Origin of the sequence: Mesorhizobium sp. WSM2561 (assembly GCF_000513915.1) — a bacterium.
Taxonomy (GTDB): Bacteria; Pseudomonadota; Alphaproteobacteria; order Rhizobiales; family Rhizobiaceae; genus Mesorhizobium; species Mesorhizobium muleiense.
In genome coordinates this window covers 113783-171453 of the sequence record NZ_AZUX01000002.1, presented here as the reverse complement: position 1 = coordinate 171453, position 57671 = coordinate 113783, and the positions used below count along the sequence as shown (strand labels likewise).

50 protein-coding genes (2 of these 50 running past the window's edge) are annotated in these 57671 nt (G+C 62.0%); 23 read left to right on the top strand and 27 right to left on the bottom strand.

Annotated features, from left to right (window positions below):
- From M727_RS0103935 to M727_RS0103875, 13 genes are all read left to right on the top strand, one after another.
- A protein-coding gene (locus M727_RS0103935; RefSeq protein ID WP_036261481.1) for a sugar ABC transporter permease crosses the window boundary here: on the top strand, nt 1-413 show its 3' portion. 535 nt of this gene lie to the left of the window's left edge; only the last 413 of its 948 coding nucleotides appear in the window; the start codon falls outside the window, past its left edge; it ends in the stop codon at nt 411-413.
- Entirely contained in the window at nt 410-1360 is a 951-nt protein-coding gene (locus M727_RS0103930) for a carbohydrate ABC transporter permease (protein ID WP_027151573.1), read from the top strand. Before M727_RS0103935 ends, M727_RS0103930 begins: the two co-directional genes overlap by 4 nt.
- On the top strand, nt 1357-1563 hold the full coding sequence (locus M727_RS0103925; protein ID WP_027151572.1) for a hypothetical protein: 207 nt from the start codon (nt 1357-1359) through the stop codon (nt 1561-1563). The genes M727_RS0103930 and M727_RS0103925 overlap by 4 nt, the downstream gene beginning before the upstream one ends.
- 3 nt (nt 1564-1566) lie before the next feature.
- Nucleotides 1567-2679 (top strand): ABC transporter ATP-binding protein, encoded by a 1113-nt coding sequence (locus tag M727_RS0103920; protein WP_027151571.1) that lies wholly within the window; start codon nt 1567-1569, stop codon nt 2677-2679.
- Nucleotides 2672-3691, top strand: a complete 1020-nt coding sequence (locus M727_RS0103915) for an ABC transporter ATP-binding protein (protein ID WP_027151570.1) — start codon at nt 2672-2674, stop codon at nt 3689-3691. The genes M727_RS0103920 and M727_RS0103915 overlap by 8 nt, the downstream gene beginning before the upstream one ends.
- 83 nt (nt 3692-3774) lie before the next feature.
- A complete protein-coding gene (gene dhaL, locus M727_RS0103910) occupies nt 3775-4377 on the top strand; it encodes a dihydroxyacetone kinase subunit DhaL (RefSeq protein ID WP_027151569.1) in 603 nt (200 codons plus the stop codon).
- On the top strand, nt 4374-4763 hold the full coding sequence (dhaM, locus tag M727_RS0103905; protein ID WP_027151568.1) for a dihydroxyacetone kinase phosphoryl donor subunit DhaM: 390 nt from the start codon (nt 4374-4376) through the stop codon (nt 4761-4763). The genes dhaL and dhaM overlap by 4 nt, the downstream gene beginning before the upstream one ends.
- A gap of 21 nt (nt 4764-4784) precedes the next feature.
- Nucleotides 4785-5087 (top strand): HPr family phosphocarrier protein, encoded by a 303-nt coding sequence (locus M727_RS0103900; RefSeq protein WP_023796727.1) that lies wholly within the window; start codon nt 4785-4787, stop codon nt 5085-5087.
- Nucleotides 5071-6657, top strand: coding sequence for a phosphoenolpyruvate--protein phosphotransferase (gene ptsP / locus M727_RS0103895; protein ID WP_027151567.1), 1587 nt, complete (start codon nt 5071-5073; stop codon nt 6655-6657). The genes M727_RS0103900 and ptsP overlap by 17 nt, the downstream gene beginning before the upstream one ends.
- 8 nt (nt 6658-6665) lie before the next feature.
- Nucleotides 6666-7097 carry a hypothetical protein gene (locus M727_RS0103890; protein ID WP_027151566.1) on the top strand — a complete coding sequence of 144 codons (432 nt, stop codon included), beginning with the start codon at nt 6666-6668 and terminating at the stop codon, nt 7095-7097.
- Nucleotides 7098-7132: 35 nt separating this feature from the next.
- Entirely contained in the window at nt 7133-8119 is a 987-nt protein-coding gene (gene dhaK / locus M727_RS0103885; RefSeq protein ID WP_027151565.1) for a dihydroxyacetone kinase subunit DhaK, read from the top strand.
- Between the two features lie 197 nt (nt 8120-8316).
- Nucleotides 8317-10224, top strand: coding sequence for a propionyl-CoA synthetase (locus M727_RS0103880; RefSeq protein ID WP_027151564.1), 1908 nt, complete (start codon nt 8317-8319; stop codon nt 10222-10224).
- 132 nt (nt 10225-10356) lie between these two features.
- Nucleotides 10357-11439: an acyltransferase gene (locus tag M727_RS0103875; RefSeq protein WP_027151563.1), complete on the top strand. Its 1083-nt coding sequence runs from the start codon at nt 10357-10359 to the stop codon at nt 11437-11439.
- Between the two features lie 295 nt (nt 11440-11734).
- Here the strand turns inward: M727_RS0103875 and M727_RS0103870 are convergent, their stop codons facing one another.
- The 6 genes from M727_RS0103870 to M727_RS0103845 form a co-directional block, all read right to left on the bottom strand.
- The gene (locus M727_RS0103870; protein WP_027151562.1) at nt 11735-14116 is read right to left on the bottom strand and encodes a polysaccharide biosynthesis tyrosine autokinase; all 2382 of its coding nucleotides are present in this window, start codon (nt 14114-14116) and stop codon (nt 11735-11737) included.
- Between the two features lie 259 nt (nt 14117-14375).
- The gene (locus tag M727_RS0103865; protein WP_023796734.1) at nt 14376-15272 is read right to left on the bottom strand and encodes a UTP--glucose-1-phosphate uridylyltransferase; all 897 of its coding nucleotides are present in this window, start codon (nt 15270-15272) and stop codon (nt 14376-14378) included.
- Between the two features lie 58 nt (nt 15273-15330).
- Nucleotides 15331-16299, bottom strand: a complete 969-nt coding sequence (locus tag M727_RS0103860) for a glycosyltransferase family 2 protein (protein ID WP_027151561.1) — start codon at nt 16297-16299, stop codon at nt 15331-15333.
- Nucleotides 16289-17239, bottom strand: coding sequence for a glycosyltransferase family 2 protein (locus M727_RS0103855; RefSeq protein ID WP_027151560.1), 951 nt, complete (start codon nt 17237-17239; stop codon nt 16289-16291). The genes M727_RS0103860 and M727_RS0103855 overlap by 11 nt, the downstream gene beginning before the upstream one ends.
- On the bottom strand, nt 17239-18231 hold the full coding sequence (locus M727_RS0103850) for a glycosyltransferase family 2 protein (RefSeq protein WP_036261478.1): 993 nt from the start codon (nt 18229-18231) through the stop codon (nt 17239-17241). Before M727_RS0103850 ends, M727_RS0103855 begins: the two co-directional genes overlap by 1 nt.
- Before the next feature lie 28 nt (nt 18232-18259).
- Entirely contained in the window at nt 18260-19429 is a 1170-nt protein-coding gene (locus M727_RS0103845; protein WP_027151558.1) for a glycosyl transferase family 1, read from the bottom strand.
- Nucleotides 19430-19620: 191 nt separating this feature from the next.
- Here M727_RS0103845 and M727_RS0103840 point away from each other — a divergent pair, with 191 nt between their 5' ends.
- The gene (locus M727_RS0103840) at nt 19621-21117 is read left to right on the top strand and encodes a lipopolysaccharide biosynthesis protein (protein ID WP_027151557.1); all 1497 of its coding nucleotides are present in this window, start codon (nt 19621-19623) and stop codon (nt 21115-21117) included.
- Between the two features lie 38 nt (nt 21118-21155).
- A complete protein-coding gene (locus tag M727_RS0103835) occupies nt 21156-22178 on the top strand; it encodes a phosphoribosyltransferase family protein (protein ID WP_027151556.1) in 1023 nt (340 codons plus the stop codon).
- A 126-nt stretch (nt 22179-22304) separates the two neighbouring features.
- Here the strand turns inward: M727_RS0103835 and M727_RS0103830 are convergent, their stop codons facing one another.
- The 8 genes from M727_RS0103830 to M727_RS0103795 all read right to left on the bottom strand — a co-directional run bounded on the left by M727_RS0103830 (nt 22305) and on the right by M727_RS0103795 (nt 30277).
- Nucleotides 22305-23384 (bottom strand): glycosyltransferase, encoded by a 1080-nt coding sequence (locus M727_RS0103830; protein ID WP_027151555.1) that lies wholly within the window; start codon nt 23382-23384, stop codon nt 22305-22307.
- An 80-nt stretch (nt 23385-23464) separates the two neighbouring features.
- Nucleotides 23465-23914: a hypothetical protein gene (locus tag M727_RS0103825; protein ID WP_027151554.1), complete on the bottom strand. Its 450-nt coding sequence runs from the start codon at nt 23912-23914 to the stop codon at nt 23465-23467.
- Complete coding sequence (locus M727_RS0103820) at nt 23911-25371, bottom strand: GMC family oxidoreductase (RefSeq protein WP_027151553.1); 1461 nt, start codon at nt 25369-25371, stop codon at nt 23911-23913. Before M727_RS0103820 ends, M727_RS0103825 begins: the two co-directional genes overlap by 4 nt.
- Before the next feature lie 90 nt (nt 25372-25461).
- Nucleotides 25462-26793 carry a UDP-glucose/GDP-mannose dehydrogenase family protein gene (locus M727_RS0103815; RefSeq protein WP_027151552.1) on the bottom strand — a complete coding sequence of 444 codons (1332 nt, stop codon included), beginning with the start codon at nt 26791-26793 and terminating at the stop codon, nt 25462-25464.
- A gap of 61 nt (nt 26794-26854) precedes the next feature.
- Nucleotides 26855-27724 carry a family 16 glycosylhydrolase gene (locus M727_RS0103810; protein ID WP_027151551.1) on the bottom strand — a complete coding sequence of 290 codons (870 nt, stop codon included), beginning with the start codon at nt 27722-27724 and terminating at the stop codon, nt 26855-26857.
- 146 nt (nt 27725-27870) lie between these two features.
- Nucleotides 27871-28269 (bottom strand): hypothetical protein, encoded by a 399-nt coding sequence (locus M727_RS0103805; RefSeq protein WP_027151550.1) that lies wholly within the window; start codon nt 28267-28269, stop codon nt 27871-27873.
- Nucleotides 28270-28531: 262 nt separating this feature from the next.
- Entirely contained in the window at nt 28532-29545 is a 1014-nt protein-coding gene (locus M727_RS0103800; protein WP_027151549.1) for a glycosyltransferase family 2 protein, read from the bottom strand.
- A gap of 411 nt (nt 29546-29956) precedes the next feature.
- A complete protein-coding gene (locus tag M727_RS0103795) occupies nt 29957-30277 on the bottom strand; it encodes an exopolysaccharide production repressor exox (protein WP_236379036.1) in 321 nt (106 codons plus the stop codon).
- Between the two features lie 553 nt (nt 30278-30830).
- Here M727_RS0103795 and M727_RS0103790 point away from each other — a divergent pair.
- The 3 genes from M727_RS0103790 to M727_RS0103775 all read left to right on the top strand — a co-directional run bounded on the left by M727_RS0103790 (nt 30831) and on the right by M727_RS0103775 (nt 33846).
- A complete protein-coding gene (locus tag M727_RS0103790) occupies nt 30831-31505 on the top strand; it encodes a sugar transferase (RefSeq protein ID WP_027151547.1) in 675 nt (224 codons plus the stop codon).
- 169 nt (nt 31506-31674) lie between these two features.
- On the top strand, nt 31675-32883 hold the full coding sequence (locus M727_RS0103785) for a polysaccharide biosynthesis/export family protein (RefSeq protein ID WP_084646637.1): 1209 nt from the start codon (nt 31675-31677) through the stop codon (nt 32881-32883).
- A 204-nt stretch (nt 32884-33087) separates the two neighbouring features.
- On the top strand, nt 33088-33846 hold the full coding sequence (locus tag M727_RS0103775; RefSeq protein ID WP_027151545.1) for a class I SAM-dependent methyltransferase: 759 nt from the start codon (nt 33088-33090) through the stop codon (nt 33844-33846).
- A gap of 141 nt (nt 33847-33987) precedes the next feature.
- Here the strand turns inward: M727_RS0103775 and M727_RS0103770 are convergent, their stop codons facing one another.
- Nucleotides 33988-35250, bottom strand: a complete 1263-nt coding sequence (locus M727_RS0103770; protein ID WP_036261476.1) for an O-antigen ligase — start codon at nt 35248-35250, stop codon at nt 33988-33990.
- A 457-nt stretch (nt 35251-35707) separates the two neighbouring features.
- Here M727_RS0103770 and M727_RS0103765 point away from each other — a divergent pair, with 457 nt between their 5' ends.
- The 3 genes from M727_RS0103765 to M727_RS0103755 all read left to right on the top strand — a co-directional run bounded on the left by M727_RS0103765 (nt 35708) and on the right by M727_RS0103755 (nt 38995).
- Complete coding sequence (locus tag M727_RS0103765; protein ID WP_027151543.1) at nt 35708-36637, top strand: TIR domain-containing protein; 930 nt, start codon at nt 35708-35710, stop codon at nt 36635-36637.
- Between the two features lie 213 nt (nt 36638-36850).
- Nucleotides 36851-37603 (top strand): SDR family NAD(P)-dependent oxidoreductase, encoded by a 753-nt coding sequence (locus M727_RS0103760; protein WP_027151542.1) that lies wholly within the window; start codon nt 36851-36853, stop codon nt 37601-37603.
- Between the two features lie 51 nt (nt 37604-37654).
- Nucleotides 37655-38995 carry a glucoamylase family protein gene (locus tag M727_RS0103755; RefSeq protein WP_027151541.1) on the top strand — a complete coding sequence of 447 codons (1341 nt, stop codon included), beginning with the start codon at nt 37655-37657 and terminating at the stop codon, nt 38993-38995.
- Nucleotides 38996-39222: 227 nt separating this feature from the next.
- Here M727_RS0103755 and M727_RS0103750 read toward each other — a convergent pair whose 3' ends face one another.
- Nucleotides 39223-40659 (bottom strand): aldehyde dehydrogenase family protein, encoded by a 1437-nt coding sequence (locus M727_RS0103750; protein ID WP_027151540.1) that lies wholly within the window; start codon nt 40657-40659, stop codon nt 39223-39225.
- Nucleotides 40660-40922: 263 nt separating this feature from the next.
- Here M727_RS0103750 and M727_RS0103745 point away from each other — a divergent pair, with 263 nt between their 5' ends.
- Nucleotides 40923-41954, top strand: coding sequence for a hydroxyacid dehydrogenase (locus M727_RS0103745; protein WP_027151539.1), 1032 nt, complete (start codon nt 40923-40925; stop codon nt 41952-41954).
- Nucleotides 41955-41983: 29 nt separating this feature from the next.
- Here M727_RS0103745 and M727_RS0103740 read toward each other — a convergent pair whose 3' ends face one another.
- The 11 genes from M727_RS0103740 to M727_RS0103685 all read right to left on the bottom strand — a co-directional run bounded on the left by M727_RS0103740 (nt 41984) and on the right by M727_RS0103685 (nt 55576).
- Nucleotides 41984-42469, bottom strand: a complete 486-nt coding sequence (locus M727_RS0103740) for a hypothetical protein (RefSeq protein ID WP_027151538.1) — start codon at nt 42467-42469, stop codon at nt 41984-41986.
- A 229-nt stretch (nt 42470-42698) separates the two neighbouring features.
- Entirely contained in the window at nt 42699-45536 is a 2838-nt protein-coding gene (locus tag M727_RS0103735) for a nitrate reductase (RefSeq protein ID WP_027151537.1), read from the bottom strand.
- A gap of 2 nt (nt 45537-45538) precedes the next feature.
- A complete protein-coding gene (gene nirD / locus M727_RS0103730) occupies nt 45539-45874 on the bottom strand; it encodes a nitrite reductase small subunit NirD (RefSeq protein WP_027151536.1) in 336 nt (111 codons plus the stop codon).
- Nucleotides 45874-48324, bottom strand: a complete 2451-nt coding sequence (gene nirB / locus M727_RS0103725; protein ID WP_027151535.1) for a nitrite reductase large subunit NirB — start codon at nt 48322-48324, stop codon at nt 45874-45876. Before nirB ends, nirD begins: the two co-directional genes overlap by 1 nt.
- 19 nt (nt 48325-48343) lie before the next feature.
- On the bottom strand, nt 48344-49585 hold the full coding sequence (locus M727_RS0103720) for a nitrate/nitrite transporter (RefSeq protein ID WP_198032594.1): 1242 nt from the start codon (nt 49583-49585) through the stop codon (nt 48344-48346).
- A 115-nt stretch (nt 49586-49700) separates the two neighbouring features.
- Nucleotides 49701-49892 (bottom strand): hypothetical protein, encoded by a 192-nt coding sequence (locus M727_RS0103715; protein WP_027151533.1) that lies wholly within the window; start codon nt 49890-49892, stop codon nt 49701-49703.
- 398 nt (nt 49893-50290) lie between these two features.
- Entirely contained in the window at nt 50291-51088 is a 798-nt protein-coding gene (locus M727_RS0103705; RefSeq protein WP_027151532.1) for an ABC transporter ATP-binding protein, read from the bottom strand.
- Between the two features lie 11 nt (nt 51089-51099).
- Nucleotides 51100-51996: a nitrate ABC transporter permease gene (ntrB, locus tag M727_RS0103700; protein ID WP_036261386.1), complete on the bottom strand. Its 897-nt coding sequence runs from the start codon at nt 51994-51996 to the stop codon at nt 51100-51102.
- 61 nt (nt 51997-52057) lie between these two features.
- Nucleotides 52058-53374, bottom strand: coding sequence for a CmpA/NrtA family ABC transporter substrate-binding protein (locus M727_RS0103695; protein ID WP_027151530.1), 1317 nt, complete (start codon nt 53372-53374; stop codon nt 52058-52060).
- 361 nt (nt 53375-53735) lie between these two features.
- Nucleotides 53736-54974, bottom strand: a complete 1239-nt coding sequence (locus M727_RS0103690; RefSeq protein WP_027151529.1) for a CmpA/NrtA family ABC transporter substrate-binding protein — start codon at nt 54972-54974, stop codon at nt 53736-53738.
- Between the two features lie 2 nt (nt 54975-54976).
- Nucleotides 54977-55576 carry an ANTAR domain-containing response regulator gene (locus M727_RS0103685; protein ID WP_027151528.1) on the bottom strand — a complete coding sequence of 200 codons (600 nt, stop codon included), beginning with the start codon at nt 55574-55576 and terminating at the stop codon, nt 54977-54979.
- Between the two features lie 882 nt (nt 55577-56458).
- Between M727_RS0103685 and M727_RS0103680 the strand changes: the two genes are divergently transcribed.
- Nucleotides 56459-57671, top strand: the 5' portion of a protein-coding gene (locus tag M727_RS0103680) for a site-specific integrase (RefSeq protein ID WP_036261472.1). 122 nt of this gene lie beyond the right edge of the window; the window shows 1213 of its 1335 coding nt (coding positions 1-1213); the start codon lies at nt 56459-56461; the stop codon falls past the right edge of the window.

The window sequence follows — 57671 nt, the reverse complement described above, 5'->3', positions numbered from 1 at the left end:
CGCCGTGGTCGATCGTCATCGTCGACACCTGGATGTGGACGCCTTACGTGATGCTGATCTGTCTCGCCGGCCTGCGCTCGATCCCCGAATACATCTATGAGGCTGCCGAGGTCGACCGCGCCTCCAACTGGCGGCAGTTCTGGTCGATCACGCTGCCGATGGCGCTGCCCTTCATCATGCTGGCGGTACTGTTCCGCGGCATCGAGAACTTCAAGATGTTCGACATGGTCAACCTCCTGACCGGCGGCGGACCGGGATCGACCACCGAGGTCGCCTCGATCACGCTGAAGCGGCAGGCCTTCGAAAGCTGGCGGACCGGCTATTCCTCGGCCTTCGCCATAATCCTGTTCGTTGCGGTGTTCGGGCTGGCCAACATCTATGTCAAGGCGCTCAACAAGGTGAAGCAGAGATGAGCCTGACGTCAGCCCATTCTGTTGTCGCACCCTCCGCGATTTCGAAGCGCGTCGCCGGCACAATTATCGTGCTTTACGCGCTGATCTCGATCGTGCCGCTGTTGTGGATCTTCGCCACCAGCTTCAAGACGCCGCCGGACTCGATCGCCTATCCGCCAAAAATCCTGTTCCAGCCGAGCCTCGAGGGCTACTGCAATCTGTTCTCGACCCGCACCCGGCAGACACCGGAATACATCAACGCGCTGGGACCGGCGACGGGCATCTGCGATGAGACAGTGCGCAAGCGCAACATGGTGATCGCCGGCCCGTCCAATTTCATGCCGCGCTTCGTCAATTCGCTGATCATCGCCTTCGGCTCGACCTTTTGCGCGGTGTTCCTCGGCACATTGTCGGCCTATGGCTTCTCGCGCTTCAAGGTGCCGCTGGCCGACGACCTGCTGTTCTTCATCCTGTCGACGCGCATGATGCCGCCGATCGCGGTCGCTATTCCCATCTACCTGATGTATCGCGAGATTGGCCTGTCGGACACCGCGCTCGGCATGATCCTGCTCTATACGGCGGTCAATGTGTCGCTCGCCGTGTGGCTGCTGAAGGGCTTCATCGACGAGATCCCGCGCGAGTACGAAGAAGCGGCGATGATCGACGGATATACGCGGCTGCAGGCCTTCTGGCGCACCGTGCTGCCGCAGGCGACCACCGGCATGGCCGCGACCGCCATCTTCTGCCTGATCTTCGCCTGGAACGAATATGCCTTCGCCGCACTGCTGACCTCGGGCACGGCGCAGACCGCACCGCCCTTCATCCCGACCATCATCGGCGAAGGCGGCCAGGACTGGCCGGCGGTCGCCGCGGGCACGACGATCTTCCTGGTGCCGATCCTGGTGTTCACCATCCTGCTTCGCAAGCAGTTGCTGCGCGGCATCACTTTCGGCGCGGTGCGCAAATGAGCATGACCCAACCCGCAAAACGCAAGTCGCGCTGGCCGGTCTGGGCGAGGCGCGGATTGATGGAGAATATCGCCACGGTAATCATTGCCATTGGCTTCCTGATGCTGTTCCAGCCCTTCGCGCTGTCGCTCTACACTTATTCGTTCATCACCATGCTGGCCGGCACGGCGATGTTCATCATCGTCTCGAAGTTTCCGGAGTAGACGATGGCGGAGATCAGGGTCGAGCATCTGAGAAAGGCATTCGGCGATTTCGTAGCCGTGCAGGATTCCAACTTCGTCGTCGGGGATGGCGAGTTCTTCGTCATGCTGGGGCCGTCGGGTTGCGGCAAGACGACGACGTTGCGCATGATTGCCGGGCTCGAACTGCCGACCGGCGGCAAGATCCTGCTCGGTGGCGAGGATGTCACCATGCGGCGTGCCCGCGAGCGCGACATCGCCTTCGTCTTCCAGCTGTTCGCGCTCTATCCGCATATGAATGTGCGCAAGAACATCGGCTTCCCGCTGCTGGCGCAAGGCACGCCAGGCATCGAAATCCGCCGGCGCGTCGAAGAGACGGCGAAGCTGTTGCGCATCGACCATCTGCTCAACAAGTCGGTCTCCGGTCTTGCCGGCGGCGATCGCCAGCGCGTAGCGCTCGGCCGCGCCATCGTGCGACGGCCAAAATGCTTCCTGATGGACGAGCCGCTCGGCACGCTCGACACCGAATTTCGCGATCTCATGGTGCATGAGCTGCGCGAACTGCACAACCGCATCCACGCCACCACGGTCTATGTCACGCATGACCAGATGGAAGCGATGTCGATGGCCGACAAGATCGCGGTGATGAACCACGGCGTCATCGAACAGTTCGGCACGCCCCGCGAAATCTATGACCGGCCGGCGACCATGTTCGTCGCCGATTTCATCGGCTCGCCGCCGATGAATTTTCTCGGCTTCGGCGGCGGGCTTTCAAAGGGCGCCAGCGAGATTGTGGTGCAAGGCGCCAAAGTGGCAGTGCCGGAGGTGCGCGAGGACATCGCGCCGGCCGACATGGCGCTCGGCATCCGACCGGAACACATCCGCTTCGACGACGCTTCGAAGCTGCGCGGCGCCATCTATGGCACCGAATATCTCGGCACCACGCAGATCGTCGCGGTGGAGACGTCCGGCGGCATCATCAAGGCGCGGGTGCCGGCCGAAATCCGGCTCAATCCAGGCGACCAGGTCGGCCTGACGCTGAGCAGCACGCGGCTGTCGCTGTTCGAGAAGGGCTCCGGCCGCGCGGTGCGAACCGCAATCCATGACGGGGCTTCCCAGGGAAGAGCGCATCGTGGCTGACGTGCAGATCAAAGGCGTGACCAAGAGCTTCGGCGAACATGTCGCCGTGGACACTCTCGATCTGCACGTCGCCGACGGCGAATTCGTCGTGCTGCTCGGCCCGACCGGGGCCGGCAAGACGACGACGCTCAGACTTATCGCCGGATTGGAACGGCCGGATACGGGCTCGATCCATATCGGCGGCCGCGATGCGACAATGTTGTCGCCGGCCGAGCGCGACACCGCCTTCGTCTTCCAGCAATATTCGCTTTATCCGCATCTGTCGGTCTTCGACAATCTGGCCTTTCCGCTGCGCTCGCCTGCGCGGCGGCTGAGCGAGGACTCGGTGCGCCGCCGCGTCGAGGATGTGGCCAAGATGGTGCGTATCCACCACAAGCTGAACAACCGCTCCACCAAACTTTCCGGCGGCGAGATGCAGCGCGTCGCCATCGGGCGCGCGTTGGTGCGCAAGCCCTCGATCTATCTGATGGACGAGCCGCTGTCGTCGCTCGATGCCAAGCTGCGCGCCGATCTCCGGCTCGAACTGAAGCGCATCCAGGCCGGGGTCGGCGCCACCATGCTTTATGTCACGCACGACCAGATCGAAGCGATGACGATGGCCGATCGCATCGGCATTCTCGCCGACGGCGTGCTGGCGCAGATCGGCACGCCACGCACCATCTACTCGGAGCCGGCAAACGTTCATGTCGCCGCAAGGCTCGGCCAGCCGGCGATCAATCTGTTGCCGACCGGCCTGCTGCCGGATGGCGACATGCCGGCGGGAACCAAAACGATCGGCGCGCGTACAGAACATCTGTCGATCGGCAAGGCATCGAATGGCCCCGCCGACGGCGTTGTTAACTGGGTCGAGCATCTGGGCGACCAGAACCACCTGCATGTGACGGTGGGAAGCAGAAAGCTGGTGACGCTGACCGACCCCGACATCCAATTGGAAAAAGGCGACAGGGTGATTATCCGCTACCGGGCGCCGCTGTTCTTCGACCAGGCGGGAAACAGGATTGCAAACCGATGAGCCCCGGGACATTGGAAAAGAACGGGACACTGGAAAAGAGCGGGTCACTGGACAAGACTGCGACACTGGACAAGACCGGGACGATGAACAAGCTTGACCTGAAGACGCTGATATCAGTCACCGCCGACACGATTGCCGCTCACGCCGAAGAGCTGACTAGGCTCGACCAGGCAATTGGCGACGGCGACCATGGGCTGAACATGAAGCGCGGCTTCGAGGCAGTGCGCGCCGAGGCGGACACGTTCGCGACAAAGCCGCTGCCGGACGCTCTGAAGGCGATCGGCACCAAGCTGGTAATGACCGTCGGCGGGGCTTCGGGCCCCTTGTTCGGGACGCTGTTCATGGCGCTCGGCAAGGAAATTTCCGTAGAGCCGGATCGCGCCAACCTGATGGCGGCGTTCGGCAAGGCGATCGAGGCGGTGGCAGCGAGGGGCAAGTCGCAGGTCGGGCAGAAGACCATGCTCGACGTGCTGCAACCGGTGCATGACGCCCTGCTGCAGGGAAAGACCGGATCGGAAATCGCCGATGTCGCGGACAGTGCTGCCGATGCCACCGTGCCGATGAAGGCCTTGCGCGGGCGCGCCTCGTTTCTCGGCGATCGCTCCATCGGCCATATGGATGCCGGGGCACGCTCGACCGCGCTTCTGGTGCGGGCTGTCACCGAGACCATCGAGGGGCAAGCATGAGCAATGTCGGCATCGTCATCGTATCGCATTCACCGCTGGTCGCCGAGGGCACGGCCGACATGGTGCGCCAGATGGTCGGCGACGAAGTGCCGCTTGCATGGTGCGGCGGAAACGGCCATGGCGGGCTGGGAACCAATGTCGAGGCGATCATGGGCGCGATCGACAAGGCCTGGTCGGAGGCAGGTGTCGCTATACTTGTCGATCTTGGCGGCGCCGAAACCAACAGCGAGATGGCGGTCGAGATGATCGGCGAGCCGCGCGCGCACAAGATCATCGTCTGCAACGCGCCGATCGTCGAGGGCGCGGTGATGGCGGCGACGGAGGCGTCCGGCGGCGCCTCGCTCAGGGAAGTGGTGGCGACGGCACACGAATTGTCGCCATCGTGAATGAACAGGAATTTTGACTCAATGTCCGCATCCGCAGAAGCGACCGTTCTGATCACCCATGAGGTCGGCCTGCATGCGCGCCCTTCGGTGAAATTCACCAAGCTCGCCAAGACGTTTTCGGCCGAAGTCGAAGTTGCGCTCGCCGCCAACGGTCCTTGGTTCGACGCCAAGAGCATCGTCAAGGTGATGGCGGCCAAGGCGCCGAAAGGCACGGTGCTGCATATCAGAGCCAAGGGCGACGGTGCCGGCGAGGCGGTCGGCGCGCTCGTCGAACTGGTGCGGCGCGACTTCGACGAGGGCGTGGACCATGCCCGAACCGCTTAAGCTGAAGGGGATCCCGGCTTCGGCCGGCTATGCCGAAGGGCCGCTGTTCAACCTCGAGCCGGTTGTCGCGCGCTATAAAGGTAAAGCGACCGCAGCTGACGAGAGGCTCGCGCTCGAAACGGCAATCGGCACAGCGACAGGCCGGCTTGCCAAGCTGATCCAGGCAACCGAGGGCGATGCCGCCGACATTCTCGAATTCCAGCTCGCCATGCTGGAGGACGATGCGCTGACCGGCCCGGCCTATGCCGCGATTGCCGCCGGCCAGCCGGCCGATGCGGCATGGCGGCAGGCGCTTGACGCCGAAATTGTCGGCTACGAAACGTCGGATCAGGATTATTTCCGGGCACGCGCCGCCGACATGCGCGACATCAGAGACCAAGTGCTTCGCGCGCTGACCGCGGACAGCGCGGCTGCCGCGCCGACAGGCGCCATCTTCTACGGCGAGGACATCGCGCCCACGCGCTTTCTCGAAACCGACTGGAGCGCCGGCGGCGGCATTGCGCTGAAGGCGGGCAGTACCGCCAGCCACGTCGCCATGCTGGCGCGCTCGCGCGGCGTGCCTATGATCGTGGGGCTCGGTGCTTCGCCGGCTCATCTTGCCGGCGTCGCCCTGCTCGATGCCGAGCACGGCGGCATCGTGTTGAGGCCAACAAGGGCAGAGGTCGAGGCGTTCCGGCAATCGTCGTCGTCTTTCGCGGCACGTCGCGACAGGGCAGAAACTTTTTTGGCTCGGCCGGCAGTGACGAAAGCCGGCGCTGCGGTGCGGGTGCAGGTTAACATCGCCGATCCGTCCGATGTCGACGGTATCGATGTCTCGACCTGCGATGGCGTCGGGCTGATGCGGACCGAGTTCCTGTTCGGCAAGACGCTGCCGGACGAGGAAACGCAGTATCGCGCCTACCGCAAGGTGCTCGAATGGGCTGAAGACAAACCGGTGACCATTCGCACCGTCGACGCCGGCGGCGACAAGCCGGTGCCGGGCTTCACCGTCGAAGAGGGCAATCCGTTTCTCGGCCTGCGCGGCATCAGGCTATCGCTGGCGAGACCGGAGGTTTTTCGGGTGCAGATCAGGGCGCTGCTGCGTGCCGCCTTGCATGGCAATCTCAAGGTGATGTTCCCGATGATCGCAGTGTGGGACGAGTATCAGCGAGCAGCTGCGCTCTTCGCGGAAGAGCAGGCCGCGCTTGCGGCGCGCGGCGTCGCGCAAAAAATGCCGCCGCTCGGCATCATGGTCGAGGTGCCGTCGGTGGCGATCGCTCCTGAGGCGTTTGCCGAGGTCGCCTTCTTCTCGATCGGCTCCAACGACCTGACCCAGTATGTGATGGCGGCGGCGCGCGACAACGCGTCGGTCGCGCATCTCAATTCGGTCAGGAACCCGGCCGTGCTTCGGCTGATCGCCTCGGTTGCGGCGTTCGGCCGCGCGCAGAAGATTCCGGTCAGCCTGTGCGGCGACGCCGGCGGCGATCCGGCGGCGATCCCGGCGCTGATCGAGGCCGGCCTGCGCGACCTTTCCGTGGTTCCCGCCCAGCTCGCAATGGCCAAGGCGGCCATTGCGGACGTCTCGATCTAGGCACCGGCATGGCCGAAACCAAGAAGACGCCTAAAGCCGGTTCCGAAGAGGCGATCCGCGCCTATAAGACGATCCTGTCGCAGGTCCTCGACCAGCGCCCGTCCGGCATGCGCCAGCGCCTCGCCGACGCGTTGGGCAAGCATCGCAGCTTCGTCACCCAGATTTCCAGTCCGGCCTACTCGATCCCGATCCCGTCAAAACATTTGCCGGCTATTTTCGCCGTCTGCCATTTCAGCCCGGCCGAACGCGACCATTTTCTTGCCGCCTACCATCAGGCGCATCCGGGAAAAATGTCGCTGGCATCCGGCATGCGCAAGACGCGGCATGTTTCGCTGATCGTTCCCGATTTCGGCGACGACAAACAGAACACGGCGCTCGACAGGGCGGTCAACGATTTCATCCAGAAGATCACCAGCATCGCCGGCAAGGGCGGGACATAGTCGCGCCACGTTCAGCTATTTCGGGAGAGACGGCCATGAAGAAGTTTCTGAATTCTGTGGACACGGTGCTGACCGAAAGCCTCGACGGCTTCGTTGCCGCCCATGCCGACATCCTTTTGCTTGGCGACGAGCATAAATTCGTGCGCCGCAGGACACTCAAGCCCGGCAAGGTAGCGCTGATTTCCGGGGGCGGCTCTGGCCACGAGCCGCTGCATGGCGGGCTGGTCGGGCATGGCATGCTGGATGCCGCCTGCCCCGGCCAGGTGTTCACCTCGCCGACGCCGGACCAGATGATGGCGGCCGCGGAGGCGGTCAACACCGGTGCCGGCTGCCTGTTCATCGTCAAGAACTACGAGGGCGACGTGATGAATTTCGACATGGCTGCTGAAATGTCGGAGGGTGTGATGCAAGTGGTGACCAATGACGACGTCGCGGTCGAGAACTCCTCCTACACCACTGGCCGACGCGGCGTTGCCGGCACGCTGGTGGTCGAGAAGATCCTCGGCGCCGCGGCCGAGCAAGGCATGGCGCTGAAGCCGTTGAAGGCGCTTGGCGAACGCATCAATGGCGCGACGCGCTCGATGGGCGTTGCGCTGACCAGTTGCACCGTACCGGCCGCCGGCAGGCCGACCTTCGATATAGGCGACGGCGAGATGGAATTCGGCGTCGGCATCCATGGCGAACCCGGGCGCCGCCGCGACGCGTTGAAGAGCGCCGACGCCATCGCCGAGGAGATCTGCGCGGCGATATCTGGCGATCTGGGTGACCAGGCAAAAGGTCCGGCGCTGCTTTTCGTCAACGGCTTCGGCGGCACGCCGCTGATGGAGCTCTACCTGATGTACAACAGCGCCCGGAAAATCTTCGAGAAAAACGGCGTGACGGTCGCCCGTTCGCTGGTCGGGTCCTATGTGACATCGCTCGACATGGCCGGCTGCTCGATCACGCTGACAATGCTCGACGACGAGACGACCGCATTGTGGGACGCACCGGTGCATACGGCTGCGCTGCGCCGGGGGATGTAGCACGGCCAACACCGCGCCACGGCTATAGGGACAGTATTAAGCAAGCAGGCGCTTTCTACGACGTGGCCGGTCGCGGCGATAAAGCGGCGGTCACGTCCATTTCGACCAAAGCGAGGTCGCCAAGACGAATTTGCACGTGCTTGCAAAAACAGCATACGCTATTTCCAAGGACAGAAACATTCCTGGGAGAAAGCTGGATGGCGTCACGCTACCACGAGGTCTATGACGGCTGGAAACGCGATCCGGAAAAATTCTGGGCGGATGCGGCCAAGGCCATCGACTGGTTCTCGCCGTTCGAAACGGTCTTCGATGCGAATGCCGGCGTCTATGGGCGCTGGTTTGGCGGCGCCTCCTGCAACACCTGCTTCAACGCCGTCGACCGCCACGTGGCGGGTGGCCGCGCAGATCAGATCGCGCTGATCCATGACAGCGCGATTTCCGGCACGGTCAGGAAATTCACCTATGCCGAATTGAAACGCGAGGTGGTCGCGCTGACGTCGGTGCTGAAGAACCGCGGCGTCCAAAAAGGCGATCGGGTCATCATCTACATGCCGATGGTGGCGGAAGCTGCGTTTGCCATGCTTGCCTGCGCCCGTATCGGCGCCGTGCATTCGGTCGTCTTCGGCGGCTTTGCTTCGCACGAGCTCGCCACGCGCATCGACGACGCCAGGCCGAAGCTGATCATTTCCGCCTCTTGCGGCCTGGAGCCCGGGCGCGTCGTCGCCTACAAGCCGTTGCTCGACAAGGCGATCGAGATGTCGCGGCACAAGCCCGAAGCCTGCCTCATCCTGCAGCGCGATCAGCTGCGCTGCGAGCTAAAGGAGAACCACGACATCGACTATGCCGACGCCGTCGCCCGCGAGCGGGCCGCGGGCGCCAATGTCGACTGCGTTCCGGTGCTCGCGACCGATCCGCTCTACATCATTTACACGTCCGGAACGACCGGCCAGCCCAAGGGCATCGTGCGCGACAATGGCGGCCACATGGTTGCGCTGAAATGGTCGATGGAGAACGAGTTCGGCGTCAAGCCGGGCGAGGTGTTCTGGGCGGCTTCCGACGTCGGCTGGGTGGTCGGCCATTCCTACATCGTCTACGGCCCGCTGCTGCATGGCTGCACGACCGTCCTGTTCGAGGGCAAGCCGGTCGGCACGCCCGACGCCGGAACCTACTGGCGGGTGATATCAGAGCATGGCGTGGTCGCGCTGTTCACCGCGCCGACCGCATTCCGCGCCATCAAGGGGCAGGACCCCAAGGGCGAATTCGTCCCGAAATACGACCTGTCGAAATTCCGCACGCTGTTCCTCGCCGGCGAGCGCGCCGATCCGGAAACCATCAAATGGGCGGAGCAGAAATTGAACGTGCCGGTGATCGACCATTGGTGGCAGACCGAGACGGGCTCGCCGATGACGATCAACCCAGCCGGATTAGGGCTACTGCCGGTGAAATACGGCTCGCCCGGGGTGCCGATGCCCGGCTACGACATCCGTGTGCTCGACGATGCCGGCCACGAAGTGCCGCGCGGCACGTTGGGCAATGTCGTGGTCAAGTTGCCGCTGCCGGCCGGCTGCCTGCCGACGCTGTGGAATGCCGATGACCGGTTTCGCCAAGCCTATCTCGAGGAATTCCCCGGCTTCTACAAGACGGCGGATGCCGGCATGATGGACGAGGACGGCTATTTGTTCGTGATGGCCCGCACCGACGACATCATCAATGTCGCCGGCCACCGGCTGTCGACCGGCGCCATGGAGGAGGTGCTGGCCGCGCATCCGGACGTTGCCGAGTGCGCTGTCGTCGGCGTCTCAGATGCGATGAAGGGCCAGGTTCCGCTCGGCTTCGTCGTGCTGAATGCCGGTGTCACGCGTGACAGCGCCACTATTGAGACCGAGGTGGTCACGCTGGTGCGCGAGCGGATCGGCCCGGTCGCCGCCTTCAAGACGGTGGTCACGATCAAGCGCCTGCCCAAGACGCGCTCCGGCAAAATCCTGCGCGGCACCATGCAGAAGATTGCCGACAAGGAAGTCTGGACAATGCCGGCGACCATCGACGATCCGGTCATTCTCGACGAAATAACCGCGGCGCTGAAGGGACGCGGAATCGGGCTTTAGCTGCTTTCGGAGCGCGGCAGGCGGATCGCGGCTTCGGACGAATACGAATTCATCCTGCACTGCAATCGTCTGTTGTGCAATGCAGCAATAGCCCTTAAACCTTTGCGTGGGGGGCCATTCCGAAGGCACGGCATGGCTCAGCAAAAAACAACATTCGGCGGCGTCGACATCCTGCGTTTTGTCGCCGCTGTCCTCGTGATGGTCTACCACTACGGCTTCTGGGTGTGGGCGTTCCCCGAGGGCGTTTCGGCGCGTGCGACGGGCGGCATCCCGCCGCATCCGGAAATAGGCGGACTGGTCCAATTCGGATGGGTCGGCGTCCAGATATTCTTCGTCATCAGCGGCTTCGTCATCGCCTTCAGCGCCGAGCATTCGACTCCGCTGCGGTTTTTCGAGGCAAGGGTGAAACGATTGGCGCCGGCCGTCTGGATCTGCGCACCAGTCACCGCGATGGTGCTGCTTCTCGTCGATCTCAGTTGGCCGACGGACGCTGTCACCACGCTCATACGCACCGCCCTGTTCGTTCCGTTCAACCCCTGGGTCGACAGCGTCTATTGGACGCTCGGCATCGAGATCGCCTTTTATGCCATCGTCTGGATCCTGCTGCGGCTCGGCCGCTTCGACCTGATGGAAGCGGTGGCAGTTGCGCTCGGCGCGATCAGCACGCTTTTCTGGTGCCTATACTATCCATTCGACTGGACGGACCTTGCCGAGGCGCGCTGGCTCGACCTGCTCCTGGTGCATCACGGATGTTTTTTCGCGACAGGTGTGCTGTTCTGGCTGATGCGTTTCAAGGCAGTGACGCCCGCCCGCCTTGTCTTCTGCGCCTTGTTCCTGGCCGGCGGCGTGCTGCAGATCATAAGTGCTGTCGACGTCCGCAGCATCAAGGTCGAAGCCGCGATGCCCTACGGGCCGCCGATCGTCCTGTTCCTCGCTGCCATGGCGCTGATGGCGTGGTCGTTACGGCTCGACCTGTCCTGGCGCGGCTGGCGCCGGATCGGCCTGATGACCTACCCTCTCTATCTGATCCATAATGTCGTCGGCGCAGCCATTCTCGGCGCCTTGATGCGTGCGGGAGTGCCATACCTGCTTTCGGTGGTCATCGTCGGGGCGACCATGATCGCCGCGAGCTGGCTGATTGCGATCGAGGCCGAACCGCGCATCCGGCTTCTGCTCGACCACACCATCTTCCGCTACCGTCTCAAGGCGGCGTAACGCGCCAGCGTTGTCACGCCGGTTCCTGGCTGCAAACGTCCTACGGTGGAATGTCCGGCACAAAGCAGGGTGCGGACGCTTTTGCGCGTCCCGTCGCGGCTCGGCGACCTGACCTGATCAAGAGAGGAAATCGACCGGCACCCTAAGGAACGTCATTCGCCACCGACCCTACCGGCAGTGCACAGGCTGCCGGTCATGGTCTGTTCGAGGGGCATTCGTCTTCGCTCACGACGGCCTCGGCCCGGTATCGGCCTGACGGCGGAAGACGAAGATCTGCCGGTCCTACAGACCGGCCTCAGCTGTTCACCTTCGTCCGCGCTTCCGACTTCTCCAGATAGTATGACGAATATCTGTCGAAGAATTTTTCCGAGCCGCCGATCGATCCATACTTCGCCAGCTTCTTCAAATCGACCTTGTTGAGGACGACGCCGACGATCTTGTTGGCGATATAGGATTCCGAACTCAAAATGGATTGCACCATCGCACGCGGCGTGCGCCCCCACTCGGTCACGAGCACGAAGCCGTCGGCAAGCGGCGCAAAGGCCTTGGCATCGACCACGGGGCCGAGCGGCGGCAGATCGACGACGATGTACTGGAAGGTCTCCTTGGCATTGTCGATGAAACGCCGCATCCCGGCCGACGACAGAAGCTCGCTTGTGTGCGAGAAATGACCGCGCGGCACGGCGGGGACGATCGCCAGCTTGGTCTGCCGGTCGATCTTGCCGACGGACTGCCAGGTCTGCCCGCTCACCACCGCTTCCATCAGGCCTTGCTCGGCCTCCATGCCAAGGCTGCGGCTGAGGCCGGGGTTACGCAGGTCGCCGTCCACCAGCAGCGTTTTCGACCCGTTGGCGGCAAGCAATCCGGCCAGATTCGCCGCCACGGTCGACTTGCCCTCGCCGGGAAGGACCGAGATCACGCCAATGACCCGGCTGCCTTGCCCTTCCATCACCACGTCGAAGGCAATCTTGGCGCTGCGCAGCGTCTCGGAAAACATCGATGCCGGGGCGTCGATGCTCACCCGCATGCGCGCGCGTCTTTCAGCCGCCGATGGTGATGGGGCGGTTTTGATATCCGCCTGACCGTCATCGCGCTTATCGTCCTTGGCGACCTTGCTGCCAATGATCGGCAGGTAGCCGAGGAATTTGAGGCCGACGCGATCGCGAACGTCTTCGCCGGTCCTGAAGAACCGCTCCCTGAACTCATTCAGGCCACCAACCCCGGCTCCCAACATCACGCCAAGCACGAGCGAAAGTCCCAGCACTATGGACGTGCGCGGGGTTGCCGCGGACTTCGGCAGCGTCGCGTCCGAGATGACGCGGATCTTGCCGACCGGGAAGGATTGCTGCTGGGAGGCTTCCTCGTAGCGGCCAAGGAACGTTTGATAGAGCGTCGAGAGCGCCGTTGCCTTCTGCTCCAGTTCGCGCAGCTTGACCTGCGACTGGTTGTCGATGGAACTCTTGCCAGCCGCTAACGCGACATTTGCACGGAGCGCCGTCTCGCGCGCGAGAGCGACTTCGTATTCGTTGCGGTAACTTTCGGTCAATTGCTTCAGCTCGCCGAATATCTGCGCCGATATGTCGGCCCTTTCCTTGGCAAGTGCGACCGCCTGGGGATGCTCAGCCCCGAAATTGGCTTCGATATCCTGCTGCCGCTTGGCGACAGTGAGATAGCGGGTCTTGAGCGTTGAAATGATCGAGTTGCTCGGCTGGTCGGCGGATATCGCGGCGTCCCTGAATGCGTTGTCCGAACCGCTTTCGACGATCGACTTGTATTGCTGGTAGCGGGCGCTGGCGCGGGCGGTATCGGCCTGCGCCTCAATGAGCTGGCCATTGAGGTCCGACAGTTGCTTGTCACTGATCAACTGGCCGTCATCGACGGCCAGCCCATGTTCGGCCCTGAACTTCTCGACGGCGAGCGCCGCTGCCTGGGAACTTTCGCGAAGCTCCGTCAGCCGACCTTGCAGCCAGACCGCCGCCCGCTCGGTCGCATCGAAGCTCGCATCGAGCTGATCGGCGAGATAGGCGTCGGCATAGGCTTTGGTGACCGCGGTCGCAAGTGCGGGGTCCGTCGCCTGGTAGGCGATGGAGATCACATAGCTTCGACCGATGCGCTCGGCTTGCACCTCGTCCTGCAGTTTGAGGATTGCGTAATCGCGCCGTGACGAGGCAATCATCGCGTCACGCGTCGCCGGGTCAAGCTGAGTAACGTCGGCCGTACCCACGGCGGGATTGGGACGGAAATACCGGACCACGCCGCGCACAAAACCGGCAGCCTTCGACACGGCCGACGTCGGAGGGTCCATGAAAGCGTCGTTCTGATCGAGTTTCTGCTTGTCGACGACCACCGCCGCCAGTCTCGCCGAGTGGAGTATTTCGATCTGGCTCAGAATGGCGGAGTCGGTCTGCATGCTGACCGACGCCGCCGAGACCTCGTCGACGACCTTGTTCAACCCTTCGTCGATCAGTACACGGCTCGTCGCCATGTAGGTGGGAGGCGTGGTCTGCAAATAAAGCACGCCCAGAAAAAGACCGATGGCAGCGCATGCCGCAACCACCTTTGCCTGCCTTGCTGCCATGCCGAGCAGGCGCTCGACATCGATAAAATCGTCGGCGCTGACTGGGTCCGAACTCGGCAATGGTTTCCTCTTGTCGAGAGGAAAATTGGCATAATTCATCTTCGGTCCAATTCAAGTTTGCATCTAGAGCGGCGGTCTCTCAAGTCGAACGCGCCGCCGCTCTATTTTGGTTTGAGCCTCGGATTTTCCCAAACCCTGTCTCCACTCGGGTCCGCTGCTCTCGTTTGCAGGCGCTAGAGCGGGAGCATCAGCATATGCCCAACGCAAGCTTCATGCCAGCCACCGCGAGACCTGGGCAGTCAAACATATCGGCATGTCTTGCGTCACCATTCATATGCTTGCTCCCAAAAAATGGGCTTTATGCGGCTTCCACCCGGCGCTCATGCAACCGGACGAACTCCTGAAGCATCTCGAAGATCGGTCCCTTCATGTCGTCGCGCGCCAGCGCGAAGGCGACATTGGCCTGGATGAACCCTTCCTTCGAGCCACAATCGAACATCCGGCCGTTGAAGGGCTGCGCGAAGAAAGCCTGGCTTTGCGCAAGGCGGACCATGGCGTCGGTCAGTTGGATCTCATTGCCGGCGCCGCGCTGCTGATTGCCGAGCAGCCCGAATATTTCAGGCTGCAGGATATAGCGGCCGTTGATGTAGTAGTTCGACGGCGCATTCGCCGGAGCCGGCTTTTCGACCATGGCGGTGACCTCGAAGCCCGAGCCGACATCGGCGCCGCAGCCGACGATGCCGTATTTGCTGGTCTCGGTCGGGTCGCAGCGCTCGACGGCGATGACGTTTCCGCCGGTCTGCGCATAGAGGTCCGCAATTTCAGCGAGACATCCGCGACCGCCGAAGGACACCATGTCCGGTAACAGCAATGCGAAGGGCTCATCGCCGATGACTTCCCGGGCGCACCATACCGCATGGCCGAGACCTTGCGGTGACTGCTGCCGGATGAAGCTCGTCGCACCAGCCACGGGAAGCAGGCTTTCCAGCGCCTGAAGCTGCGCCGTCTTGCCGGTCTGCTCCAAAGTTCCGATCAATTCTGGATGCAGGTCGAAATAATCCTCGATGACCGCCTTGTTTCGGCCCGTCACGAAGACAATGTGCTCGATGCCGGCTTCGAACGCTTCGTCCACCGCATATTGCACGACAGGCCTGTCGACGACCGGCAGCATTTCCTTCGGCATCGACTTGGTCGCCGGCAGGAATCGCGTTCCAAGCCCCGCTACCGGTATGACTGCCTTCCTGACTTTCTTCATTGCATATTCCTTCTGAGGAGATCGACTTCAACCTGTCGCAGGCCGCGAAAACTATTTTTCAGCTGCCTGCACCCTTCACCTCCCCCGCACCCACGGCAAATTGCGCCGCCACCCTTCGCAGCCGAACGGCGATCGGCATGCCCATATGCCAAACCGCCGCCGGATCGCTGAGCGCCGTCCACACCGCCTTGAGTGGGGATCGCGCCTTGATATGCTGGACCAGAGAAAGGAACGACGCCGCCTTGCGCAGGCTGCGCGTGCGCCTTGCGAAAGCGGCTGCGGCCTTTGCGTCCATCGAATGGGTTCTGGCGAAAACGAGGTCGGCCTTATGCATCGCCTCGACGTGATGCAGTTCGAGCACGCGGGAAATGGAGCCGGTCCGGATATGGTAGACATAGCCGGTCGTCGGCTCGACCACGCACTTGCCGCCCTTGGCCAGAGCACTGGCCAGCAGAATGTAGTCCTCGCCGATGATCAGTCTTTCGTCATAGCGAAGCCCGTTTTCGTTCAGAAACCGGCGCTGGAAGATCGGTTTGAGATAGCCGAGATTGAACCTGGATTCGAAGACCACATTGCCAGCAATATAGTCCGCCAGCGAGATTTCACTCAAACCCTCGAGATAGTCGGCCGGGAACATCGTCTCTTCGGCAACACCGTCCTCGCGAACGACCTGGAGATTGTCGACTGCGATCGCGGCGCCCGCTTTCTCGGCGCGGTCAATCATGGTGCAGATCCGCCCGGGATAGACCGCGTCGTCGGAATCGAGGACCGCCACCCACCTTCCGCGGGCAAGCTCAAGGCCGACATTCCTGGCGCCGCCTGGACCGCGGTTTTGCTCAAGTGCGACGACGCGCACGATGTCTTCGGAGTAGGATCGCGCTAGATCGAGCGTCCGGTCGCGCGACTGGTCGTCGACGACGATCACCTCCACGCTCACATCGCGCTGGGCGATGGCGCTGGCGATCGCCCGCTCGATGGTCAGCTCCGAATTGTAGGCGGCAATGACAAAGGTGACGTCAGGCTGCACGCTTGCCCCCTTCCTGCGGCGAGGGCAGGCCGTATTGGCGGATTTCACGCACGCCGACAAGACCGCTCACGACGCCGACATGCATGATGCCGCGAAGCACGCTTCGGTTCCTGCGCACGGGACTGATGGCGACCGGGATTGCCGATGCGAAACAAAAAACCGCCTTTGCCGAGGCGAGGCCGACTTGCCTGACCAGCGCGAGGCCATGCGCGTCGCGCCCCAGCAGGTGCCCATGCGTCTGCCCGACGCGGAACCGGCGGCGACGGAGCCAGTCGAAAGCCGCCCTGGCGCGCGGCACCACTTCATCGACCCAGGCCTGCGGCGAAAAGGCTATGCGACCGCCGGCCTTGACCATATGGTCGAAGAATTCGGTGTCCTCGCCACCGGTCTGACCACGCGCCAGGCTGAATCGCCGGCCGCGGAGGCTGTCGGCGCCCATCCTGAGCAGGACGTTGCAGGTGTAGCCGGTGCGGATCTCGCCGCCCACCCAGACGGGCAAGGTGGAGTGAAAATCGCCGCGGCGCATCCAGTTGGGCGCATCCGGCCGATAGCGCGCCCGCACTGGCCCGAGCACGGCGGCAGCGCCACTCAAGTCCGCCGTCGCAACCAGTTCGACGAGCCATCTGGACGATGCCGTTTCGTCATCGTCGAGGAAGGCGACGAAATCCGCCGTGCTGGCGTCGAGGCAGGCATTGCGGGCGATCGAGATGTTGCGTGCCGGGCAATGACGATAGCTGATCGGCAGCTTCAGCGTCTCCGCCAGCGTCGCCACCAGCAGTTCGGCCGTCGGCCCGTCATCATTGTCGGCGACGATGACGCGGATGTCGAATCCCAAAGGCACGTCCAGGGCGGCAACCGAGCGAAGCGTGTCGGCAAGCTCCGGCCGCCGAAACGTGCAGACGCAGACGTCGACGCTGCGGTTTTTTTCGGCCACATCCACTATGCCACCCTCCTACGCTGCGATCGCGGTCCAAGCAGTTGCAGCCAGAAACCGACGGACCAGCCGAAATGCATGACCATTGCCGAAATCCCGGCAAGGGCGCTGTCCGGATTGCGCTGGCTGATCGCAATCCGCACGCCATAGCCGAGACAAACCGACGCCCACACCAGAATCGGCATGACTGCCAGCCAATGCACGAAGAAAAAGGCAGAGAGAAGGACGACAGGGAACACCAGGAGCGGCACCATCTGCCGGACCTTCGGTATCATGCGGTGCTTGAGAACATTCTTTGCTCGGCCGCGGCCATAGCCGAGATACTGGAAATAGAGGCCGGCGAGCGACGAGCGCGGGTAATAGATCATTTGCGTCTTGCCGCTCATCCAGATCCGGTAGCCGGCCTTGCGCAGCCGGTAGTCGAGTTCCGCATCCTCGTTGTGGCTGAACGTCTCGTCATAGCCGCCCACCGCCTTGAACGCCGAAATCCGCATCAGCGCATGGTGACCGTGGTCGACCCACTCTCCCGCCGAGAGATGCCGGTGCTTGGAGCCGCCCGTGCCGAGCTTGGAATTCTGTGCAGCCGCAACCGCGTTCTGCACTGTGCCACTGCCGCTGGTCAGCATCGAGACGACGACCGAATCGGCGCCGGTGGCCAGCGCCTCTTCGATCAGCCGGTCGCAATAATCCGGTGGGTAGCCGCCATGCGCGTCGATGCGAATGAAATATTCAGCCCCATCGCCGTACCTGGCGATGGCGAGATTGATCGCCGCGCTCTGGAGGCGCTTTTCATTGTCAAGAAGGATGACCCTCGGATCCTTCCCGGCGATCTCCTCGACGATCGCCCTGGTGCCGTCCGTGCTACCGCCATCGGCAACTATGATCCGGGCGCCGAGCCTCTCGGCGGCCGGTCGAAGCTCATGAACAAGCTCACCGATGTGAGCCGCTTCGTTCAGGCATGGAATCACGATCAGGTTGGACGGCATTTCGGTCTGCATCATCGGCCCATCTCCTTCCCTAGCCATCCTAAGCCAGTGCCTCGGCAGCATATGAACCGGGCGCGACCGTCAATCCGCGAAGCTTCTCGACGAGCGCCCGGCAATCGCTGCGATCGTGGCTCCAGGTTCGCGGATTGCGGGCAAGAACACGCGTCCGCAATTCCCCGAAACGATGCTCCTCCAACTCGCCCAAGGCGGCCTCGAGTGCCTCCGGAGTGGCTTGAGGCAAGAGAACACCGATTCCTTGCTGGTCGAGGAACCGGCCGGTTTCGGTGTGGCCCATCGAGATCGGCACGGCGCCGAAGCGGCAGCCCTCGTAGAGGCGGTTGGGCAGCAGCCATTCAGAATTCAGCCCCTGCTCGAAAAAATCGATGGCCCAGGAAAAATGAACCTCACGGTAGATCGTCGCCATGTCTTCGGGATTCCGATAGGGTCCGCCAAACGAGAGCCAGGGCTCAGATTCGACGAAACCGTGGAAATCCGGAAATTCGGAAAGCGCCGGACGGCCCCTTAGGATGATTTCGAAGCGGCCCTCGAGTCGTCGGGAAAATTCGGCCAGCAGTTCCAGGGAGCGGCGGCATCGGAGCGCGCCGAACCAGCCGATCCGCCAAGGCCGAGCGACGGGCTCCGCCGCCGTGCGATCATTCAGCGAAACGGCGGCAGGCTCGAAATATTTGTTTTCGAGCAGTTCGACCGGCGCGGCAATCTGCCCGAACGGCTTGAAATAGTTTGCGATGAAGGCCGGCGAACTGGTGACCAGCAGCTTTACATCCCTGGCCAGATAGCGCTCCGCGCCGCGCATCGCCTTGCCCAGAAAATCGTCGCGAAGCATCAGGCGATGGATGTCGAGACACTCATAGACGATCGGCACGGTTGCCTGGAATGCCGATTTGGCACGCCGGGCAAGCGCCAGCATTTCCAGATTGCGCGCGATGATGAGGTCGGGTCTGGGCATCGAACCGAGTTTCGACCCGATCGAAACCGCCGCCTTGGTGACCGCTGCAAGCCGCTGGGCGAATCGCCCATCGCGCGTTGCGCCAAGATCGATCGGATGCAAGCCCTCGACCTCGGCGATCGGGCTTGCTGACCGGCGAAAGCCTGCCAGTGTGACCTGGGCGCCGCCTGCCTTGAGCATTATGATCCGCCGGCGCACTGCCGGATCGGAGACGTCGTGCACCAAGTACAAGACATGCAGCATGAAAAACTCGACCGCTGTTGGCCCGCCCGAAAGAATCCTAGTACAGCTCGTGCTGCATCGCAACATTTTTGGTGCAGCGTAGCAAAAATCAATGTTTTTTGTTGCGCTGCAATATTATTGCCGTAGTTTGATGGTGGCATCGGGCATGGGTCGGGACTCCGGGACCGGCACGAAAATCAGGGACCCTGAATTTGCAAGCCAATGCATTCGACCCGCCAGAGGGCTCTCTCCGCAGATCGGTCGGACGCGGCGCTATCATTACGGCTTTGGCGCAATCGGTGCGGGTTGCGACGCAGATCGTCTCCGTCATCGTGCTGTCGCGCCTGCTCTCGCCGCAGGACTTCGGCGTCGTGGCGATGTGCGCGCCTGTGCTGGCGTTCATCGCGCTGTTCCAGGATTTCGGCCTGACCCAGGCGACGGTTCAGAAAAGCGGAATCAAGCATAAAGAGGTCAATTACCTCTTCTGGGTCAATGTCGCGGTTAGCGCATTGCTCGCCTGCGTGCTTGCCGGCGCGGCGCCTCTGGTCGCCGCCTTCTATGGCGAACCGCGGGTGGCTGGTCTGGTGGCAGCACTCGGGCTGCAGATCATAGCCTATGGGCTGGGCGCCCAGCATCTGGCGCTGTTGACACGCCGAATGCAGTTCGCCCGCTTGGCCATCATCGACGTCGCAAGTGCCATTGCCGGCCTTGCCGTATCGATCGCCTGGACTTTCATCGACCGTTCCTACTGGGCGCTTTTTGCCGGCACCCTGACAGCAGCCGTACTGCCCACGCTTTGCTACTGGGCAAACTCGCGATGGCGCCCCAGCCTGCCGCGCAAGGTCAACGGCATTAGCGAGCTGATCAATTTCGGCGCCGGCATCACCGGGTTCAACTTCGCCAACTTCTTTGCCCGAAATCTCGACAATGTGCTGATCGGAAAATACTGGGGCGAAGCGCAGCTTGGACTCTATGACCGCGCCTATAAGCTGCTTCTGTTTCCGTTGAGCCAGATCACCAATCCGCTGTCGAAGGTCATGGTGCCGGCTCTTTCCAGGCTGAAGGACGAGCCGGATCGCTACCGCAGCGCTTATCTTCGCGTCATGCCGCTGATATTGCTGGTCGCACTTCCGGGTGTCGCCTTCGCCATAGCCATGGCCGACGTGCTGATACCGTTCGTGCTCGGCGAGCAGTGGCGGCAGAGTTCCAGCATCTTCCTGGCGCTCGGTTTTGCCGGTCTGCTGCAGCCGCTCAACAACCCGGCGGGATGGCTTTTCATCAGCCAGGGCCGCTCGGGCGATTTCATGCGCTGGGGCATCATAACAGCCTTGACGTCGGTGCTGGCCTTCCTGATCGGCCTGCCCTATGGCGCGCTGGGCGTGGCGATCGCCTACGCGATCAGCGAGTATCTCAGAACACCTTTTCTGTGGCTGTATATAGGAAAGACCGGGCCGCTGCGGGCAAGCCATATGCTTCGCGCGGCAACGCCCTTCGTGCTTGGCGCGCATCTGGCGCTTGCCGCGATCTGGTTCGCCAAGCCGTTGCTGCCGCAACAGCACATCTTCGCGATGGCGAGCGCCGTGGCGCTGTCCTACATGATCACGGTCATCACCGCGCTGGCGTTTGCTTCCGGCCGCGAGGCGTTGCGGGAGGCCCTAAAACTGCTGCCGGCGCGGGCGCCTAAGGCCGCACCAAGCGAGGCGAAGTAACTTGCACGGACATCCATACGAGGACCAGGTCTGATCCCATGCACTACCGATCGATCTCCGACATGAATGATGCGATTGTCAGAAACCTTCACCGGTTGCCGCGCGACATCGACCTGGTGGTCGGGGTCCCGCGAAGCGGCATTCTCGCCGCCACCCTGCTCAGCCTGACGGCGAACATTCCGATGACCGACCTGGACAGTTTCCTGGCCGGAAAGATCTATACTTCGGGCGTCACCAAACGGCGCGCCGCGCTCGACCGCCAGGCGACCGATATGCGCAAGGTCCTGGTGATCGACGACAGCGTCAGCGGCGGCGCTGCTATGAGAGAGGCGCGCAGCCGGGTAGAGGCCGCCGGCATCAAGGCGGACTTCACCTTTGCCGCGGTGTTCGGCCTGCTGCTCCAACACGAGGAAACCGACATCGTCCTCGAGGTCGTGCCGCATCCAAGGATGTTCCAATGGAACTTCATGCACCACAAATTCCTCGCGCAATGCTGCGTCGACATTGACGGCGTGCTTTGCCTGGACCCGACCGAAGCAGAGAATGACGACGGCCCCGCCTATGAGAAATTCCTGGGCGAAGCGCTGCCTCTGTTTGGCCCGACCCGCAAGATCGGCTGGCTCGTCACCAGCCGGCTCGAGAAATACCGCGCGCTTACCGAAGCATGGCTGGCAAAGCACGGCATAGAATACGACAAGCTGATCATGCTTGACCTGCCGAGCAAGGCAGAACGGCAACGGCTTGGCGTGCATGGCAGTTTCAAAGCCGATTTCTACCGCAAATCCGATGCCATCCTGTTCATCGAAAGCGAGCACCAGCAGGCCCTCAAGATAGCCGAGCTTTCCGGCAAGCCGGTGCTGTGCGTTGAAACGCATCTGGTAATTTATCCTGACACGCTGTCACTTCCGGCACTTGGACAGGCGGCGCGCAACCTTCCGGGCAGGTTAAGGCAGATCAGTTCGCCTGACGGGCGCAAGACGGCAATCAAGACCGTCGCGCGCACGCTGCTTGGCGAACGCGGTTACGAGACGCTCAAAAGCCGGGTCAAACGACCGGCTTGAACCCGGTTTCGGGACTTAAAGCGCGTCACGCGACGCGCGCTTTAATTTTTTTTTATGCGGTCGTTGTCGCAAAACCGCTACGCACCCCCGGGTCAGGCCCGAGGGCATGCTTTTGGGCGACATGCGTTAGGCGGCTTGCCGCGAAGGCTGTCGTGTCGCTCGCTCCAGCATCGAGAAGAAGGTCGCGAACTGACCCGCCGGATCGAGTTCCGGGCGCTCGGAGAATGCACGCGCCGCCGCTGAAAGCCGCCCATATTCCTGGCTGTCGGTCCACAGACGCCTGACCACGGCCACCCAGTCGGCGAGTGGGGCATCGTAATCCAGCACCACGCCACCGGAGCCGATCGCTTCGGGCAGGCCGCCACGACGCGAGCCGGCGACTGGAATGCCGCTGCAATGGGCTTCCGACGCCACCCGGCCCCAGGCCTCTTCCCATTTGCTGGGAGCCAGCAGGATTTTCGTGCGGCCGTAGACCGTCTTCATGTCGTTGGTCCGGCTCTCCAGCGTGACGTTGCCGAGCGGCGCGATCGTCTGCTCGATCCGGGCCCGATGATCATCGTCAAGCTTCCAGCTTTCGACGAACAGGAACGGGATTTCAGAGCAGGCGGCGGCGATGCGCACCGCAAGCTCGAAACCTTTTTCCTCATAGGGGTTGATCAGCGTGACAAACTCGCCCGTCGTCGGCGTGCGGTAGAGCGCGGGATTGATGGTCGGCGGTATAACCGTCGAATCGATATCGAATTTTGCCTTGTAGGTGCGCGCCGTGAACTCGGAATTGGCTATGTAGAGCGCCGAATGCAGCTCGCGCAGATCGCCGCCCAATTCGTGGAACTCGACATTCCTGAGATAGACGACCAGCGGCACGCCTTCGGCCTGCAGCGCCTTGCCGATCGGAACCGACTTGTGGCACTGGACCACGGCGACATCCGGCCTCAGTTTTTCGACGGCAAAACCCGCCGCCTCCCAGGGAAACCAGGCGCGCACGACCGGATAGCCCGGAAAGCTGTCGATGACAGCGCGCTGCCTCAAAAGCTTCATCTTGGCGCGCGCCTTGTAGCCGAAGACGCCCTGGCCGAACAGGGCGGCGAGCACGGAAGCCTCATGCCCGTGCTCGCGCAACTGTTCGGCAAGATGATGGGTGCTGGACTGGACACCGCCGCTGAACTGGGGCGTGTAACCGTTACCGCCTGCAAAAAGCACTTTCATGGTTTCGGCTCCTTGTCGCATTCTCAAGTTTACGGGCAATGACGCACGGCTTATTTACGGATGCTGGCTTGCGACCCGCTTCAAGCATCCTGCTGCGCCTCTAAATTGGCGAACGGATTGGTGCATGGCTGCCATCCGGTGAACCGGACCGGGTCGGCTGGCGAACTGCGCCGGGCGTAGTCGGTCAGCATATGGAACTCCGCAACGACCCAGCGGTCGAAATGCCTCAGGTCCTGTTTTTTCTGTTCGGGCAGAAACCGGCGGGCGGCGCCCAATTTCAACGCCTCAAGCAGAGTGACAGCATCGCCCAGCTTTGTGTTCGGAAATATCCAGGGGTTCCGCTTCTGGAATTCCAGGACGAACTGCTGCAAATGCTCGATGCGCATGTTCAGCCTGCCGAAATATCTTTCGAGCGTGACGCGCACCAGATCCTCGTCCGAAAGCGAGGAAACGGTGGCGTAGGCGATGCCGGTCGAAGCAACTCCGCCAGCCATGATGGCCAGTGCCGCGCGTCGCGAAACCTTGGTCATCCGGCCATTTCCTTTCCTGCTATCCGGCTCGCCGCCCGCAGGGAGAGGGCTGCCGCCGTCAGGCTCGGGTTGGCGCAGGAACAGCTTGGATATGTGCTCGAGCCGACGACAACCAGGTTCCTGAGCTGATGGTGGATCATGTCCCGATCGACCACCGAATCCGCCGGGCTCGAGCCCATCCGCAACGTGCCCTGGACATGCGACTCGGTGCGCCGGATGCCGCGATCGAAGATCTCTTCGACCGGCAGCGGCGCCAGAAGCGCCGCCAATTTCTCCTTTGCCCGCGCCATGCCCTTGACCGCATAGTCGGATGCTCCCGCGAAACTGACGAAGGCGTTTTCATCCTCATCGAGAATCACGAGATTTTCCGGGTCGAGCAGGTCTTCGGTAACAATGATGATGGGAAGCGTCTGACGGACACGTCCCTTTTCAGGGCGCATCCCGTGCTGCCAGCGGTTTTCGAAATAGACCAGCGCCGCCGCATGGTCTGATCTGTGAGCGCCGTCATAAAGGCCGAAATTCAAGCCGGTGGTGATGGTGCTTCCGTCGAAATTGTCGACGCCGTCGAGATAGGCTTCGAAATTCCATCCGTAGGATTCGTGCAGGCCGCGCCCGACGAATTCGCCCGACAGGCCGGACCGCAACATGATCGCCGGGCTCTGGATGGCATTGGCACCCAGTATGAAAAGATCGCCGCTGACTGAATATTCCTTGCCCTCATGCACGAATGCGACCGAACGGACCGAGCCGCCGATATGGTCGAGCCGGCGCACTTCAGCGCCAAGGCAGACCGAAACGTCGGGATGCTCGAAGACGTGCATCAGGCCATTGTTGGCGGTGAATTTGGCATCGACCGGGCATAGTCCGCATCGCAAGTTGGCGCAGCACGAAGACCGCTGCGCGGTCGGCACGCGCGCGCGGGCTGTCGGCATGACAAAATGCTGGTCCGGCTGCGCCGCTTTCATCATCCGGTCCGGCGTCGACATGTGATGCGGTGGCTGGGGAAATGGCCTGGAACGCGGCATCATCGCCGCCATGTCGGGGTCGCCTGAAATCGACATGACGTCCTCTGCATCGCAGTAAAACGGCTCGAGCTCGTCATAGCTGATCGGCCAGTCGTTACCGACGCCGTAGAGGCTTTTCAGCCTGAAGTCGTTCGGGTGAAAGCGCGGCGTCTGGGCGAACCAGCAATTCGTTCCGCCACCCAATCCGATGGTGTAATTCCACGGCTTGTCAGAGTTGGTCTTGTAGGTGGTCTCGTCCTCGATGTCGGTGTTGACGTTCTGCTCGAGCTGCCATTCATGCGTGTTGTGCCCGCCCCATTCCAGAACCAGAATGCGTGCCTTTCGCTGCTTGGCGAACGCATGCAGGAAGAAGGCCGAACCGAAACCGGAACCGACTGCGACAAGATCGAAATGCTCGTTGGCGATCTGTTCCGGCCTGATGCCCAGCACCATCAGAGAAGACCCCTTGTTGACACGAGCGCGTTCATCGAAGCCTTCGCGATCGTCCTTGATGTCCTAGCCACCGGCCTGTCCCGCCTGATCTCACGCCGCCATCCTGCCTATCGAGTGATATTCGATGCCGTAGCGAGCGATGACCTTGGGGTCGTAGAGGTTTCGACCGTCGAAGATGATCGGAGTGGACAGCGCATCCTTGATCGCGTCGAACGACGGTGCCTTAAAATTCTTCCACTCGGTGGCGATCATGAGCGCATCGGCGCCACGCAGCGCTGCCTCCTTGGTCCCGCACAAGAGCAGATCCTCGCGCAGTCCGTAGACGGCCTGGCATTCCTGCATCGCCTCGGGATCGTAAGCCTGCACTTTGGCGCCGGCCTTCCAGAGCGCTTCCATCAAGACCCGAGCCGGCGCTTCACGCATGTCGTCGGTATTGGGCTTGAAAGCCAGGCCCCACAGCGCAAAAGTCTTGCCCTTCAGATTGCCGTTGAAAGAGCGGTTCACCTTGTCGAACAGGACCGATTTCTGTTCGTTGTTGCGTTCCTCGACGGCGCGCAGCAGCTTGGCATCGAATTTGACACCTTCGGCGGTCTTGATCAGGGCGCGCACATCCTTCGGGAAGCACGAGCCGCCATAACCGAGGCCCGGATAGATGAAGTGGTAGCCAATGCGCGGATCGCTGCCGATGCCCTTGCGGACCTCCTCGATGTCGGCGCCGAGTTCCTCGGCCAAATTGGCCATTTCGTTCATGAAGCTGATCTTGGTCGCCAGCATGCAATTGGCCGCGTATTTGGTGAACTCGGCGCTGCGCACATCCATCACGATCATCTTCTCGTGGTTGCGGTTGAATGGAGCGTAAAGCTCACGCATCACCGCCTCGGTGTCCTCGCTGCCGGTGCCGACGATAATGCGGTCGGGCTTCATGCAGTCGGCCACCGCGGAGCCCTCCTTGAGGAATTCCGGATTGGAGGCGACGTCGAAAGTAAGATCCTCGCGGCCCCGCGCCTTCAGCGTCACGGCGATCCTGGCCTTAATCTTTTCGCAGGTGCCGACCGGCACGGTCGACTTGCCGACGACGATCTTGGGCGCATCCATCTCCCGGCCGATGGCCTCGGCAACGGCCAGCACATATTTGAGGTCGGCCGAACCATCCTCGCCCGGAGGCGTGCCGACAGCGATCATCTGGATCTGGCCATGCTTGACGGCGGCCGCGGCGTCGGTGGTGAACTTGATGCGGCCGGCCGCATGGTTCTCCTTGACGAGGTTTTCGAGCCCGGGCTCGAAAATCGGAATGAGGCCCTGATTGAGCCGCTCCACCTTTTTCACGTCGATGTCGACGCATAATACCTGATGGCCGACTTCGGCAAGCACCGCCGCCTGCACCAGACCGACATAGCCGATTCCAAAGACCGTCAAATTCATTTGATTTCATTCCTGTTCAAGACTTCGGAGCGCTTTCGGCCCGGCCGGTTCAGATTGGTCTTTACTTAATGCTGCATGCCAGCGATTCCGGAAACTGGCATGGCTGGCCGAGCGCCGTGAATGCGATGCGATCCACTTGCAAGGTAAGCTTGCGACCCGGATCCGAAAACGGCCCCAGCCATTCCTTCATCGTGTCGCTGCCCCAGAGGCTAAAAAATATCTTTTGCGCATGGCTGGGCAGCTTTGCCGGATCGGTGATCGTGTTCACCAGCTCGCCATTGACGTACCAGCGCAGCCGGTCCTTCTCCCAGACGAAGGCGTAATCGTTAAAAGCCTTGTCGGTGCCGCCAGCTACATCCACCACTTTCTCGTTATTGCCCTTGCCGGCGATGTAGGCGTTGACCTGCACTTTGGAGGTGTCCTTGGTCAGGACCTCGAAGTCGATTTCATCCCACGGCTGCTTGTCGGTTGGGCCGATGTAGGTGAAGAAGGAGGCGTTGATGCCAGAGCCCGAATCGGTTTTCATCCGTGCCTCATAGGTGCCATAGCCGAAGCGCTGCTTGGATTGGACCTCGCCGCAGGCAAAGTCGCGATCCTTCACCTTCTGCTTTTCGAAACCGAGCGTCAGCATGCCATTGGAAAGCTTGACCTGCTTTTTGGACCAGATGCAGTTCTGATACTTGCCGTTCGCCCAGCCGTCGGCAATGTACCAACGCGCCCGGTCGAAGCTGGTGAAATCATCGACGAACGATGGCGCAGTCGGGATGTCCTGCGAACGGGAAGGGGTCAGGCCCGCAACCAGGCTGCCGAGTGCGACCAGCAGAAACGCTCCGCCCGCACATAGCTGCCTCAGTTTCCCTTGCCTCATCATGTGCGTGAACGGTCGGTCGCCGGTTGCTGGGGTGGACGTGCTTTTCGAATCCGCGTTCATACCAAACTCACCTTGTGCTGTGCGCCCCCCCAACCCAAAGTCCATATTCAAAACCATGACGAAACGAGCTGATCTTGACCTTCTGCCGGTAGCTTCCCCGGTTGCCTGCTTCTTGCCCAGTGGCGCCACCCAGGCTCTTTGAAATTTCACCCCGCGCCGGCGGACGGGTTGGCGAAATCGGCCTTGGTGGCCGAGCCAGGTTGGGCGCTTTCGTCGAAGATAGCATCCAGCGAATGCCGCAGACCCTTCATCAATTCGTTCTGGCGGGCGAGCGCCGCGATGCGCCGCTCGTAATTCAGGATCGACTTCGTCAGTTCGCTGACCTCGGAGGATCTGCTGGAGGAGGCCGCGCCATTTTCCATCGCCTCGACCAGGAAGGCGGCGTTGGTGGCCTTTGTCCGGTAGCGATTCTCAAGCCCGTTTTTCTCCGCCTCGATCTCGGCTGCGATCTGGTCAAGCAGCTTTGCCAGGCGGTCAAGGCGCGAGATATCGGTCTGCCTGTCTCGAGCCGGATCCCTTGATCTGAAGCCAAATATCGAGGCCATGCGCTCAGTTTCCTGTCATAGCCGGCCTAAGCTATCCCTTGTGCCCGGCCGGGAAAAAAGTTCTTCTCGCATCGTCCAGCTTCTCTGACAGGCGGACATTTTCGGCCGATTCAAACAGCCAATCAGAATTGCTGCACCGCAACATACATGCCATCCCCAAAGCGAGTAGGCAACCACCTAGTGCGGCGAATCGGAAATTCGCACCGCTTTGAGGCAGGGTAAGGACCTGTTGACATGATCGGCATGGCGCCGGCGGACCAGCTCAAGTCTCGCCGACCGGGCTGGTTGCGGCCATGAGAAAGCGCCGCGACGGCACAGGCTGTTTCGAGCCAAAGCCGGCGCGGCGAAACAGCGTATCCAGCTTGTCGGCGGCCACGCCGCGAACGATGGGGATGAGATTGGATTGGCTGGCCAGGGCGTAGGCCGCAGCCGCTGTCAGCCCTTTCTCGTTCTTCACGTCGAGGAAGTTTCGCAACCGATATTTGTCGCGCACCTGCCGTTCGTGCTTTCTGAGCACGGCCTTGGAGCCTTCCGGCAAACTGTCGATCGCCAGCAGCGCCAGATCCGCGTCGGCCAGACGCTTGAGATCCTGCGTCTTGTGCTGGCCGCTCAGTGAATCCGCGCGAACGATCGCGCCGTAGCCGCAGGCCCTGATGACCTTGAAGCGCGCCCCGCAAGCAACCGCGCGCGCGTAGAGTTCATAGTCTTCGCCCAGCCGCAGGTTTTCGTCATAGCGCAGCCCATGCCGGTCCAGAAAAGCGCGGCTGATCACCGGCTTGAGGAAACCCAACTCACCTCTCTGCACACGACGACTGGAGATGTTGCCTTCGATGAAGCGCTCGAAATCGAGAAATTCCGGATCGGCCGAAAACCGCGGAGCAGTGATTTTCGAAACGTCGGTCGCCGCATCGTCCCTGATCATCATGATGTTGTCGGCAGCGAAATCCCAATCGGCGCTGGCGAACAACTCGCGAAATCTGCCCTCGAGAAAAAAATCGTCGGCGTCCAGAATGCTGATGAACGGCGATTTGGAACTGGCGATCGCGGCGTTGCGGGCGAAGGAAGGACCGCCGTTGACGTCGAGCCGGATGACGGAAACCCTGCCGCTGCCATCGTCGGCCGCCCGAGCGACTTTCGCGGTATCGTCAGTGGAGGCGTCATCGACGACGACGACTTCGGCCACCTCCGGCTCGCGCAAGGCCGATGCGATGGCAACCGCAATTGTCCGCGCCGCGTTGCGGGCGGCAATGATCACGCAGACTTCCGGTTCTGTCATCAATTCGCCTCTCGACTGCACAGTAGCTCCGAATTTCCCCCTTTGATGTCCAATGCAGCTCTGATTCTCACTGACTGTCCGGCTGTACGAAAAACATCGGGCGCCGCTTATGCTGCAATTGCGAAGCAAAGCATCGTTAAAATTATCCGCTCCGTCCAGTCTTTCCTTTCAGTGTCGTCATGGCGCAAATCGATGGGCGGTGAAATGCCAGCGGATAGGCGGGCCGCTTCGCACACCGTCCCTGCGCATTCTGGACGAGTTCAGCGCACTCGAATCTCTGATCACCAGGTCGATCGACAGAGTTTAGGCAGTGGTGGCTGGGCTGAAGGGGAAGTCCGCAAGTCGGTTGCCCAGGATGCTGTCGGGCGAGCAGTCCGCCAGGGGATCCGGCCGACGCTACCTGCCGTCAGGTCAGTGGAGGCTTCTCCTGGCACTGAACTTCTCGCCATCGGCCGCTTCGGTCGAACTCAGCTTTCGTTCGACGTCGCGAATCTTATCAGCCGACGTCGGGGTATTTCTGGCAACCATGGCGAATACGAGCAGAAAGTAGCCCAGTTGAATGACAATGGCGCAGGCTATAGCGCGAAGAAGCGTTGTGCCTAGCGAAGCGCCGTCGAGATAGGACCAGGCGACCACGATCGCCAGCGCGAAAATCATGCCAATAATGAATTTTGGTAGCGACATACCCGACAGCCCGTCAACCTGCTCGGGCAAATATCGATGATTGACCACCCGAGCCTCCCTGCGCCATGCGAGCTTGTTGAGGCCACCCGCTTTTTTGGCCGGTTGCTTCCGGCCTTCCCACGCTGTCCATAATCTGACAGAAACAATTTGCAACTCTATTAAGGTGTGCAATAGCGGGCAAGGCCAGCCGCAAATTATTTTGCATAAGTTCGGGGGATCGACTCTGCCATGTTGCGACGCACACCCCGGCATCACGACCAACCACCCGGTATGGACTCACGTCAGTAAGAGCCGCAATATTAATCAGTATTTTACTTTAGGAGCGCTTTATATTTTAAAAAGCTACAGCACGATAATTCTCAACCACGCGGCCAAAGAGCGATACGCCCAAAATCAGCCTCAAAAAGGCACTAACTTTTTCAAGGTTGCCCATAATTTGTCACGAACGCGCCACAAAAGGCCAAAATTTGCGCAGGATCGGTTTATTATTTAATCAATGCATGACGCGATTATTTCAGGCGCTCAAGGAATTGTGTGTTGCGATGCAGCATTTTTTTGATATCGTGCGGCAAACCATCCGTTCAACGTATGGAGTTTACGCATGAGGGACGTAGCCAAGCCGGCCGACGCGGATTTTCCGCAGGCCGGTATCGACTTTCCACCAATCGGCGGCCTGCTTAAACGCAGCTTCGATATCGCCGGTTCACTGATTGGCCTGGTTGCTCTCAGTCCGCTGTTTGTGATGGTCGCGCTGCTTGTCAAGTTTTCCGACGGCGGGCCGATCTTCTACGGTCACAGCCGGATCGGGCGGGGAGGACGGATTTTCCCGTGCCTCAAGTTTCGCACCATGGTACAGAATGGCGAACAGGTGCTGGCGGCATACCTTGCCGCCAACCCGGACGCCAAGGCCGAATGGATAGCTACCCGCAAGCTCAAGAACGATCCACGCGTCACGCGTGTCGGGGCCGTGCTGAGGAAGCTCAGCCTCGATGAACTGCCGCAGATCATCAACATCCTTCAGGGTGACATGAGCCTTGTCGGTCCTCGCCCGGTGGTGCGCGACGAGCTCGAAATCTATGGCAGTTCGGCGGTCTATTACCTGAAATCGCGCCCTGGCCTGACCGGGCTCTGGCAGGTCAGCGGCCGCAATGACGTTTCCTATGACAGCCGCGTCGCATTCGATCGCCACTATGTCGAGAACTGGTCGCTGTTCGAGGACATTCGCATCATCATCAAGACCGTGCCTGCCGTCTGGATGTCGCGGGGCTGCTATTGACCGGCCGGCGGCCGGCTGTGTGCGGAGAAGTGACTGTCCAGACGCCAAGCATTCTGCAGCAAGCTCCGGGCCGGGCTAAAGCGAATCGGAAAACATACAGTTGAAAACAGACATCTCAGAAATCTCTTGGGCCGGCACGGTTAGCAACCGCATGCGACGGATGCGGCTTATGACCACCTGCCTCGCGCTGGCACTCGCCGTTCCCCAACTCGCCGCGGCCGACGAGTACCGGCTTGGATCCCAGGACAAGCTGACCATCCGCGTGGCCGAATGGCAGACCGTTGAGGGCACGTTCCGCGACTGGACGGCCGTCAACGGAGAATACACGGTCGGCCCGTCTGGAACATTGTCGGTGCCGTTCGTCGGCGAAATGCCGGCATCCGGCAAGACCACATCGGAGATCGCGGCAGCGATCAGCCAGGCGCTCCAGCGCAAGCTCGCTCTGGCGGACCGGCCGGAAGCCTCCGTCGAAATGGCGCAGTACAGGCCATTCTACATTTCCGGGGAGGTCCAGACGCCGGGCCAGTATCCCTACGTGCCCGGCCTGACTGTCCTGCGGGCGATGAGCATCGCCGGCGGCGTCCGGCGGGCCCCCGAAGGGCAGCGGTACGACCGCGACATGATCAACGCCAAGGGCGAATTTGACGTTCTCCAGGACCAACGGGTCCGACTGATCGTTCGGCGCGCGCGCATCGAAGCACAGATCGCCGACAAGCCGACATTCGACGTGCCGAAGGAGCTGGCCGAGGATCCGAAGCTGGCAAGCATCGTTGCCGACGAGATGGCGATCCTGACGGCCGATCAAAAGAATCTCAAACTGCGCCTTCAGGCGCTCGACGATTTGAAGAAGCTGCTGCAGAGCGAGATCGATTCGCTGCAGAAAAAGATCGTCAACCAGCAGCGGCAGGTCGACCTGGCAAAGGAACAGCTCAGCGGCATCGGTTCGCTGGCGCAAAAGGGCCTTGTGGTCAACACTCGGGTTCTGGGTTCGCAGCAAACGATCGCCGACCTGGAAGGACAGATCCTGGATTACGAAACGGCTATCCTCACCGCCAGGCAGTCGATCAGCAAGGCCAACCAGGACGCCATCGACCTGGAGAACACCCAGAATGCCGACCTCGCCACTGGCCGGCAACAGGCAGAAGCCGATCTCGCCGAAACAATGCTCAAGATGAACATGCACACCGGCCTGATGGCCGAAGCCATGTCGGGGAACCCGGCACTGCAAGGCTATCGCGACGGCGAAGAGCCAACGATGTCGTTTGGCCTGGTCCGGATGGTCGACGGCAAGACCAGCGAAATCGCCGCCAGCGAAGACACGCCCGTGCTGCCCGGAGACGTGATCAAGGTGAAGCTGGTGCCAATGGCTAGCCAATAGGCCTTCGAGCGATCGGCCGATCCGATCACGCCGCACAGATTCGATCGGCAAAGAGTTCGACCGGGACGAGTTCGACCATGAACTCGTCGACACTGTGCTCGCTGCCCGACAGGCCAGCCAACCGTCAACTCGGGACGTGAGTAATTACAGCGCAAGGAGATGTTGTGCTTTAGTTGCAACTTAAAATCCGAGGAGGACTTCGTCATGCACAGTGCAAGGGACGAAATCGTCAGTCGAGAAAGAGAATTTCACAATCTCAGATTTAGTCAGGAGGAGGATCCAAGAGGAAGCCTGGACAAGTGGTATCGAACAATCCGTCACGGCGCTGAACGTCAAGACGAGCAGATAAAACGGCTTTCGAAAAACGCAGACGTGCTCGAGTACGGCTGCTCCGATGGCGGGTGGTCCCTGCATTCCCTGCACCTGCCCGATCATTGCCGATCTCTGACGGGGATCGATATTTCGGATGTAGCGGTAAACAAGGCGAACGAACGGGCGAGCGCGCTTGGAAGCACGAACGCTACATTCCTGGCGATGAATGCAGAAGCCATGTCGTTCGAGGACAACAAGTTCGACCTGGTGTATGGACGCGGGATCATCCATCACCTGGACCTGGACCGGTGTTTTGCCGATGTGGTCCGTGTCCTGAAGCCGAACGGCGTGGCGTCCTTCTACGAGCCAATGGGACACAATCCTCTCCTGAATGCCTACAGAAAGCGGACACCCCTCATCCGCACCGCTGATGAACATCCCTTGCTAATTTCGGACTTCGCTTTGGCCCGCCGCTATTTCAGCGATGTCCAGGTGGACTATTTCGGCCTGTGCTCCGTAGGAAGCGCGCTGATGCCGCGAACCATCTCGGAGACCGTCTACACAGTTGGCAGAGCTGTCGATTCAGTAGTTTTGACGCTTCCCTTTGTGAAGCGGTTCGCATGGTATGCGCTCCTGACCCTCAGGGCCTGATCAATAGGGCAGCAAACCCAACTCGGGCGAGGCTCGCCTGCTGCCTGTGAGATGAGATGGAGATGATTGCTTGGACTTGGCGCTGTCAGGCGGCGTTTTGGTGCGCGCCACCAAAATCAAGGTAATATTTTAGCCCTTTGCTTAGCGCCCTGCGGTTTCTGGTTCCGCGAGGTCGGCCGCGGTCCATCGGGGACGGGCGACATGCACCCTGACCAGCTTGAAGTAGCTGAAATACAGGAGGAAGGAGCCCGTGATGAAGGGGTTGAAGGTGTCGATCTCAACGAAGGACCGGATGAACAGAAGCACCATCACGCCGGCAAGAATCACCGACTCGGCTTGCCATGCCCTGAATATCAGGGCCGATATATGGCCCCATAGCGTGCGCAGGATGATCAGCGAAATCAGCATCGCCCCGACATAACCTAGCTCGACGAGGGCTTCGATATAGGTGTTGTGGAAGTGGAAGCCGCTTCGGGTGGTGATGTAGAATTCGTTCCAGAGCCGCTCGGCCTCGGCGAACCCCTGCACCCAATAGGCCGCGTAGCCGACGCCGAGGACTGGCGCCTGCTGCGCCGCTTCCCAGCCCTGCTCCCAGAGATAGGTCCGTCCGGTGAGCGTGGAATCCTTTCCGAAGGCGCCAAGGACGAAATCCAGAAGTCCTGCAAAGGCAACCGCGGTGACCACGACCAGCCCGCATGCGCCGACCACGAAAATCACCCGTCGGTAGCGGAGTGGAAGCTTTTTGGCCACGGCAAGCAGAGCCACCAGAGCGAGAACTGCCGGTATCGAAGCCGTCGAGGTGGCGGAATGCGCCATGATCAGAAGATAGGCCGATAGGCCGAGGATGGGCGCCGTCAGGATGAAGCTTATCCGGCCGCGCCTGAGAAAAACCAGGAAGACAATGCAAAAATAGATGCCAAGGGAGGCGACAAAGCCGATCTGGTTCTTGGAGCTGAACGCGCCGACGAAATTGTACGTCCCGTCGAGCATATCATAGGAATAACCCCCGACCTTGAGCGAATAGAGCAGGACGACAAAAATCCCGATCAGTGAGCCTATCGTCAACGTCCGGACGCTGACGGTGCGCGCGGCGATGTAGGCGCAGGCGATATGGGAGCAATACTGGATTGACGTCCTCAACGTGATGCCGGGGGCATCCGACCAGAACACCGAGAGGCAGACATAGAATGCAAACGCCAGCGGCAGCCACGCGCTGGGGGCATGCCGCAACAGCCGCCGGTAGTCTACCAGAATCAGGGGAAGCCAGACCGCATAATAGGCCAGGATCAGGATCGGGCCGAAAACCGAGGAGTAGGAGAACGCCCAAATGGAGATGGCAACAGCAAATGCGCCGTAGACGGTGCTCTTCTCCGGGTCGACCAACAGAGATTTTGGAATCTTCATCTCGGTAGCGAATTCCCGTCCATGCAGTTCAATGCCGATTCGCCGCCGCGCCATGCGCGAACGCTCTCATTGTGCAGTGCAATATAACCCATCCCCCACAGCCTGTCACCCAAATGAGGCAAAAACAGCCATAAGGCGCCCCGGGACGGCGGTAAGAGGCCACGACAGGCCGTGCGGCAAGAACCCGAGCATCCCGGCGCATGGCTGGGGCATCGCTCTCGGCACCGTTAAAAACCATCGCCGCCGCATTTAACGAGACGGTCGGCATGACCGCCGCGCGGAACTGTTTTTGCAGTTTCTTTCAGCACCGGACCGAAAAATAGCAGCCGGCATTCGTTGCATCCGTTGCAATGAATGAGGCCCTCCGCGTACGCTATCTCGGGGACAACCAGACGATGGCCACACCAACAATTGGCAGACGCTGGTCGTCCCCGATCTGCTGGGTTGGAGCAAACGGATGGACAAACCTCGAATCTTCCTGGGCTCGTCGGGGAAGCAGAAAAAACTGCTGCAGGCGCTGACACGCGGTCTTGAAGACATCGCGCATGTGGAACCCTGGACGACGTCCTTCAATCCGGGGACAACCACCCTGGGGCGCCTCCTCGAGCTTACGCGTGAAGTCGACTTCGCCGCTTTCGTCTTCGCCCAGGACGACTGGACCAGTGTAAGCCTGCCAGCATCATCTGCTCCTGTATCCGCTCAAGCTTCTCCGCGAGACAATGTCGTCTTCGAAGCCGGCCTTTTCGGCGGAGTCCTTGGAATGCGCCGAACGTTTATCCTTCATGCCAACGGTTCCAAGCTTCCAAGCGATCTCCTGGGCCTGACGTCCGTGAGGTATGGCGAAGCGACGACCGCCGCGGAGATGAGAGCGGTCAACCAAAAGCTGCGAAAAGCTGTTGAAAATGAAGGCCGCGTCGCCCGAATAGAGGGCCTTTGGTGGCAGTTTTCCCTGTCGGAGCGGACCGCAAAGGAACCTTCCGCCGTGAGCCTCCTGCGTATCGCGCGAGACCGCGATGGCGCGTTGGAGTTGGCCGGCCGCTCATGGCAAGAGAATGGCAGTCTGTCAGCCAGATACTGGAGCGAGGCGGTAAAGGAGAGAAAGGAGCCTGCCGGCATCTTCTACTTTTGGAATGGAGAACGGCCCTTGGATGCGAACGCGTCGCAGTTGTACGGGACGGGGGAGATCCGGCTGGAGTCCGCCGATCGCGCGTCCGGGTACTTTACCACACGCGCCGACACGCAGCCAAAACTGAACGCGCGCACCTCAGGCGTCTACTTGCGCGCCGAACCGGAGGACTTGAGCATCCTGGACGGGCGCGACAACCAGCGACGAGTGGAGTTGATCGCGGAGCGGCTGAGCCATTGGAAGTCGATCAAGAACGTTTGAACTGTGCGCGTGGAAGTCGCCTTGCAGCGACGGCAGCCCCAGCATCGAATGGTCAGGTCGTAGCCAAGAGCGGCTCTCAACCGCCTGCTTCTGGCCCGCCATGAACCTGTTCGAGGCTCCAGTCCCCGGCTTGAACTTCTCGGCTGTTGACTTCACATTCGCCGCCGGCGGTGTCGCCGGCGCCCGTCGGGGCGGGCAAATGAGGGAGACCATATGCCAATGAGTTTTGCGGGACGGTTTGCCGGACGATCGGCCGTGGTCACCGGTGGCGCCTCAGGCATCGGCCTGGCCGTCGCGCAACGAATCGTTGAAGAGGGCGGGCGCGTTTGCGTCTGGGATCGCAACTCCACCCAGATCGAGCAGGCCAAGGCTGTCATCGCCGACTTGCACGGCGTGACCGTCGACGTCGCCGATCCTGTAGCGGTCGCACAGGCCGCCCGGCAGACGATCGAAGCCCTTGGCGCGGTCGATATCCTGGTCACCAGCGCGGCCATCACCGGACCGAACATGACGACCTGGGACTATTCGGTGGAGGATTGGCACCAGGTCATCGACATCAACATCAACGGCGTCTTCTACTGCAACAAGGCGCTGGTTCCGCACATGCTCGAGCGCAATTACGGCAGGATCGTCAACATCGCTTCGATCGCCGGCAAGGAGGGAAACCCGAATGCCTCTGCCTACAGCACCTCCAAGGCGGCGGTGATCGGCCTGACCAAGTCGCTGGGCAAGGAACTGGCGAAGACCAAGGTGACGGTGAACTGCGTCACGCCGGCAGCGGTGCGCACCGCGATCTTCCAGCAGATGAGCCAGCAGCACATCGATTTCATGCTGTCGAAAATACCAATGGCGCGGTTTGGCGAGGTCGAGGAGGTGGCGGCGCTGATCTCGTGGATCGCTTCCGAGGAATGTTCTTTTACGACGGCTGCCGTTTTCGACGTTTCCGGCGGCCGGGCCACCTATTGAAGCAAATCGGGCGATCTACCACCAGGGCCGCCGGGCTGGAGTTTACATCGTTTGCTTAGGGTCGAACCTCCACTGTCCGACGAAGACCTGCTCGACCGCTTCCAGTGCGCCGCCTTCGGCTATTTTCTGGAAACCGTGAATGCGGAAAACGGACTGGTTGCCGACACGTCGCGGCCAAATTGGCCGGCAAGCATCGCGGTCGTCGGCTTCGCCCTGTCCTGCTATCCGGTCGGGGTCGAGCGCGGCTGGATGACGCGAGACACAGCCGCGAAGCTGACGCTTGCCGCACTGCGCTTTTTCTGGAACAGCCGGCAAGGCAATGGCGACAACGTCACCGGGCACAAAGGCTTCTATTACCATTTCCTCGACATGCAGACCGGCCTGCGCGCCTGGCGATGCGAATTGTCGATGGTGGACACTGCGCTTTTGATGGCCGGCGTGCTCGCAGCTGGCGCCTATTTCACGGGCGACACTGACGAAGAAACCGAAATCCGCGACCTGGCGGAAGTGCTCTACCGGCGCGTCGACTGGCGATGGGCGCAAGGCAGCAATTCGACCTTGCGACAGGGCTGGAGGCCGAAGAGCGGCTTTCTGCGTTATGGCTGGGAAGGCTACAACGAAGCGACGATGCTCTACGTTCTGGCAATGGCCGCCCCGGACAAGCCAGCCTCGGACGACAGCTATGCCGGCTGGACGGCGACATATCAGTGGGAAAACATCTACGGCTACGAGGTGCTCTATGGCGGCCCGCTGTTCATGCACCAGTTCTCGCATGCCTGGATTGACTTCGATGGCATCCGGGATGCATTCATGCGGGATAAGAACTCGGACTATTTCGAAAACAGCCGCCGCGCGACCTACCTTCACCGGGACTATGCGCGGCACAACCCCTCTGGCTACGACGGCTACGGCGAAGCACTTTGGGGACTTTCGGCGGGTGACGGACCCGGCAAATTCCGCGCGCGGATCGAGCGGCGGCCGCGCAAATTTTCCGGCTATGCAGCGCGTGGCGCACCGTTCGGCCCCGATGACGGAACGATTGCGCCGTGGTCGTATCTCGCATCGCTTCCCTTCGCGCCGGAAATCTGCCTGCCGGCGCTGCGCCATCTCAGAGAACGCCACCCTGAGGTGATCGACGGTTTCAGGATGCCGAGCGGCTTCAACCCGACGCTGGCGAACCGGCGGAAGTTCGGGCCGAGCGGCTGGATATCGGATGCGCATTATGGACTGGACCAAGGCATCGTCGTGCTGATGATCGAAAACCACCGCTCGCGCCTGATCTGGGACCTGATGCGGTCGAGCCCGCATATCCGTCGCGGCCTGTGCAAGGCCGGGTTCAGCGGCGGCTGGCTGTCGCAGCCGGCGAGCACGCCTCGCAAGGACCCCTGCTGAATGACGGCTAAGCTAAAGCGCCGGCCTCCTGCGACGCGCTTTAGGTTGTTGTTTCAAGCATGTCGTTATCGCAAAACCGCTGAACACCCTCGGGTCAGGCCCGAAGGCATGCTTTTGCGCGACATGCATTAGCGCCCAGCTGTCGCTGTCGTGTCGGGCACGAAGACGTTCGCCCTTCCCAGCAACTCGCGCTGGGAAGGCCGTTCGATTACATCTGGCCGATTTACTTAGCCGGCGAACGTGTAGGCGGTCTTTACTGTGGTGTAGAATTCCGCTGCGTAGCGGCCTTGCTCGCGCGGGCCGTAGCTCGATCCCTTGCGTCCGCCGAAAGGCACATGGAAGTCGACGCCCGCCGTCGGCAGATTGACCATCACCATGCCGGCCTCCGAGTTGCGCTTGAAATGCGTGGCGTGCTTGAGGCTCGAGGTGCAGATGCCCGACGTCAGCCCGAACGGCGTGTCGTTGGCTACCGCCAGCGCCTCGTCAAAGTCCTTGACGCGGATGACGTTGGCGACCGGACCAAAAATCTCCTCGCGTGAAATGCGCATGGCGTTGGTGGCTTGCGTGAACAGCGCCGGTTGCAGGTAGAAGCCGCGGGTTTCGCGATCGAGCCGCTCGCCGCCGAAGGCGAGATCGGCGCCTTCCTGGCGGCCGATGGCAATATAGTCTTCGTCCTGTTTCAACTGGCTCTGGTCGACGACGGGTCCTATCTGGGTTTTCGCACCGAGGGCGTCGCCGACGACCAGCTTGGCGAGGCGATCTTTCATCGCATCGACGAAGCGGTCATGGATGCCGTCCGTCACGACCAGGCGGGACGACGCCGTGCAGCGCTGGCCGGTCGAGAAGTATGCGCCATTGATCGCGCAGTCGACGGCGACGGCAAGATCTGCATCGTCGAGCACAACGAGCGGGTTCTTGCCGCCCATTTCGAGCTGGTACTTGCGCATGTGCTCGACGCTGGCGGCAGCCACGCGCTTGCCGGTGCCGACCGAGCCGGTGAAGGTGATGGCATTGAGGTCAGGGCTGTCGAGCATGGCCTGGCCGACTACCGAACCCTTGCCCATGACGAGATTGAGCACACCCTTAGGCAGGCCGGCACGGTGCAATATGTCGACAATGGTCCAGGCGCTCTCCGGAACCAGCTCGGCCGGCTTGAAGACGATGGTGTTGCCGTAGGCCAGGGCAGGAGCTATTTTCCACGCCGGGATGGCGATCGGGAAATTCCAGGGTGTGATGATGCCGACGACGCCGACCGCTTCGCGTGTGATCTCGACACCGACGCCGGGCCGCACGCTTGGAACCAGCTCGCCTGACAGGCGCAGCGTCTCACCAGCAAAGAAATCGAAGATCTGGGCGGCCCGCACGGTTTCGCCAATCCCCTCGACCAGCGTCTTGCCCTCCTCGCGCGCCAACGCCCGGCCGATTTCATCTTTCCGCGCGGTGATCTCGTCCGACGCCTTCCTCAGCACCGCATGGCGTGCCAGCAAGCCCGATCGGGACCACGCAGGAAATGCCGCTTTCGCCGCCGCGATGGCCTGCCGCGCCTGCTCGGCGTCGCCCGACGCATATTCGCCGACCACGTCGTCGAGGTTGGAAGGGTTGATGTTGCGGGAGCCGGCATCGCCCACCCACTCGCCATCGATGAGGTTCTTTCGAAACGGGATCATGTCGCTGTCTTCCTTGTCCTTCGATTGCCGTCTATCTGGACCACCGGCCGCCACACCGCAAGGCCGCCGGAGGCAAAGTTCTGCTCCTCGACAGGCATGTGCTAAGCAGGTTTCGGAAAAGTGTTCGATGGTTTTCCGATAAAAACCTGCGACAAACACAAACCCGGCAGGGCGAAGCCCGGCAAGCCTGCTTGGGTGTCGAGGTGGTAAACCATGATTCTAGTGCGGCGCGACGCGGATCGCGCCAGGAGGAGGCTGCCATGTCCGACAGCGCGTTGCCGCTGGTGATCAGCGCGCCCGAGCCACGCACGCTCGACCTAATTTTCACGCCCGAGGCACTGGCGAGATTCCGCGCTAGATACCGTATCGTCGAAACGTCGCCAGAAGGCGTTGCGGCCCTGGCACACGATGTGCTCGCCGAGGCGCGCTACATCGTCGGCCAGCCGCCGATCGCGCCGGAGACGCTGGAAAGGATGACGGCGCTGCGCTGTGTCTTCAATGTCGAGAGCAACCTCATCAACAACATGCCGTATGAAACGCTGTTTTCGCGCGGCATCCATGTCGTCACCACGGGCATGGTGTTTGCCGAGCCGGTGGCCGAGCTCGGTCTTGCCATGGCGCTCAACCTTGCCCGCGACATCGTCGACGCCGATCTTGCGTTTCGTCAGGGCAAGGAGCTGTGGGGCGGCGAGGGCAACCGGGCGGCGCGGCTTCTCTCCGGCGCGGATGTCGGTATCATCGGCTTCGGCGATCTCGGCCGTGCGCTCAACCGGTTGCTGTCGGGCTTTCGCACGCGGACCAAGGTCTTCGATCCGTGGCTGCCGCCCTCGATCCTGATCGAGAACGGCGTCGAGCCGGCTTCCCTCGACACGGTTTTGTCGAGTAGCGATTTCGTCTTCGTCGTCGCTTCGGTGACCAGCGAAAACCAGGGTTTTCTCGGCACTGAGGCCTTTGCCAGCATGCGCAAAGGAGCCGCCTTCATCCTGCTCAGCCGTGCCGGCGTGGTCGATTTTCCGGCGCTGATGGATGCAGTTCGCAGCGGCCACATCGTCGCCGCCAGCGATGTGTTTCCGCAAGAGCCGCTGGCGCAGGACCATCCTGTCCGCACGCTGCCCGGCTTCCTGCGCTCCGCCCACCGGGCCGGCGCGCTCGACATCGCTTTCAAGCGCATGGGCGACATGGTGCTGGAAGACATGGACCTGATCGACCGCGGCCTGCCGCCAATGCGTTCGAAGCGGGCCGAACGCGAGACCGTTTCGCGCATGCGCTCGAAGCCGGTCGACAAGAACTGAGCCGTCAGGCCCAGCGGCTGCGAGGTTTCTCAGATGGTGAACGACCAGAACAGGCAGGCGAGCGTCGCTGCGGCGAAGACGACAAAGAACAGGCTTCTCAGCAGGATATTGCGGCGCAGCTCGTTCATGAAGAGATGGCAGCCGACGACGGCCACGACAAACAGGAACCGCCAATTCAGCAGTGCCGGCAAGACATTGCTTCGATCGAAAGCCCATCTGGCGGCGAGGCCGCCAATGATGGCCGCGAACAACACGATGACTGTCCAGAAGATCGCATCCGCAGCATGTGTCAGGACGATGCCGGCGACCCTGATCGGCAGGATCATCATCAGCAGCGCGCTGAAGAAGTACACGGCCGCGAGCGGGATAAACGTCCCCGCATCGGCGACGTCGTCCAGGCGTTCTGCGCCGATCGCACCAAAGGGATAGCCATGCCTGGCCACTGCCAGGCTGAGAGCCATCAGCAAAGCCGTCAATATGGCCACCAATGCGAATGAAGTGAGGGCTTTGCTCATAAGGATCCTGCTCGGAACGAATCGAATAAGGACGTTGGTAGCCCACCGTTTGTAAATTGCTGGTAAGCGCCGTGGCCCGGCGAGACAGAGTTCTCATGCATGTCGCGCAAAAGCATGCCCTCGGGCCTGACCCGGGGGTGTGCAGCGGTTTGCGATAACGACATGCATAAAACAACACCCTGAAGCGCGTCGCATGAGGCCCGTCAAACGCGACGCGCTTTGGACGCCCTCACTCCGCCGCGTGAAGGCGTCGCGCCTCGATGATGGTCCTGATCTCGGCGCGGCAGGAGCCGCAGTTGGTGCCGGCATGCAAGGTGGCGCCGATCGCTTCGACGCTTACGCAGCCTCCGCGCACCGCTTCGGCGATCTGATTGGCGCCGACCCCGAAACAGGAGCAGACGATGGCGCCACGATCGACGCTGTTGCCGCCCGGCCGTCCCGCCACGATCGCCAGTCGCCCGCGCCGATCGGCATGGTCCGCGCTCAACTGCTCCACCGCCCAGCTGCGCGACACCGCGACCGGCCTGGGCGCAAGATAGAGCGCGCCAGTCAGCCGGCTGCCGGCAAAGCGGGCGAAGCGATAGTGCCCGCCGGCGACATCATGATAGGCGAGCGTCTCGCCTGGCGCGTCCGCCCCGAAAAGCGAGGCCGCGAAACCCGGCCAGTCCCGGTCGGCTTCCAGCGCAAGCTCGAGACGCCAGCCGGCAGCGCAGCGGGCGAGGCTCCAATAGTCGGCGTCGATCGAGGCTGGCCGTTCGGCAAGCACCGCGAAGCCGAACGCGACGGCAGCGAAGCGTTCCACCCGGGCCGCAACATTCTTCGAGGCCGGCTGTCCTGAAATCGGATCGGTGATGGGCGCCACCAGCGCATCGACACGAGCCCGCGCGGAAAACTGGTCCGTCCAATGCATCGGCACGAAGACCGAGCCTGGCCGCTGCCGCGCCGTCACCAGCGCACGAAGCAGCACCTCGCCATGCTCGGTCGAGACGCTCACGATGTCGGCATCGCCGATGCCGAAGTGCTGCGCGTCCGCCGGGTGGATTTCGGCGAACGGCTCGGCCAGGTGCTGCGACAGCCGCTGGCTTTTTCCCGTCCGCGTCATGGTGTGCCAGTGGTCGCGAACCCGCCCGGTGTTGAGCACCAGCGGGAATTTTTCGTTCGTGCGGGTTTGCGGAACTGGACGGATCGGGATGAAGCGCGCCTTGCCGTCGGGTGTGTAGAAGTTGCCGTTGGCGAAGAAGCGGATGCTGGCTGAGCTATGTCCAGCTTGAACACCCCCCTCTGGCCTGCCGGCCATCTCCCCCCCAAGGGGGGAGATTGGCAGTTCCACCGACGGCGCTCTTTCTGCGACGTTCACAACTGGTGAAGGCCACGATGACGGCTGATCTCCCCCTCTGAGGGGGAGATGGCCGGCAGGCCAGAGGGGGGTGCCTTGGCTCGGCGCCGGCCATTGGAATGGCGCCAACTCCTCATAGGTCTCTGCACCGACCCCGGCATACGCACCGATGTCGAAATCGCGGGCGCCGTCATTCTCGAACGCCGACAGCGCGGCGTGCTCGGCGAAGATATCGGCTGGCGACGGATGCGAAAACGCTTCGTCAAAACCCATCCGCTTGGCGACTTCGGCGACGATCCACCAGTCGGCCCTTGCCTCTCCGGGCGTGGCCAAAAAGGCGCGCTGGCGCGAGATGCGGCGCTCCGAATTGGTGACCGAGCCGTCCTTCTCACCCCATGCGGCGGCGGGCAGCCGGACGTGGGCGTGGCGGACCGTGTCGGTCTTGGCCAACACGTCCGACACCACGACAAACGGGCAGGCCTTGATCGCCGCCTCGACGGCATCGGCGTCCGGCATCGAATCGACTGGGTTGGTCGCCATGATCCACAGCGCCTTGATGCGCCCGTCGGCTACCGCCTGAAACATCTCGACCGCCTTCAGGCCGGGCTTTTCGGCGACGGTCGGCGCACTCCAGAACCGCTGCACGCGGTCGCGGTGCTCGGGATTTTCGATCTCCATATGGGCGGCCAGCATGTTGGCCAGGCCGCCGACCTCGCGACCGCCCATGGCGTTGGGCTGGCCGGTCACCGAAAACGGTCCGGCGCCGGGCTTGCCGATGCGGCCGGTAGCGAGATGACAGTTGATGATGGCGTTGACCTTGTCGGTGCCCGAGGACGACTGGTTCACGCCCTGGCTGTAGACGGTCACCGTATTCGCCGTCGCGGCGAACAGGCTGTAGAAGCGGACAAGCTCGTCCTCGCCGAGGCCCGTGGCAGCGGCAACGCCGGCAAGGTCGAGCGCGGAGGCGGCAAAAAGGGCTTGCCCGAAGCCGGTCGTGTGCGCCGTGATATAGGTGCGGTCCAGCGCGTTGTGCTGGCCGAGATAGGCGAGCAGCCCTGTGAACAGCGCGACGTCGCCATCCGCCGCGATCGCCAGGTGCATGTCGGCAATATCGGCGGTCATCGTGCGGCGTGGGTCGACCAGCACCACCTTCATGTCGGGACGTTTTTCCCGGGCGGCGGCAATGCGCTGGTAGAGCACCGGATGGCACCAGGCGAGATTGGAGCCGACCAGCACGATCAGGTCGGCGAGTTCCAGATCCTCGTAGCTGCCCGGCACCGTGTCAGAGCCGAAGGCGCGCCGGTGGCCGGCAACCGACGAGGCCATGCACAGGCGCGAATTGGTATCGATATTGGCCGAGCCGATGAAGCCTTTCATCAGCTTGTTGGCGACATAATAATCCTCGGTCAGCAACTGACCGGAGACGTAGAAGGCGACCGCGTCGCGACCGTGCTCGGCGATGGTCCGCGAAAAAGTCGAGGCGACGAGGTCGAGCGCTTCGTCCCAGTCCGTGCGGCGACCGTGGATCTCCGGATAGAGCAGCCGTCCGTCTAGGTCGATCGTCTCGGCCAGCGCTGAGCCCTTGGAACAGAGCCGGCCGAAATTCGCCGGATGGTCAGGGTCGCCGCGAACGGTTACCTCTCCGTTCGCGGCGACCTTCGCCAGCGCGCCGCAGCCCACCCCGCAATAGGGGCAGGTGGTCCTCACCTCGCGCGCTTCGTCGATCTTCATGCTCAAGCCGCGCGACTGGCCAGCGCTTCCAGCGCAATGAACAGGCGCTCGCCCTCGATCCGCACCGGAATGGTGCGCACCGCACCTTCGTCAGCGCCAAGCGCCTTGCCGGTTTCCAGCGAGATCACCCAATTGTGCAGAGGACAGGTCACCGCCGCGCCATGGACGATCCCCTGCGAGAGCGGCCCGCCCTTGTGCGGGCAATGGTCCTCGATGGCAAAGACCTGGTCGTCTGCCGTGCGGAAGACGGCGATCTTGCCTTGAAGCGTGGCGACGCAGCGCGCGCCGCGGCGCGGAATGTCTGAGAGCGTGCCTATTGATATCCAGTTCATCATCATCACTCCGCCGCCTGCGCGAAGCCGACCGAAGCCATCGGCCGGAATTCGTGCTTGTCCTTGCCGGAAACGCGTTCCGACCATGGGTCGACCTGAGCGAATTTCTGCGAAAAGACGAAGCGGTCGAAATAGGCCTTGCGCTTCTCGCCATCGTCCATGATCTGGCGCTTGATCTCGGCGATGCCGATGCGCTTGGCCCATTTGTAGATGCGCTCGAGATAGCGGCCCTGCTCGCGATACATCTGCGTCAGCGCCACGATATGCTCCAGTGCCTCGTCCTCGGTCTTGACCAGGCCGAGCACCTCGGTTCCCTTGATGTCGAGGCCGGCTGCCCCGGCGAAATGGATCTCATAGCCTGAATCGACGCAGATCACGCCGACATCCTTGCAGGTTGCCTCGGCGCAGTTCCTCGGGCAGCCCGACACCGCCATCTTGACCTTGGCCGGCGTCCACGAGCCCCACATGAATTTCTCGATGCGGACGCCGAACCCCGTCGAATCCTGCGTGCCGAAGCGGCACCAGTCCGAACCGACGCAGGTCTTTACGGTGCGCAGTCCCTTGGCATAGGCGTGGCCGGAGACGAAGCCGGCCTGGCCGAGATCGGCCCACACCGCCGGCAGATCCTCCTTGCGGATGCCCAGCATGTCGATGCGCTGGCCACCGGTGACCTTGACCATTGGAATTTCGAATTTGTCGACGACGTCGGCAATGGCGCGCAGTTCGGCGGCATTGGTGACGCCGCCCCACATGCGCGGCACCACCGAATAGGTGCCGTCCTTCTGGATGTTGGCGTGTACGCGTTCGTTGATGAAGCGCGACTGGTAGTCGTCGGCATACTCGTCCGGCCAGTCGCAGACGAGATAGTAATTGAGCGCCGGCCGGCATTTGGCACAGCCGCAGGAGGTGGTCCATTCCAGTTCCTGCATGACGGCGGGAATGGTCTTCAGGCCCTTGGCCTTGATCAGCCGGCGGACCTCATCATGGCCGAGCGTGGTGCAGCCGCACATCGGCTGCACCGCCGCCGGATTATATTTGTCGCCGATGGTAAGTACCATCAGCTTCTCGACCAGCCCAGTGCAGGAGCCGCAGGAGGCCGACGCCTTGGTGTGAGCGCGCACGTCGTCGAGCGAGGTCAGGCTTTTGGCCGTGATCGCGCCAGTGATCTTTCCCTTGCAAACGCCGTTGCAGCCGCAGATTTCCGCATCATCCGGCAAGGCTGCAACGGCCGCCATAGGGTCCAGGGAGGCGCCTCCCTGGTATGACTGGCCGAAGATAAGCGTGTCGCGCATTTCCGATATGTCGGTCTGCTTCTTCTTGAGGTCGTTGAACCAGGCGCCGTCCGCCGTCTCGCCGTAAAGCACGGTGCCGATGATGCGGTCATCCCTGAGCACCAGGCGCTTGTAGACGCCGGCCGCGGCATCGCGCAGCACGATCTCCTGGCGGTCCTCGCCCTCGGCAAAGTCGCCAAGCGAGAACAGCTCGATGCCGGTGACCTTGAGCTTGGTCGGCGTGTCCGAATGGACGAAGGCGGCGGCCTCGTCGCCGGCCAACTGGCTGGCGGCGACACGCGCCATCTCATAGAGCGGTGCGACCAGGCCGTAGACCATGCCGTTGACCTCGGCGCATTCGCCGAGCGCGAAGATGTCGGGGTCGTTGCTGCGCATGCCGGCATCGACGACGATGCCGCGATTGACGGCAATACCGGCCTCTTTGGCGAGAGCGGCGTTCGGCCTGATGCCGACCGCCATCACCACCAGCGTCGCCGGGATGATGGTTCCGTCGGCGAGTTCCACCTGCTCGACCTTACCCTTGCCTGTGATCGCCTGGGTGTTGGCCTTGGTGATGACCTTGATGCCGCGCTGCTCGACGGCCCGCTGCAGGAGATAGCCGGCGGCCGGATCGAGCTGTCGTTCCATCAGCGTCGGCATGACATGCAGCACGGTGACGTCCATGCCCTGCGCGTTCAGGCCCGCAGCCGCCTCCAGCCCTAGCAGGCCGCCGCCGATGACCACGGCCTTGGCCCGTGACTGCGCGGCCAGCATCATCGCCCGAACGTCGTCGAGATCGCGATAGGTCAGCACGCCCGGCAGATCGTGGCCGGGCACCGGGATGATGAACGGCACCGAGCCGGTGGCGATGACGAGCTTGTCGTAGGGCTCGGTGACGCCGTGGTCGGAGGTGACGGTCTTTGCCTGCCGGTCGATGGCGACGATCTTGTGGCCCTTGTAGAGGGTGATCCCGTGCTTGATGTACCAGCCATCGCCATGAATGATGATCTCCTCATAATCCTTTTCGCCTGACAGAACCGGCGACAGCATGATGCGGTCGTAGTTCACGCGCGGCTCGGCATTGAAGATGGTGACCTGGTAGAGGTCCGGCGCCTTTTCCAGCAGGTGCTCCAGCATGCGCCCGGGGGCCATGCCGTTGCCGATGATGACGAGTTTTTCGGTCATGTCCTGATCCACTCCGGTCTCACTCAGCCGCATAGGAAAGGCCTGAAGCTTCGGCGGCGGCCGCGCGCTCCATCCGCCGGATGCTGAAGTGCATCCAGGCAAAGCAGGTGGCGACGATGACGAAGAGCAGCATGAAGCAGCTCGACCAGACGCCGGTGAGGTCGTTGAGTGCGCCGAAGGCGATTGGCAGGATAAAGCCGCCGAGCCCACCAATCATGCCGACGACGCCGCCGACCGCGCCGACACTCTGCGGATAGTAAGCCGGGATGTGCTTGTAGACGGCGGCCTTGCCAAGACTCATGAAGAAGCCGAGCACGCAGGCAACGGCTATGAAGGCGAGCGGGCCGATCTCGAAATGGAAGGCGATCGGCCCGCTGATGCCGTGCACGACGTAGTCTGCCGAGGGGAGAGACAGAACGAGAGTCGCGACGGCACTGACCGCGAAGGTCCAGTAGAGCACGGTGCGGGCGCCGATCCGGTCGGAAAGCACGCCGCCATAGGCGCGGAAGATACTTGCAGGGATCGAATAGGCCGCGCCGATCATGCCGGCGGTCGCGATGCCAAAGCCGTAGACGCCGATCAGGTAGCGCGGCAACCACAGCGACAGCGCCACGAATGCTCCGAAGGCGAAGAAATAATAGAAGGCGAAGCGCCAGACCTGCAGGTTCTTGAGCGGCGCGAATTCCTGCAAGAAGCTTCTCGCGGGCGCTGCCTTGCCGGCGCGGCGCTCGCGGATGACCGGATCGTCGCCGGTCGTGAACCAGAAGACGGCCGCCATGACGACGAGCGCTGCCGCCCAGATCAGCGCGACCGACTGCCAGCCCCAGGAGAGAAGCACGAACGGTGCCAGGAACTTGGTGACCGCGGCGCCGACATTGCCGACACCGAAAATGCCAAGCGCCGTGCCCTGCTTGCCGGCCGGGAAGAAGCGCGAGACATAGGCGACACCGACGGCGAAGGAACCACCGGCGAGCCCAACGCCTAACGCGGCGACCAGCATCTGTCCGTAGGTATGCGCAAAAGCGAGCAGGAAGGTCGCGACCGCCGCCGCAAGCATGGTCGCGGTGTATACCAGCCGCCCGCCAAAACGGTCGGTCCAGACACCGAGCACCATGCGCACGAGCGAACCGGTGAGGATCGGCGTGCCGACCAGCAGGCCGAACTCCGTCTCGTTCAGCCCAAGGTCCTGCTTTATGCGCACGCCGATGATTGAAAATATCGTCCACACCGCGAAGCAGACGGTGAAGGCGATGGTGGACATCACAAGCGCCTGGCGGGGAGCATTGTCCTGGCTGGGCGCGGCTGGGAGATTTGCGGTCAACGTCTGGCTCCGGTTTGCGGCGTGGGAGGCACCGCGCATGTTTGTGGGTGAATGATCAGCGGCGCGGTATCGGTGCGTGCAACGAGACCGGGCTCGCCACGGTCAGGTCCTTGCTTTGCGTCTTGGCGCCGACGGGAAACAGCAGGAGCGCGGCGGTGAACAGTGCCGCCGTCAGCGCGCTGCTGGCCAGAAAATCGCGGCGCGTGAAGTCCGCGAGGGACGCGCCAGTTCCGATCCGTTTCGTCATCGTCGTCTCCGGTTGGGCGCCGCTTGGGACCAGCGCCGTCGATCGCGTAAAAACAAAAAAGCCGCCGGTCAGGTCTTTGCGCGTCCGTCCATCCGGGATCGCGTATTGACCTGAGCGGCAGCTTTGCCTGTGGCGCCCGCCATTGGACGCCGTGTCACTTGGCCCTTTCGGACCTGCAATCTGAAAAGCAGGAAGCGTGCCAATTCGACAGCGCTCCAGATTATCGAATGATATCAATGTGAACCGCAGCCGCGCGATTTTTGACCAAGCCCGGCAGCGGATCAAAGATTAGTCAGAATGCCTTGCACAGCAGCATAATATTTGTGCAATGCGGTAGATTGCCCATTGCCGATGCAGATTGCGAATTGTAGATGATGACGCGTTTTTCGGTCATGGCCTTACTCCGCGGCTTCCACGAAGCGGTGGCGTTCGTAGAGGAACTTCAGCACCGCCTCGCGGCAGCGCAGGAAGGTCCGGTCGGAGGAAAGCTCGATGCGCCGGCGCGGCCGGGCCAGCGGCACCGCAAGCACCTCGCCGATGGTCGCCGCTGGACCGTTGGTCATCATGACGATGCGATCGGACAACAGCACCGCCTCGTCGACATCATGCGTGATCATGATCGTCGTCGAGCCAAGCCTCGAATGGATATCCATCACCGCATCCTGCAGATGGGCGCGCGTCAGAGCGTCCAGCGCACCGAAGGGCTCGTCGAGCAGCAGGATCTTCGGTTCCATGGCCAGCGCGCGGGCGATGCCGACGCGCTGCTTCATGCCGCCCGATATCTCGGCGGGCCGCTTGTCCCTGGCATGCGCCATCTGCACGAGGTCGAGATTGCGCATGATCCAGTCATGCCGCTCGGCCTTGGTCCTGATCGAACCGAACACCTTCGACACCGCCAGATTGATGTTCTCGTAGACGGTGAGCCACGGCAAAAGGCTGTGGTTCTGGAACACCACGGCGCGCTCGGGACCGGGGCTGTCGACCTCCTTGTCTTCGAGCAGGACGGCGCCGGCGGAGACTCTCGTCAGCCCGGCGATCAGGTTGAGCAAGGTCGACTTGCCGCAGCCGGAATGGCCGATGATGGAGACGAATTCGCCTTTGTCGATGGTCAGCCGGATGTCTTTCAGCACCTCGCTGACCAGGCCGCCGCGGGCAAAGGATTTGTCGATATGGTCGAGTTTCAGGTAGGCCGTCATCGCCCCTCTCCTCACTTTGCCGTTGTGCCGCGGGTGACGAAGACGCCGACCGCCGCGACCAGACGGTCGAGGCAGAAGCCGGTGACGCCGATATAGGCGAGCGCGACGATGATGTCGGGCAGCCGCGACGAGTTCCAGGCATCCCAGATGAAGAAGCCTATGCCGACGCCTCCGGTCAGCATTTCGGCGGCGACGATGGCGAGCCAGGACAGGCCGATGCCGATCCTCAAGCCGGTGAAGATGTAGGGCGCTGCGGCCGGCACCATGATCTTTACGAAGAACTCGATCTGGTTGAGCCGGAGGATGCGGGCGACGTTGCGGTAGTCCTCGGGGATGTTGCGGACGCCAACGGCGGTGTTGATGATCACCGGCCAGATCGAGGTGATGAAGATGACGAAGATCGCCGACGGGCTGGAATCGCGGAAGGCAGCCAGCGACAGCGGCAGCCAGGCGAGCGGCGGCACGGTGCGCAGAATCTGGAACACAGGATCGAGGCCGCGCATCGCCCAGATCGACTGGCCGACCAGAGCGCCGAGCGCGACGCCGACGATGGCAGCCAGGCCGAAGCCGATGGCGACGCGCTGCAGCGAGATCAGCACCCGCCAGGCCAGTCCGATATCCTGCGGACCATAGTCGAAGAACGGATGGGCGATCAGATCGTAGGCCTCGTTCCATACCTGGCTAGGTGGCGGCAAGCTCGCATTGGGCGACGAGCAGGCGACCTGCCAGACGACGAGCATGACGATGATGACTACGGCCGGCGGCACCAGGGTGCTCGCCAGCTTGCCGGCGATCGCGGCGGGATCGAAGCGGCGCCTCACCTTGGCGGTGAAAGCTATGACCTCTGCAGGCTTGGCAGGCGCGGGGAACGCCTTCACCTTGGTGTCCTCGATGGCTTGAATAGACATTTTCGCAATAAGCTCCTTGAGCACTGGCAAGCGGCGCCAGCGGCGGCGCTTGCCGTCGACGTCAGGCCGATGCCTTGATCTTGAGGCTGTCGAGATAGGCGGACGGGTTGGCTGGATCGAAAATCTTGCCGTCGAAGAAGGTCTCGACGCCGCGCGATGGAGACGCCGGGATATCGGCCGCAGGAACGCCGAGATCCTTGGCCGCCTCGCGCCATAGATCTTCGCGGTTGACTTGATCGACCAGCGCCTTGATGTCGGTGGTCGCCGCGAATTTGCCCCAGCGGATGTTCTCGGCGAGGAACCAGCTGTCGTGGCTCTTGAACGGATAGGACACGCCGCCCTTCCAGAACTTCATGTAGAGGTCGGTGCCGGTGGCAATGCGGTCATTGCCATAGTTGATGTCGCCCTTGAGGCGGCCGATGATGTCGGCGGTCGGCACGTTCATCCATTGCCGCTTGCCGATGATGGCCGCCATCTCGTCCTTGTTTTCCAAGGATTCGCACCATTGCTGGGCTTCCATGACGGCCATCAGGATCGCCTTGGTGGCATTCGGGTTTTTGTCGATGAAGGCGGCGCGCAGGCCGAGCGCCTTTTCCGGATGGCCTTTCCACAACTCGCCCGTGGTGGCGGCCGTGAAGCCGACTCCCTGATGGACGAGTTGCTCGTTCCATGGCTCGCCGACGCAGAACACGTCCATGTTGCCGACCTTCATGTTGGCGACCATCTGCGGTGGCGGCACGACGATGGTCGAGACATCCTTGTTGGGATCGATGCCGCCGGCGGCCAGCCAATAGCGCAACCAGAGATCATGAGTGCCGCCCGGGAAGGTCATGGCGGCCTTCACCTCCTTGCCTTCGGCCTTCTTGGCCGCGAAGGCGTCCTTCAGCTTGGAGGCGTCGAGGCCGACGCCGGTGCCGGCATATTCCTGCGCGACGGAAATCGCCTGGCAGTCGTAATTCAGCCGCGCGACGATCGCCATCGGCATCGGCTGGTTGTTCTGCGTCACCTTGCCGGTATGCATCAGGTAAGGCATCGGCGTCAGGATATGGGCGCCGTCGATGCCGTTGGCTTCGCCGCCGAGCATCAGATTGTCGCGCGTCGCGCCCCAGGAGGCCTGCTTGAGCACCTCGACATCGGGCATGCCGAATTTCTCGAACAGGCCCTTCTCCTTGGCGATCATCAGCGGCGCCGCGTCGGTCAGCGCGATGAAGCCGAGCTTGGCGCCGGTGACTTCCGGTGCCGCGGGCGCCGCATAGGCGCCAGACGGCAGCAGCGCGCGCGCCGCTGCCAGGGTTGCCGCGGTGGCAGCACTTGCCATCAGAAAATTGCGGCGGGTCATGCCCTCGAGAGGGGCTTCAGTCTTGATGCGTTTCGTCATCGTCGTCTCCCGTTGGGCACTGCTTGGGATCAGCGCCGTCGATTGCCGTGCTCGGTCAAAACAAAAAAAGCCGCCGGCCAGGCCGCGCGCGTCCGTCCATCCGGGATCGCGTGTTGACCTGAGCGGCAGCTTTGCCTGTAGCGCCCGCCATTGGACGCCTGTTCCGTGACCCGAAAAGAGTCTGCTTATTGCAATGCAGGAACCGTGCCAGTTTCGGAATGGATGACAAACATCAATGAGATCAACGGCATGCCACAATCATCGGCGCGCTGGCCCGTTGGGCGAGCAAGCCAAAGATTGTTCATTTAGCGCAGTTGCACGCATAATTTTTGTGCAATGCACAAGAATGGCGCGAAAATGATCAGGCTTCGGCGCGCGCCAATTTCTGCCCGACAATGTAGGCGTCGATCTCGTCGGGATCGAATATCTGGCCATCGAAGAAACCATCGGGGCCGAGCACCAGACTGGCGCCGGCGGAGCCGACAGGTGTGGCAGACGCCAGCGCGCCCTCCACCTTAGAATTGGCGCCGGGAAGTGCGACGCCGAGCGGCTTCAGCGCTGCGCGATAGAGGTCGGGCCGGTAGGTGTCCCGCGCGAGCGCCATGTGGGCAGCGCTGTGCTTGACCTGCCCCCAACGGACCATCTGCGTGTAGAACCACAGCGCGTGGCTTTTCCACGGAAAATTTGCCGCCTTGCCGAAAGGCAGAAAGAAGTCCTCGACGGTCAGTTCCGCGCCGCCGCCCAGCGCAAGATGTCCGGTCAGGATCGGCATCTGCAGCGCCGGCGAAAGGCCGAGGAAGGAAGGCTGCGCCATCAGGGCGGCCAGTTCGCCGCGGTTTGCCGGATCCTGGCACCAGCGCGCGGCGTGATGGAGCGCGCGCAGCAGCGCCGAAAGCGCTTCCGGGTGTTTTTCGGCCCAGGCCTTGCGCACGCCGACGACTTTCTCGGGGCTGGTCTTCCAGATGGTGGCCTTGACCGTGGCGATATGGCCGGTGCCGGCGACGACCGAGGCGCTGTTCCACGGTTCGCCGGCGCAGTAGCCGTCGATCCTGCCGGCGGCGAGTGCGTCGGCCATGAAGGGCGGCGGCACGATGACGATTTCTATTTCGCGCGACGGATCGATGCCGCAGGCGGCGAGCCAGTAGCGCAGTTCGTAATTGTGTCCGGAGTGCGGATGCACGATCGCAAAGCGCAGTGGGTCGCGACCGGCATTTGCCCGTTCACGGATCAGCGCTCCCAGGGCCTTGCCGGCCCGCGCCGGATTGAGATCGGGCAAGGCGCCGTGCGCGGCCATGCCCGCCCAGAGCGTGTTCGAAACCGTTACGCAGTTACCGCCCAGTCCCAGCGAGAACGGCACGATCGTGTCGGAGGCGAGCGGGGTGAGCCCCAGATTGCAGGCGATCGGCATCGGCCCCAGCATATGCGCCAGATCGAAATGCCCGATCGCGATGCGGTCGCGGATGTTGGCCCAAGAGGTTTCGCGGCTGAGCGTCAGGTCGACGCCTTCGCGCGCGGCAAAGCCGATCTCCTTCGCTGCGACAAGAACGGCGCTGTCGAAGAGCGGCATGAAACCGGCATTGATCTGGTGTTCGGCCGCCATGCTCAACTCTCTCCGGGATCCAGAAGGCCTGCCGCCGTCACCAGGCTCTGCGCGATTTCGCTGATCTTGCGGTTCTGGTTCATGGCGGTCTTGCGCAGAAGCGTATAGGCCGCGTCCTCCGACAGGCCGCGTGATCGCATCAGGATGCCCTTGGCGCGGTCGATGACCTTGCGGTCCTCCAATTCACTGCGGGCTTCCTCAAGTTCGCGCGCCATCCGCGAGAATGCGTTGAAGCGGCTGATCGCCATGTCGAGTATCGGCTTGACGCGCTCCTGGCGCAGCCCGTCGACGACATAGGCGGAGACCCCCGCTTCCACCGCAGCTTCGATTGAAGCCTGATCCGACCGGTCCACGAACATGGCGATCGGCCGCTTCACCACGCGCGAAAGCTGGAACATGTTTTCAAGCATATCGCGGTTGGGATTTTCGAGATCGATGACGATTACGTCCGGTTCGATCTCGGCAATGCGGCGCGCTATTCCCGCAACATCGTGAACGACCGTGACCTGCTCATGCCCGGCCTCCCGCAATCCCGCCTGGATGATGGAGGCGCGAATGTGGTTTTCGTCGATCACCAGGACGGTGAGGGATTTCCGGATCATGCCGCATTTTGCGCACGGCGCGCGATTGTGCAATGCGGCAGGGTGAGAATTGGCCCAGTTACCGCTTCGGGAACTGCCCGATGTTCGCGGAGCTGACCCGCTAAGCTTCTCTAAATACGATTCATAGCGTCTGCTTTGCTTTTGTTTCGACTGCGCTATTTTTCAGTTTGCGACCCTTGTCTCGCTGGCTAGAAGATTGGAGGTTTCCATGGATCGGCGATCATTTTTGACAGGAATGTTTTGCGTTGCTGGGGCAGCAGCCCTTGTAAGCGCAGTTCGACCTATCAACGCAGTAGCCGGCGTGCCGGGGGCCAGAAGTGGCATCCTCGATGAACTCGACGCGCTGGAGACAGAGCCCTTCGAAGATGAAGATACTCAGGCGGAGCCGGTCCGACATCGGAGCTGGCACCGCAGGCGGCGGCGCCGGCGGCGGGCTTGGAGAAGGGCCTGTCGTCGTGCCTGGCGATATGGCCGTCTGCGCAGACGGTGCTTTCGCAGGCGTGTTTGGGTCTGGGCCTGGTATTAGTAGCAGTTAGTGTGCTGAAAACCCCGTGGTTGCCGGGGTTTTCAGCCTCAGACTAGCCAAATACGGCGAATTTTTCAGGGACCCGCGCGAGTTGTCGGGCCTGCCAGTTATAGGCAGGCCTAAATCAGACTGATTTTCCCAAAGAGAAAACTGATGGAGCCAATCGGAATCGAACCGACGACCTCTTGAATGCCATTCATGGGGCCTGACTTTCGTTCTGTTTCCGTTCGTGGCGTCATATTTCCGCAATGCTATTGTTTCTAAGGCAAATCAGCTATGGTGTGTCCGTAGGAGTCGTCGGCTTTCCGTTTTCGCGGTGCCCCGGCGGTGCCCCGAGGCTCAAACTGGTAGCGGAAATGTCAGAAGGCGGCAGAACGGTCAAAATCACAAAGCGCGTGGTCGATGCCACCAAGCCCAACGGCACAGACTTCTATGTGTTCGATAGCGAGCTGATCGGGTTTGGCCTTCGCGTCCGCGCTACTGGCGGCATGTCCTATATCGTCCGCTATCGCGCCGGCTCGGGAAAGAATGCTCCCGTCAAGCGAGTGACGATTGCCAAGGTTGGCAAGGTCACGCCCGACCAAGCCCGCGACGTGGCGAAAGACCTCCTGGCCTCTGTCGTCCAAGGGCAAGACCCCTCACGGGATAGAGCCGAGGAACGCGGCGCCGTCACGTTCGCGAAACTGGCCGATGCCTTCCTCCACCATGTCGAAGCGCTCAAGAAGGCGAACACTCACGCGCAATATGCCCACATGCTGAACGCCTACGCGGTGCCGCAGTTCGGAACGCGCAAGGCGGCTGCCGTCACCCCGAGCGATATCGCCGGCCTACACATAAGCCTGAAGGCAAAGCCGACGACCGCGAACCGGGTTCGGGACGTGATTAGTTCGATGTACGGATGGGCCATTAAGGGCAAGATTCTGCCCAAGATGGAAAACCCCGCTGCCGGCATCGCCAAATATCGAGAGTCCAAACGGGAGCGGTTTCTGTCGTCGGAAGAAATCTTGCGGCTCGGCTCTGCCATCCGTGAGGCTGAAACCGTTGGCATTGCATGGGAGCCAGACCCCGACAAAAAAACCAAGCACGCCCCTAAGGCCGGCAATCGGCTGGTCAAGCTAGATCCTGCATCGGCCGCGGCGCTTCGGCTGTTTATCCTGACCGGTGCCAGGTTGCGGGAAATCCTGCATCTGACATGGGACATGGTGGACCTTGAGCGTGGATTGCTGCTGCTGCCTGACAGCAAGACAGGGCAGAAAACCATCATTCTAAACGCCCCGGCTCAAATGGTTCTGGCCGATCTGCCCCGGATCGATCGTCACGTTATCCCCGGCAAACCGCGCGCCCTCAAGGGCGGCAAGATGGAAAGCCGGCCGCGCTCCGACCTTAAGCGGCCATGGCAGATGATCCGCAAGCGCGCCGGCCTGGCTGCACAGTCTGATAATCCCGGCTTTAGGGTGCGCATCCATGATTTGCGGCACACCCATGCATCAATAGGCGTCGGTGCCAATCTTGGACTGCCGATCGTGGGCAAGCTTCTAGGCCATGCCCAATCGCGCACCACCGAACGCT

Coding starts and splice junctions, on each gene's coding strand:
- M727_RS0103705 (WP_027151532.1), bottom strand. CDS start 51,088: ATGACGGCCTACCTGAAACTCGACCATATCGACAAATCCTTTGCCCGC.
- dhaM (WP_027151568.1), top strand. CDS start 4,374: ATGAGCAATGTCGGCATCGTCATCGTATCGCATTCACCGCTGGTCGCC.
- ntrB (WP_036261386.1), bottom strand. CDS start 51,996: ATGTCTATTCAAGCCATCGAGGACACCAAGGTGAAGGCGTTCCCCGCG.
- M727_RS0103745 (WP_027151539.1), top strand. CDS start 40,923: ATGTCCGACAGCGCGTTGCCGCTGGTGATCAGCGCGCCCGAGCCACGC.
- M727_RS0103880 (WP_027151564.1), top strand. CDS start 8,317: ATGGCGTCACGCTACCACGAGGTCTATGACGGCTGGAAACGCGATCCG.
- M727_RS0103850 (WP_036261478.1), bottom strand. CDS start 18,231: ATGCAGACCGAAATGCCGTCCAACCTGATCGTGATTCCATGCCTGAAC.
- M727_RS0103925 (WP_027151572.1), top strand. CDS start 1,357: ATGAGCATGACCCAACCCGCAAAACGCAAGTCGCGCTGGCCGGTCTGG.
- M727_RS0103810 (WP_027151551.1), bottom strand. CDS start 27,724: ATGAACGCGGATTCGAAAAGCACGTCCACCCCAGCAACCGGCGACCGA.
- M727_RS0103800 (WP_027151549.1), bottom strand. CDS start 29,545: ATGACAGAACCGGAAGTCTGCGTGATCATTGCCGCCCGCAACGCGGCG.
- M727_RS0103790 (WP_027151547.1), top strand. CDS start 30,831: ATGAGGGACGTAGCCAAGCCGGCCGACGCGGATTTTCCGCAGGCCGGT.
- M727_RS0103875 (WP_027151563.1), top strand. CDS start 10,357: ATGGCTCAGCAAAAAACAACATTCGGCGGCGTCGACATCCTGCGTTTT.
- M727_RS0103865 (WP_023796734.1), bottom strand. CDS start 15,272: ATGAAGAAAGTCAGGAAGGCAGTCATACCGGTAGCGGGGCTTGGAACG.
- M727_RS0103845 (WP_027151558.1), bottom strand. CDS start 19,429: ATGCTGCATGTCTTGTACTTGGTGCACGACGTCTCCGATCCGGCAGTG.
- dhaL (WP_027151569.1), top strand. CDS start 3,775: ATGAACAAGCTTGACCTGAAGACGCTGATATCAGTCACCGCCGACACG.
- M727_RS0103695 (WP_027151530.1), bottom strand. CDS start 53,374: ATGACGAAACGCATCAAGACTGAAGCCCCTCTCGAGGGCATGACCCGC.
- M727_RS0103770 (WP_036261476.1), bottom strand. CDS start 35,250: ATGAAGATTCCAAAATCTCTGTTGGTCGACCCGGAGAAGAGCACCGTC.
- M727_RS0103690 (WP_027151529.1), bottom strand. CDS start 54,974: ATGGCGGCCGAACACCAGATCAATGCCGGTTTCATGCCGCTCTTCGAC.
- nirB (WP_027151535.1), bottom strand. CDS start 48,324: ATGACCGAAAAACTCGTCATCATCGGCAACGGCATGGCCCCCGGGCGC.
- M727_RS0103785 (WP_084646637.1), top strand. CDS start 31,675: ATGACCACCTGCCTCGCGCTGGCACTCGCCGTTCCCCAACTCGCCGCG.
- M727_RS0103815 (WP_027151552.1), bottom strand. CDS start 26,793: ATGAATTTGACGGTCTTTGGAATCGGCTATGTCGGTCTGGTGCAGGCG.
- M727_RS0103715 (WP_027151533.1), bottom strand. CDS start 49,892: ATGACGAAACGGATCGGAACTGGCGCGTCCCTCGCGGACTTCACGCGC.
- M727_RS0103805 (WP_027151550.1), bottom strand. CDS start 28,269: ATGGCCTCGATATTTGGCTTCAGATCAAGGGATCCGGCTCGAGACAGG.
- M727_RS0103900 (WP_023796727.1), top strand. CDS start 4,785: ATGTCCGCATCCGCAGAAGCGACCGTTCTGATCACCCATGAGGTCGGC.
- M727_RS0103920 (WP_027151571.1), top strand. CDS start 1,567: ATGGCGGAGATCAGGGTCGAGCATCTGAGAAAGGCATTCGGCGATTTC.
- M727_RS0103930 (WP_027151573.1), top strand. CDS start 410: ATGAGCCTGACGTCAGCCCATTCTGTTGTCGCACCCTCCGCGATTTCG.
- ptsP (WP_027151567.1), top strand. CDS start 5,071: ATGCCCGAACCGCTTAAGCTGAAGGGGATCCCGGCTTCGGCCGGCTAT.
- M727_RS0103685 (WP_027151528.1), bottom strand. CDS start 55,576: ATGATCCGGAAATCCCTCACCGTCCTGGTGATCGACGAAAACCACATT.
- M727_RS0103870 (WP_027151562.1), bottom strand. CDS start 14,116: ATGAATTATGCCAATTTTCCTCTCGACAAGAGGAAACCATTGCCGAGT.
- dhaK (WP_027151565.1), top strand. CDS start 7,133: ATGAAGAAGTTTCTGAATTCTGTGGACACGGTGCTGACCGAAAGCCTC.
- M727_RS0103735 (WP_027151537.1), bottom strand. CDS start 45,536: ATGAAGATCGACGAAGCGCGCGAGGTGAGGACCACCTGCCCCTATTGC.
- M727_RS0103825 (WP_027151554.1), bottom strand. CDS start 23,914: ATGACCAAGGTTTCGCGACGCGCGGCACTGGCCATCATGGCTGGCGGA.
- nirD (WP_027151536.1), bottom strand. CDS start 45,874: ATGATGATGAACTGGATATCAATAGGCACGCTCTCAGACATTCCGCGC.
- M727_RS0103760 (WP_027151542.1), top strand. CDS start 36,851: ATGCCAATGAGTTTTGCGGGACGGTTTGCCGGACGATCGGCCGTGGTC.
- M727_RS0103820 (WP_027151553.1), bottom strand. CDS start 25,371: ATGGTGCTGGGCATCAGGCCGGAACAGATCGCCAACGAGCATTTCGAT.
- M727_RS0103775 (WP_027151545.1), top strand. CDS start 33,088: ATGCACAGTGCAAGGGACGAAATCGTCAGTCGAGAAAGAGAATTTCAC.
- M727_RS0103740 (WP_027151538.1), bottom strand. CDS start 42,469: ATGAGCAAAGCCCTCACTTCATTCGCATTGGTGGCCATATTGACGGCT.
- M727_RS0103890 (WP_027151566.1), top strand. CDS start 6,666: ATGGCCGAAACCAAGAAGACGCCTAAAGCCGGTTCCGAAGAGGCGATC.
- M727_RS0103765 (WP_027151543.1), top strand. CDS start 35,708: ATGGACAAACCTCGAATCTTCCTGGGCTCGTCGGGGAAGCAGAAAAAA.
- M727_RS0103720 (WP_198032594.1), bottom strand. CDS start 49,585: ATGTCCACCATCGCCTTCACCGTCTGCTTCGCGGTGTGGACGATATTT.
- M727_RS0103835 (WP_027151556.1), top strand. CDS start 21,156: ATGCACTACCGATCGATCTCCGACATGAATGATGCGATTGTCAGAAAC.
- M727_RS0103830 (WP_027151555.1), bottom strand. CDS start 23,384: ATGAAAGTGCTTTTTGCAGGCGGTAACGGTTACACGCCCCAGTTCAGC.